This window comes from Pseudoalteromonas sp. CO109Y (assembly GCF_004208935.1).
Classification (GTDB): Bacteria; Pseudomonadota; Gammaproteobacteria; order Enterobacterales; family Alteromonadaceae; genus Pseudoalteromonas; species Pseudoalteromonas shioyasakiensis.
The window spans coordinates 1-57,361 of sequence record NZ_SGPD01000006.1 but is presented as its reverse complement, the minus strand read 5'-3'; the positions used below and the strand labels follow the sequence as shown (position 1 = coordinate 57,361).

The window sequence follows — 57,361 nt, the reverse complement described above, 5'->3', positions numbered from 1 at the left end:
CGTAAATGCTAGCCTAAAGGGGACAGCTGTTTGATGATCATTTCGTTACAGTTTTAAGTAACTATCGACTTAAAAGTGTCATGAAAGCTTCATTAAAAAATAGGTCCCCTTCTTTGTTAATGCAGCGTCTTTAGAGGCGAATTTAAACCAAATATTGCATTTAACAGGAATTAACCCTCATGACTTACCGTGCATTTTCATTATCACCTTTAGCGCTTGCTGTTGGCTCATTATTAATTGCTCCCACCTACGCAGAAGAAAACCCAGAGCCAATGGAAGAAATTGTTGTCACTGGCAGCTACATAAAAAGCTTAGAAAAAGCGATTGATTTAAAACGCACTAATATTGGCTTCTCAGATTCAATTGTCGCGTCTGATATCGCAGATTTCCCAGAACAAAACTTAGCAGAAGCTTTACAGCGTATGCCGGGTGTTACGATTGAGCGTAATAAAGGCCTAGGTCAAAAAGTAAATGTACGTAGCTTACCGTCTGAATTTACCTTTGTTTCTATTAACAACCTTGCGACAGCCTCAGGCAGTGGTGGCCGTGATGTTGAATTTGATATGTTTGCGTCAGAAATTATTCAAAGTGTCACCGTTAAAAAATCGCCAACAGCCGCAGATGAAGAAGGCGGCATTGCAGGCTCTGTTGCAATTACGACTGCTCGCCCATTTGACTATGATGGTCGTCAAATAGTGGCATCGGTTGAAGGCGCATATAACGATATCTCTGAGCAAAGCGATCCTAAGTTTGCGTTTTTAGCGAGTAATACCTTTGGTGATTGGGGCGCGCTTGCTTCATTCGCTTATTCAGAGCGTACAAATAGAACAGATAGTAACTCTGGTATTGATTTTCGTCCTCTGTCACGTTGGACAGAAAAATCAGGTTCATCACAATGGCAATCAGACCAAACTGTTGACGTTTTAGAGCGCGATACGGGGATCACTATCAATGATCGCTTCGACAAAGATGAAACCAGCCGCGTTGTATTTATAAATAAAGTCGGCGACAGAGCTTACTTAACTGAACAAGAAAAATGGGGCGCAACTTTATCACTACAATACAAACCGAGCAGTGAATTTAGCCTCACTTTTGATGCGCTACTGGGTAACTTTGATAATCATGAAGACCAGTATGATGCCGCAGCCTATTCAGCTTCAAGTATCAGTGCATTAGAAAAAATAAACAGTTACGATAACACCACCCTTGCAGATTATGGTATTACCGTTTTAACTGATGTTAACTATGCCGCAACGCAGCATGAGTTTTTAAGCAAAGAAAATAGTAGCGATACAGACTACCAGCAATTTAGCTTAACCCTTGATTGGATGATAGGTGACTGGGAAGTTTACGGTGTCGTTGGCTACAGTGGTGCAGATAAATTAGCTGAGACAACTAATTTAAAGCACACTGCTTATGGCCCAACTCGCACTCGTTACACATCAACAGGCGGTGAAACCATTGCCAGCGATAACCCCGACACATTCGATATGTATAATTCTCCTGAAGCTTATACATTTGATTACTATGAAGTAAATCTTGAAGATATCTCTGATGACAAATATGCAGCTCAACTCGATTTTAGCCGCCATTTTCAACTAGATTTCTTCCCTGCATTATCAAAAGTTCAGTTTGGTGCGCGTTATACTGATAAATCAAAACAACGTAATTATGGTAGCAACCGAATCACAGGCCCTAGCGCAGGTGATTCATCGTGGGTAGGCACACGTACCTTAGCTGATAGCGAAATACATACTATTTCAGATTTAGTGTCAGGTGGTGAGTATTTATCTGACGTATCGTCTAAACAAGACTGGAGTCAAATTTCAAATAGCTATGCGCGTAATGAATTACGTTACGATGGTTTCGGCGTTGACTACGCACCGGATCAATTCTACGAAGTGTCAGAAAAAACCACCGCCATTTATGCGATGGCTGATTTTGCATTTGAAATTGGCACCTTACCTGCCACTTTAAATACCGGTGTTCGTTACATTGATACCAATGTAGATTCTTCAGGATATCACCAAGTGCAAGCTAATGATGGCAGCACAAATTATACGCCAGCACCTATCTCAAAAGAAGGTAACTATAAAGAAACTCTACCTAGCATTAACTTTAGCTTAGAGCTTACTGACAACTTACTATTCCGCGCGGCAGCATCAGAAACCTTTATCCGCCCTGCATTAACGGATATTGCTTATAAACGTACTGTGAGTTTAAGTGAATTTAAATACCGCGATGGTAACCCTGATTTAAAACCAACTTATGCAGATCAATGGGAAACAGGCCTAGAGTGGTATTTAGAAGAAGGTGGTTTACTTGCTGTTTCATACTTCGAAAAAGAAATTGAAGGCGTAGTGCGTGAATCTCTAACAGGTGTTGTTACTGATGTAACTAAATATAATGACAATGGTACTGTGGATGGCGTTTACGACTTTGATGTTTATCAAAAAGTAAATGCAGATGGTTCGTACGATGTAAGTGGTATCGAGTTCATTGCACAAATTCCATTTGCACGTTTTCACCCAATGTTACAGGGGTTCGGTATTAACGCTAACTATACGACGCTTGATAACTCACTTACAGGTGCCTCTGATTTAGCGATTCCAACACCACCAGAAGGCTTAGCTGACGAAACCTACAATATTACTTTCTACTACGAAAATGACAGCTTTGATGCGCGTATCTCATACAACTATAAAGACAAGTATGTAGAGTATATTGAACGCGATATGTACCCTGTTTACCGCGATGCCTACGGTCAAACAGATATCTCGTTAGGCTATCAAATAAACGACATGTTTAAAGTCACTCTTGAGGGGATCAATATCACAGATGAAGAAACAACGGGCTACACTATTGCTCCGGCTTTCCCAACTATGTATGAGTTCTCAGGTCGTCGCTTCTCATTAGGCTTACGCGGCAATTTCTAAATACATTATTGGGGCCTTTGCGCCCCAATTTTTTTTCAGCAAGGCAACTTAAATGCGATTATTAACGCTATTTTCACTGCTTTTTGTGGCGCTTCAAACCTATGGCAAAGAGCTAAACACACAAATTGCATTTATTCCCGATGTTCATTTTCACGATATCTATGCTGACTTTAGCCAAAGCGGCTTTAAAGGGGTAAAACTAGATAGCCAAACCAAACCCGTTGCAATTCGCAGTATGAAAGCACAGCTTCACTCAACGCGACTTTTTAATGAAAACTACTTTGCTCTGATAGCGGCTTTAGATGATATTGCCGAACGCGGTGTGAAATTAGTCGCTTTACCCGGAGACTTTACTGACGATGGACAGCCCGCTCACCTAAAGGGGCTAAAAGCATTATTAAATGATTACACAAAACGCTACGACATGCGTTTTTTTGTTATTCCAGGAAACCATGATCCTGTTAAACCTATAAAAACCGCGGCAGGTAAGTCTGACTTTTTGAACGATGAAGGACGCGAAGTTGCTATCTTTAGCCCAGATCATAGAAACTGTAAAGCGTCACAGACCGACACTTTGTTTTGCGATGATGGCATTGCTCATGGTGGCTATCAAGAGATTGTCTCTGCTATGGCTGATTTTGGTTTAATGCCTAGTAGCCAAGATTTGCTTTGGCAAACACCTTTTACCAGTGATCATGCAGCCTTGTCAGAACGCCAATATAAACAGTGTAGCGAGGATAAACAACACTGTGCAATGCTCCCCGACACCAGTTATCTAGTGGAACCCGTTGCTGGATTGTGGCTTTTAGCCATAGATGCCAATGTGTATTTACCTGAGTTTAAAAACAACCAACTAACATTCAAAGGCTCTGGAAATGCTGGATACAATAAAGTACTTACTGAAAAACCATATTTAATAACTTGGATAAAGCAAATTGTGAGTGCAGCAAAAAAGCAAAATAAAACGCTTATTGCATTTAGCCATTTTCCGATGGGTGAGTTTTACGATCAACAAAGTGCATCGATTAAAGAGCTGTATGGCAGCGATGCTTTTCAGCTCACTAGAGAGCCAACCAGCAATACACAAGCGACCTTAGCGGAAACTGGACTACGTTTGCATATAGGCGGCCATATGCATATGAATGACACCAGCTTGATTAAAACTGCAAAAAATACCCTTTATAACATTCAAGCTCCTTCAATAAGTGCATACCGTCCGGCATACAAATTGGTCAGCATCATAGGCAATGAAGCCAAAGTTGATACCGTACTTCTTGATTCTATTGCTGGCTTTGACACGCTATTTCCTGCCTATGAAAAAGAATACAGCTACTTAGCAGAGCATAATCCAGATGAGAAATGGCTTGCGGATATCCTAGATAGTGAAGACTATCACCAGTTTACTTTGCGGCATCTCGCTGGCCTTACGCGTTGGCGTTTTATACCAAGGGAATGGCCGGAAAGTTTTAGAAGCGTGTTACTCTCATTCAGTTTCCACGAGCTATTAGGATTATACGACAGTCCAATAAATAAGCCTTTAACACAACACTCTGAGCGCGCGCTGAAAGGAGTCACTCTATTTGAGTTTATACGCGATTTTTATTTACTCAGAAATGCAGGGACTTTGGCATTTGAAGACATTCCTACAACACACCTAAAAGCATACAAAGTCATGGCCCAGCAACTAAATACAATGGGGCAATGTATACCCAAAGATGTGGGGAAAATAGCACAAATCGTTGATGTTTGTACGCTACAGATAGGTCTTAGCAAAGCGCTTATGATTTTTGAAAAGCTAGCAGATGGTGAAAACGATCGCTGCTTGATGATTGATCTAAACTTAAATGCAAACAAACCAGCAAAAGCATGTCGCCCTTAATAAAAAAGGCACCTTAATAGGTGCCATTTTTATTGTGCTTAGTCATTACTGAGCATGTGCTGCAGCGCGGAAAATCGTGTTAGTTAACAGAACATTCATGCCCTCAAGGTAAGCACGGTAGGTTGGTGACTGTGTAAAGCCTATCACCATGCCTTTGCCTTGCGGTTGATGAACAAGCAATGGCTTATACGCAAGCTGTGCTTTATTTTGCTGCCATAGATAACCACTTGCTAGCACATCATCTTTACCTGTAAACCAGGCTAAGTTTTTACCTGAGTTCAGTTTTATTGGCGTGTAAATATCATTACCGTAAGCTACCGCAACAAGGTCTTTATCAACCCCTGCGGTTAACCAATGCTCTTGGTCTACTTCAACATTTGCAAGTACACCAGCTACATAGTCTGGCGATGTGTGTGGCTCAATGCTCGCTGCTTTTAAATCATCGCGAGAATTGAATAACTGCCCTGCCACTTTACTGCTTTTATCATCATTGCTACTTGCTTTATCTTCTCGGTAAGCTTGCTCGCGTTTAACATCTAACAAACCGTAATCAGCATTAGTGGTAAAGCGGTTAGCATTACCGAGGGCAATTAACACGCCACCCGCTTCAACCCAGCTTTTTAAATTAGCCGCCCCCGATTTACCGAGTGCTTGCTCGTAATTACCTTCTGGTAAAATAAGCACTTGGTAATCACTTAAATCAGCCCAAGCAAGCATGGCTGTGCGAATAGCGGTTACCGGGTAGCCAAGCTGTCTTTCGATAACAAAACGAGTGTTACCGGCGCTTAGCTCACGAGTGGCTGCATCCCATGCAATCGCCACTTTAGGTGCAACCATAGGCACTGTTTTGTTACTACCAAAGCTTGGGCCTTCAATCACCCAACTTGAATCAACACCATCAACAATTGCACCAGTTTGCTCGGCAATTTGGCTAATTTTAGTCAGTAAGTCTTTATCGTTTAGACGTTTTTCGATTACTAAGCTACCCGCTGGGTAGTTAGTTTTATCACCTAATACAAATGCTTGATCAGCACTTTTCAGTTTAATGCCAGCTTGCAGTGCTGCTGTTAAAAAGCGTGCTGCGGCCGTATCACCCCAAGCAACAATATAAGCCACTGAGGCTTCTGGATTATTCACTTTACCAAGCAATGTGTCGTCGGCCTGAACAGCTTTGCTATCTGCGCTAACTGCGCGACCACAACTATCGCTATCAACATTAAACATCATCGGCAGTGACCAACCTGTGACATCGTAAATTTCATCACCTAGGTTACGAGCACGACGTCTTTCTTGCTCTTTTACAAATGCTTCAGCCATATCTACTTGGTCTGTAAATGTGGTACGTACAAATACCCCGCGTGGCTGTGCGGTATCAATAAAATAGCTACCCGCTTTATACTTAACGCCACAGGCTTTGAAGTCTTCAGTTGCTTGTTTAACTTCAACACCATGCTCAGCCATTAAGGTGGCGAGTCTATGAGCGCCTTCACGGTTACTTTGCTTAGGTAAAATATAAACTCGCTCTTTGCTATCTTTACCCGAATCAATTGCATCAACTTGATATTGATAAAAGTCACCTAGTAGTTTTTCACGTTGGTTGGCAGCCCCTTCGGCGGTCGAAATTGAGGCCACAAACTGACGCTTTACAGTATTAAAATAGGTGAGTAGTTCACCGGTATTTTTCTCAAATACATGACCACGCGCAGAGCCTACTTCGTAAGTTGATGCTGATGCACCATAAAAAACAGGCCAGCTATCACCGTAGCCTGGGTAAAAGGCATCAAAAATTTCACGGGTAAAATAATCAAAGCCAAATTCATCAAAATACTTCGCATGATTTTGCCCAATCGCATCCATGTTAGCGATTTGAGTTTTCGTCATATGCGGGTTAAATGGCTGAGCAGCCGGTGCAAAGTAGTAAGATTGGTCGCCGCCCATTTCATGAATATCAACCACCACTTGTGGTTTATATTTATTGATTGCAGCCACTCTGCCCTTACTTTCAGGCTGAGTAAGCGCTAACCAATCACGGTTCATATCAAACAAATAATGATTTGTTCGGCCTCTTGGCCATGGCTCATTATGCTCTGCACTTAACCTATCTGCACTGTGCTCAAGACCTACGGTCGCATAATAACGAGTAACAAAGCGCTCACGACCATCAGGATTTTGTAGTGGGTCGATAAACACCACTGTGTTATCTAAAATTTTGCTGTTAATGGCATCATTCGGGGCTGCGAGTAAGTGATATGCAGTAAATAATGCAGCATCGGTTGAGCTAATTTCATTACCGTGCACTGCATACTGAAGCCACACAGACGTCGGTAAATTTTTAATTAGCGACTTAGCTTCTTTTTCAGAGGTGATACGCGGATCAGCCAAAGCTTGGGTGTTATTGGCGAGAGTTTCTAATGAGCGAATATGCTCCGCAGTGCCAACCGCCGCATAAACCAGTTCACGACCTTCCCAGCTGTTTGCGTACTTAAACACTTTAATACGATCAGGTGCAGCTTGCTCTAAAGCGCTAAGATAACGACGCATATCGTTGTAATTGGTGATGCGCTCACCTACATCGTATCCGAGTACTTGTTTAAATGTTGGTATTTGCTGATTATAAGCCGTACCCGGCCACATTGCTTCGGTATTCGCTGCACTGGCATTAAAGCTTGCCGTTATTGCCACAACACTCACTGAAATGGCTTTTATTATTTGTTTGGCGCTCATTATTTTTCCCAAGTAAAAGTATCTGTTTTGTACATTACAAAAGTATTGAAAATAAACAAATTAAAAACGTTAGATTGGCAAAAATTAAAGACATAAAAAAACCGCAGCGATTGCTGCGGTTATTATTAACATAGCGGAGCTATTTAACTAGGGTCATTTCATCAAGTAGGTAACCTGCGTTATCAACTTCTTCCATTAACCAAAGCATGTATCGAATATCAACGTGAATAGCACGGGTAATTTTGGCGTTAAAGTACCAATCTTTGGTGATTGATTCATAAGTCGAGTCAAAATTAAGGCCCACTAATTCACCTTTACCATTCATGACTGGCGAACCTGAGTTACCACCTGTGGTATCAGCGCTACTTAAAAAGTTGACTGGTACTGAGTTAACTTCTAGAGGTTTAGCTGCCTGTGACTCACAACCAAAGCTGAATAAACTACAGCTGACACCAGGCAAACCTAAGTCACCGCGATAGTACGCGCCAAACGCTTGCTTTTTGTAAGCTTCAAGTACTTTATCGGTAACAACAAATGGCTTTTCGCCAGTGTGTTTAGCCACTAAACCACGTAGTGATGTAAAAGGTGTTTTATAAACAGCATCTGCCGCTGGGTAACCATCAACTTGTGCATAGCTTACGCGTAATGTGCCATTTGCATCTGGGTAAACTGGCTTACCTTTAGCGTTATTGAAAGCGATCACGGCTTGCATATACTGCGGGCGAATTTCTGCTAAGCGACCCGCCATTTCTTTTTTATCAGCTTCTTGTGCCATGTTGGTATCGTATAGAGCAACAGCTAACTTTATGAATGGATCGTTTGATGCTTCAAACTCTGCTACAGATTTACCAATCCAGTTAACACGTGCTTCTACATCTGTAAGCTCTGTATTAGCATAAAAAGAAGCAATAATCGCATCAAGCTCAGCTTGTGTTGTGGTATCTGTAATACCTAAGCCGTCGTTTAATGCCGCAACTTGCGCTGCTTTATCTTGCGCTAAATAGTTACCTAAGTAGCTTAACCATAAGGCTTTATCGACTTCAGGCGTAAACTGTTTTTGTAAACGCTCTAAACGCGCTTTAAGCATAGGAAGATCGCGCTCTTGATAACCCATTTCGCGCTCTGCATTAGGCTTTTCACTTTCTTTAGCTAAGCGGTATAAACGAATTGCCGTACTTAATAAGTCTGCGCGTTTTGCGTAATCAAAGTAAAAATGGCTTTGTTGCTGTGCGTGCGCTTCTACTAATAATGACTTTAATGCGTGATATGAATCTGCGTAAGCTTTACGCTCAGCACTTTGTGCAAACCAAGCTAAGTATTCTTGTTCTTGCGCAGCTTTAATAACCGGAATATCCGTTACTTTAAAACCATCTTGTAAGCCTTCCAGTTTCTTTAAACGATTGTTAGTGCTTTTTACACGAGAGGCATATTTAACTTGTGCTTGCTCATCGCCTTTGCTCTGCTTGGCAATCACATCAAGAGTCATGTTGTAAGTATTTAGCAATGTCGGGTAATACCAACTCGCTGAATAATTTACTTCATCTGCTAGTTTATAGCGGCTAGTGCGACCAGGGTAACCTGCCACCAGCACACCATCGCCTAAGCTTACGCCGCTCGCATTCACTTTTAAGAACGACTTTGGCTCATAAGGTACGTTATCTTCGCTGTAATCAGCAGGTTTTCCATCTTTACCAACATAACCACGTACAAAGGTAAAATCGGCCGTATGACGTGGGTATTCAAAGTTATCGATGTCACCACCAAAGTTACCCAGCGCTTCTGCCGGAGCATACACTAAGCGCACATCTTTGATCATCAGTTGCTTGATCATAAAGTACTCTAAGCCATGGTGGAAATCACGTACCGTACAACGGTAGTTAGGATCTGACTCACACTCACTGATCAAGGCTTTGCGGTTTGCTTGAATCGCTTCATAACGGTCTTTGCCGTGTAGATCTGCAGGTAAGTTACCCAATACGCGATCTGTTACATCATCCACTTGTTCAGTTACATACAAACGCTCTTGCGGGCCTGCTGGTAATTCTTTTGACAAGTCAGCTGCTAAAAAGCCTTTTTCAATTAAGTTATTTTCTGGTGTGCTGTTATTTTGAATCGCACCATAAGCACAGTGATGATTAGTTACCGCTAAGCCTTTTGGTGACACAAATGACGCAGAGCAATAGCCTAAACCAACCACTGCATTGAGTGGATATTGGTTAAGATCTGCCACTTGTGAAGCCGGTAACTCAATACCAACGCGGTCAAACTCGCTTTGTAATTGTTTTAATTGATGCGGTTGCCACTGCCCTTCATCAGCGTGTGCGCTACCTACAGCGACAACACCCATAAGTGCTAATGAAGTAGTAATAATATTTTTTTTAATCATGTTAATCCCAGTCAGTGCAAAGCACTATTCCATTGTTGCCTTAAAAAATCGCGCTAAGACTACCATAACCTTGATTGAGTAAAGGGATATTGCGATTAAATACGATTGGAGAGTAAAAATAGAGGAGAGAAAAAGCTCCTACCGTAAGAATGCAGTTAGCAGGAGCATTATTCGATTCATTTATTAAGCATTGGCTTTTAAAAAGTCATAAAGTTCATCTTTTAGCACGGCGCGTTGATGCTTCTTTTCATGCATGTCCGCATCTTCGATTGGAGAGTCTTGCAACTCAAGAGAGCGAATTTCTTTATCCATATCATCGTAACGTTGCATGGTTTTCTTGAAGTGAGCATCGTGTTTCGCGAGGCTATGGATTAATTCATTAAACTCTGGGAATTCATTCAATAACGAGTGTTTTTCGCCTAACATGGGCAACTCCTTTAGCTAGAATTTAAGTTCAATTTCACTGTACCACTGCAACATACAGAGTCAACGCAGTAACCTTGTCCGAGATCAATAATCACAACGATTCAGAAAATATAGCGTTTAAACTAGAAATTTCCGTTTTTGATAACTTAAGCAATTGATAAACAGCATACAAAACGGGAATGGATTTACCCTATGTCATCAATAAGAATCACCCCTTTTTCAAGAGCCAGTTTAGTAATTTGAATTTGCGAAGTTAAATTCAGTTTGCTCATAATGCTGGCACGATGAACATGAGCCGTTTTAGGCATTATATCAATTACCTGTGAAACTTGTTTCGCATTAAAGCCCTGTGCAAGTAACTTAAAAACCTCTAATTCTCTTGGCGTCAGTTTGTTTAATACACTGTCAGTTTTTTGAGGTTTTAAGAAATGCGTGTTAATTGAAGGGCTTAAAAATAATTGGTTTTTAAAGATAGAATGTATTGCTGTTATTAACTCTTCAGCTGCATCTCGCTTAGATAGATAAGCATCAACACCTAAATCTAGCGCTCTTTGAATATAAGACTTTTCCTCATACATACTCAAAATTATACGCTTAGCACTTGGTAGCTTATTGCCAATTAGTTGAGAAACTTCTAACCCATTTCTATCTGGCAGCGAAATATCGATGACGAAGCAATCTATATCAATATCACCTAAGTTTTGTAGACACTCACTGTAACTACTTGCTTCAAAGCTAACTTGCCAATCAGGATCTTCTTCTTCGATGAGAGCCTTAAAACCTTCCCTTACCATTTGATGATCGTCAATAAGCGCAAATTTCATAACAACTCCATGTATTGATTAATCCCATTATAACGCGGGAGTGGATTACTAAGGTAAGAAAAATTCTTATAAGCCTAAGAAAAGTGGAAGTAATTTTATTGTTTATCTCCTTGTAAGCTTACCCAAAATGACAAGGAAATAGCCATGAAAAAGATCGCAGGGGAAACAAGCCACTTTCAAAACATCACCGTATTACTACATTACATTGGCGAGTCAAATTATCGTATTGAGTGGACAAGTAAAATGACAAAAGGCTCTACTAACCTAGTCAAAACAGGTAAAAATAAATATGTAGTCATGCGTAAATGGCCAGAATCAAAAGCCTTAGCTAATGTTACGGCTAACTTCACTTCACGAAATGCCGCGTTTGTTCATTTCATTAAAAATGTAGACATAATTAAAAGTAATGACGAGACCATCAATAAAGCAAAACAGCAATGTTTAGATTATTTTACTCAGTGCGAGCATATCAAGCCGGTAACCAAAACAGCTTTCCCTAAACCACGCTTGCAAGGAGCTTTAGGTCGTGAAGTGATTGTAAAACATAAGCGTAATATGTCAGATATTGCTAAAGGGCATTTATTACAACTCATTGGAAATAAAGCTGAAATTCAAGTTACACAACGTTATACTTTGTGTAACCCTAGCGCCAAACAACAGTTTGATACGACGCAAGTTTATATATTATAAAAAGGTTATGCTTACTCATGGATAGAGTCTTCAACAAAAATTACTTTGTTCCGCTAGCTTTCAAGTTGAAGAGCACCCAGCGCAGTGACATAGTAAAGTTTGCATTGTTTTCGTGCTTAATAGTTTTAATTGCGCCAGTTATCGAAAATAGTCTTTATTTATTTTCCTTTAACTATGTTGTGTACGAGGACTTTGTTAGTTGGTACTTTCCGGTTGGCTTCAGAGTAGTTTGTTATCTGTTTTTTCCTTTACGTTATTGGCCAGCATTAGCAGTAGGTTTTACATTAGGACAAATCAGTTATGTTTGGTATTTTTATGATGTTCCTCTTGATGATGTCCTCTATAGACTGGTTAGCTCTGCATGCCGAGAGTTTTTGATTCTTACTCCTCTTGTGCTGGCAAAGCTTTTCAAAGTTCGATTAGATATTCAAACTGTTAAAAGTGCTGTTACAGTATTATTTATTGCAATTTCATATCGCTTTATACGATCAATGCTCATTATCTTACCGAGTGATAGCCAAAATAAATACCGACTTATTGCTGATGAAGATCGCTTTGAAATGATGTTAGCTCATCAGCTTGGCGGTATCATAACGACACTTATCATGTTGCTTTTCGCGTTTCATGCTAAAACAATTTACCAGCAATTAAATAAACTTATAACTAAAGAAGTTGGCACGCTTTTAGTGCAGCTGTGTTTTTGCCTCACTGTTTTTATTGGGGTTTACCTGTTTGAACCTAAATCACTCTACCTCTTGCGAATGCTCGCTATATTTCCGTTGATATGGTTTAGCTATCGATACGGGGCCTTAGGTGCTCTGAGCTATGCAAGTGTAACTGTTATATCCTTACTCATTAACGTCTATGGTGTGAATGAGACCGAATTACTCCTGACTACGCAGCTTTACATAATAAGTTACAGCGTTCTGGCTCTTTTGCTCAGTGCATTTGTTACTGAATTAAATAAGTCTAAATCCGCATTATTAGAGCAAAATAAAGAATTAATTGAACTTAGTACGTTAACTCAAAACTTAGCTACTAAAGTTGTTAATGTTCAAGAATCTGAGCGAAGCCAGCTTTCACAAGAATTACATGATGATATAGGTCAAAATCTGACAGCTTTAAAAACAAATATTGCAATATTAGAAAAGAAAACAGCCAACCATAACGAGTTAGCATCGACAATTACAAGACTTCAAAACGTTTCAAGCCATATGTATGACTCGGTATACAGGTTAATGCACTGGCTGAGACCTCGTCTATTAGACGAGTTAGGTTTAGAAGCAGCATTAAAAAGCGAGTTATTCTCTGAGCACCTGAATGAAGCTGGAATCGCTTATCAATGCAAAGTAAATGGGCCGATAGATAGCTTAAATGATGATTTTAAAATCGCTATTTTCCGCATTTGCCAAGAAGCATCAACCAATGCAGTTAAGCACTCTCTAGCCACTGAGTTTTCAATAGATATTACTTACCAAGAAAATAAGCTTGAGATAATTATTTGTGACAACGGCATAGGGTTACCTGAACATAAAAACTCAAATTCTAAAGGCGGGTTTGGTGTATTAGGGATCGTCGAACGTGTCTCAGTGCTCAAAGGTAAAACTCTGTTTAAAAATGGTGAATGTGGTGGTTTAACAATAATGATAAATTTCACTATTTAGCATAATGGTTAGGCCAAAATAGCAATCAGCTAAAAACTACGCTCTTCCCATCTCCTTGTATATTTTTATGCAAAAAAATAATCCGCTGTTTTGTATGAGCGGAGTGGTTTTTCTTCATTACGTAAAGATATAGAAAGCAAAAAGCCCGTAGCATTCACTACGGGCTTTAATATGATTTGGTGAGTCAGCCAATAAGCCGCTGTTTTGTATGCGCGGAGTGGATTTTCTCCGCCCAAAAAACAAAAAGCCCACAGTTTTCACTGTGGGCTTTCTTTAATTTGGTGAGTCAACCAGTAAGCCGCTGTTTTATATGCGCGGAGTGGATTTTATTAATTTTGTGTCCATGTAGATAGCAAAAAGCCCCGCATTGCTGCGAGGCTTTTTATGTAATTTGGTGAGTCAGCCAGTAAGCCGCTGTTTTATATGCGCGGAGTGGATTTTCTCCGCCTAAAAAGCAAAAAGCCCGTAGCATTCACTACGGGCTTTAATATGATTTGGTGAGTCAGCCAGTAAGCCGCTGTTTTGTATGAGCGGAGTGGTTTTTCTCCGCCCTAAAAAGCAAAAAGCCCGTAGCATTCACTACGGGCTTTAATATGATTTGGTGAGTCAGCCAGTAAGCCGGGTTCTGTCGTGGATAATCATTCGTCTAGGCCATAAATTGCTCTATGGCTCAAGCAACCTACCCGGTTCCAACGTGGGCCACGCCATAAGGAACCCTATTTGGTCTTGCTCCGGGTGGAGTTTACCTTGCAACCAACTGTTACCAGTGGCCCGGTGCGCTCTTACCGCACCCTTTCACCCTTACCAACCGAAGTTGGCGGTCTCCTCTCTGCTGCACTTGTCGTAGGCTCGCGCCCCCCAGCCGTTAGCTGGCACCCTGCCCTGTGGAGCCCGGACTTTCCTCCCCCTGCGCATTTTCGTTGCAGGCAGCGATTATCTCGGCTGACTCGGCGCGCAGTATACCTGAGCGCGCACGTCTATGCAGTAAAGAATTAGCCTTTTTCGTCAATAATTGCTTTATAAAGTGCGTTTTTCTTCAAACCAAAATACTCAGCCACAACACCACAGGCTTTTTTCAGTGGCATTTCGGCTTCGAGTAAACCGAGCATGCGGCGCGCATCTTCTGGAATATCGTCACTTTGCTTTGCTTTACCCGGTAGCATCAGTACGATTTCACCACGCTGCTTAGTGGGATCATCCGTTAAGAACTGTTTTAGCTCGGCAACTGTGCCATTGAAAAAGGTTTCGAAAGTTTTGGTAAGCTCTTTGGCAAATACTACAGGCTGTTCTTTACCGAGCGCTGCTTCTAAATCATCAAGGCTCGCCATAATACGGTGGGTACTTTCATACATAATGCTAGTAATACCTGAGTTTACCGCTTCGATAAAAAAGGTCTGCCTTGCTTTACTCTTTGCTGGTGTAAAACCAATAAACTGAAAACGATCTGTTGGTAAACCAGAACAACATACAGCGGTAATTGCAGCACATGCTCCCGGCACTGGCGTGACGTGCGCGCCTTGTTCACGGCATAAATTGACCACTGCATAACCTGGGTCGCTAATAAGAGGCGTGCCGGCGTCAGATACCAGCGCAATGTTCATTCCTTGCTCTAACCAATCTACAATTTGTTGCGCTTTTTGTTTCTCGTTATGGTCATGCAGAGCAAAGGTTTTTGCTTTGATATTAAAGTGGCTTAACAACTTTCCTGTATGACGAGTATCTTCAGCGGCTATTAAGTCAACCTCAGATAGGGTTTGGATGGCACGCTGGCTGATGTCATCAAAGTTACCAATAGGCGTGGCAACAATGTAAAGAGTGCCGATTTTATCTGAATTGTCCTCATTTAACATTGAGGTCTCCTGCGTCAGTCAGTAATATAAGCAAATCGCGTTAACGTATCGGGAAATCATTGTGCGACTTAAACTTGTTAGTCTATTAATTGTATTGTCAGGGTTATCGGCTTGTAGCACAACCGAAAAACCTCGAAATAGTGCAGAAAATCAATCGAGCCAATCGAGTATTGCGCTATCACAGCTAACCGACGCACAATCTATGTACCAAGCGGCGCTAAACCGTCAAGGTGCCGATAAAATCCAGCTTTTATATACTGCACGTGATGCGGCTATCAGCGAAGAGCGCTGGGCACTGCTAGAAAAAATCTGCCTCGAACTAGAAGCAACCCCAAGTGTCGACCAAATTCAAAACAAACTTTACATTGCCCTTGCGCAAGAGCATCAAGGCAAAAGCGACTTAGCTTTAGCTCAGTTACAACAACTTGAGCCTCAGTTAAGCCAGCCAGAGCATCAAGCATGGCATCAATACCTGACTGCGCGCGTTTACGCGTCGCAAGGTATGCCAAAACAAGCAATGCCTTTCTTTTTTAAGGCATCAATACTTAGCAGCGAAAATAACTTTACTGTAGCGAATTTAAACAAAGATTTATGGCAAAGCCTAACCCAGCTTTCATCGTACGCACTTGAGCGCTTTAACCGAGGCTCTGTGGTGCAACAAGGTTGGGTTAATTTAGCGCTTTATCATCAAGTATATTTAGGTGCGCCTGTTGAACTTCACCAAGCAATGAATAACTGGCTGCGTCGCTACCCGGGTCACCCAGCCGCTGAAGTGCTGCCAAAAAAAGTGACTGAGCTGGTACAAATTGAGCCTTTAAATGTGAACCGTTTAGCTGTGCTTATTCCACAATCAGGTGCTAATGAGCGATTAGGTGATGCCTTAAAAGCCGGTGTGCTTGCGGCCTTAGATGGACAGTCATTAGAGCAAACTCTATTTATTGATGAATCACTATCAGCTGCAGAGATCTCACTCAAGCTAAGCGAATTTAATGCTGATTTTATTATTGGCCCACTACTAAAAAGCAATATCGAAAAGCTTACTAGCGCACAAACACTGGTTGATTACCCGGTAATGCATTTAAACACCTTTGATGGTGAGCGCATTTCACAGCAGCACTTTTTCTTTGCACTAAGCCCTGAGCATGAAGTTCAGCAAGCATTAGAGCGATTTTTAACAGCAGGCTATCAAAAGCCGATGTTGCTAGCCCCTAATAATAGTAACGGTAAGCGTTTAGTTGAACACTTTAATACGCAGTGGCAACGATACAGCGAAGTTAAACCACAAATAGGGTTTTACTCAGGTAAAGATGATATGCCGAAAACGATCACTGGCTTACTTGAAGTAGACCAAAGTAAAGAGCGTATTAAAGTCGTCAAATCATTATTCAAGCAAGAAGTAGAAAGTGAAACCCGCTCACGCAGCGACATTGACGTGATTTATATTTTAGGTGATGCCACCGAAACACGCTTAATCAAGCCTTATTTAGACGTTAATGTGAGTACCTTCGCAGATAGAATCCCGCTTTATGCCAGCTCAAAAAGCCACAGTAAACAAATTGATAGAACCGATAAAGGCGACTTAGATGGCCTTTATTTTACGGAACTACCTTGGATGCTTGACGGTCAAATTCAGCAACACAATTTACGCCAACAGTACGAAAGCTTATGGCCAGAAAACGCTGATATAAGCCAGCGCTTATTTGCCATGGCGTTCGATGCAGCCAGTATGCTCGGTGATGTAAAACAACTGAGTATGGTACAAGGCAAACGCTTTAGTGGTATCAGTGGTCAATTAAGCATTGCTAGTAATGGCTATGTTACACGCACCCTAGATTGGGCACAGTACAAGAATAAGAAAATCATTGCGGTTGATTTAGCGACTGAGCAACCAATCCCGCTATTTATGCAATCTGCTATTGGGATCAATGCCGCTGAATAACCTTTTTTAAACGTAGAATTAGCTCAAGGATGAAGCTATGTCGTGGTTTAATCAATTGTGGCAAAATAGCCGCGAGAAAGGCCTGTATTACGAACATCAGGCAGAACAGTATTTAATACAACATGGCTTAAAAGCCATTGAGCGCAATTACTTATGCAAGTACGGCGAGCTCGATCTAATAATGCGTGACGGGCAAACACTGGTATTTGTAGAGGTAAAGTTTAGAAAAAATGCCCTGCGTGGTGGTGCAAACTATGCGCTCAGCAAACAAAAGCAGCAACGATTACGGCGCACAATTAGCCATTATCTTGCCGAAAAAAAGATCTCACACCAGGCAATGCGGATAGATTATGTCGCTATAACAGGTGAGCTTAACAGCACCCTAAACTGGTTTAAAAATATTTACTAACGCCGTTTGGCGTCGGCTTAATTTGGTAGGTTATGCAAGAAACGATAAAAAAAATCTTTACCGAAAATATTCAAGTTCAAATAGCGGCAGGTGAAGTACTGCCAAGCGCACTTGAATCGGCAGCGTTCACCATTGCACAAAGTCTTATTAACGGCAATAAACTGCTATGTTGTGGCACTCCTAGCTGCCACATGTTGGCACAGCACATGGCAGGGCTATTAATTAACTTTTATGAAACCGAGCGCCCATGCCTACCCGCAGTTGCGCTTGCACAAGATCAAGTTAACTTAGGCTCAGCCGCAAATAATGATGAGCACGAAACCTTTGCACGACAAATTCGTGCATTTGCACAGCAAGGCGACCTTTTATTAGCAATTGCTGTCAATGGTAATGAAAAGCAGATTATCTCAGCCGTTGAAGCGGCACTGACCCGTGATATGAAAGTAATTGTGCTTGTTGGTGATGACGGCGGTGAATTAGTTGGCTTACTTGGCCCAAATGATGTTGAAATTCGTGTTCCATCCAAACGCCCAAGCCGTATTGTTGAGTCACACTTAGTGAATTTGCACTGCCTCAGTGAGCTTATCGATTTAACCTTATTCCCACAGGAAGAAAATTAATGTTTAAACAGTCTTTACTAGTATTTGGTACCGTTTTATTGCTGCAAGGCTGTGCAGCTGCCGTTGTCGCCGGTACTGCAGGCGCTGTAACTGCTGCGAATGATCGCCGCACGATTGGTTCACAAATCGACGATAACAATATCGAAATTAAAAGTTCTATTGCTATCAGCGAAAATGAGCGCCTACATAAATTTGCTAACGTTAACGTCATTAGCGTTAATGGCATTGTGCTTATGATTGGCCAAGTTGCCAACGCAGAAATGAAAGACGAAGCACAACGCGCTATTGAAGGCGTTGATGGCATTCGTAAAATCCACAACCAAATTCGCATTGGTTCAAATATTGGCATGAGCACGCAAACGCACGACTCTTGGTTAACCTCTAAGGTGAAAACGCAATTACTCACCACAGAGAGTATCAGCAGCAATAATATCAAAGTAGTAACAGAGAATGGCGAAGTCTTTTTAATGGGCTTAGTGAGCGATTCTGAAGCGAATTTAGCGGTTGATGTAGCACGTAACGTATCAGGCGTTGAACGTGTTATTAAAGTGTTTGAATATTTGTAATATCCAACCGTAAATTGATAATAAAAAACCCGCTAAATAGCGGGTTTTCTTTTGTCTGACTAAGGTTACTTAATCACTCGTAAGTGAGCACCTTTTTTCTTCTCTGGTTTAGCAGGTGGTTCATCATCTGGCGTAATCTCGTCAGGTGTTTCAACACTTTCTAATACCGGAGCAAAGTCGTCTTCGTCCTCGATGAATTCTTCTGCAGTAAATACAGTCCCTTCACCATTCTCACGTGCATAAATTGCGAGCACAGCACCCATAGGTACGTACACTTGCATTGGTTGGCCACCAAAGCGCGCATTAAAGCTAAGCTGTTGGTTGTCCATTGCAAATTGTGTTACCGCTGATGGGCTAATGTTCAAAACGATCTGACCGTCTTGCACAAACTGTGTTGGTACTTGTACAGCAGGAAAATCAGCGTTAACCACTAAGTGTGGTGTGCACTGATTATCAACAATCCAATCAAAGAAAGCGCGTAGTAAATAAGGACGATTAGGCGTCATTATAAACGGATCTCACGCTCTGCTTCAGTTAGTGAAGCTTGGAATGATTCACGCTCAAATAAACGCAACATGTATTCTTTAAGCTCTTTCGCGCCTGCACCATTAAGCTCAATGCCAAGCTCAGGTAAACGCCAAAGTAGTGGTGCTAAGTAACAATCAACTAAGCTGAACTCTTCACTCATGAAGTAAGGTGCTTCAGAGAAGATTGGTGCAATTGCAAGTAACGCTTCTGTAAGCTCTTTACGTGCTTGCGCAGCTTCGCTGCTACCGCTAGTGATTTTGTTAGCTAGGCTATACCAATCCGTGTCGATACGATGCATCATCAGACGACTACGGCCACGCATAACCGGATAAACTGGCATTAGTGGAGGATGAGGGAAACGTTCATCAAGGTATTCCATGATGATGTTTGCCTGATATAAACCAAGCTCACGATCGATCAGTGTTGGTACTGTACCGTAAGGGTTAATCTCATGAAGTGCTTCTGGCAGGTTATCCTTTTCAGCCAGGTGAATGTCAACACTTACACCTTTTTCAGCAAGTACGATACGTACTTGATGGCTATACATACAGTTAGCACCAGAAAACAGGGTCATTACAGGGCGCTTATTGGCAGCTACGGCCATGCCTACCTCCATTATATTACAAAAACAGCAATAGGGGCTTAAGCCCCTATCACAAAACTACCTTTCAAAATGCCCAGGATTAGTGAACATCTCTCCAGTATTCTTTCTTCAGCATGAATGCCAAGATAAATAGAATCACTAGGAAACCAATTACCTTTAGACCTAACGCTTCTGACTCTAAACGTGACGGCTCGCCAACGTAAGCTAAGAAGTTAGTTAAGTCACGAGCAGCACGATCGTACTCGTCAACACTCATTTCACCAGAACCATCTGTTTCAACGCCAACAACTTTAGTCACAGTGTGACCATGTTCTTCCACTTCTTCAGTGATTGGTGTTGGTAAGCCTTGTAGTTCTTGAAGAACGTGTGGCATACCTACCGATGGGAAAACAACGTTGTTTACGCCAAACGGACGAGACTCGTCTTTATAGAATGACTTCAGATAAGTGTAGATCCAGTCAGTACCACGAACTCGCGCTACAAGCGTAAGATCCGGTGGCGCTGCGCCAAACCATTTAGCTGCGTCATCTTTATCAATCGCATTTTTGATGTGGCTACCTACTTTTGAGCCATCAAAAATTAGTTGCTCTTGACCAATCTCAGTAGGAATACCGATATCGCGGAACGTACGCTCATAACGTTGATACTGCATTTGGTGACAACCAAGACAGTAGTTCATGAACAATTTAGCACCGCGCTGTAAAGATGCGTTATCTTTAAGGTCAATGTTCGCATCCATTAAAGGAACCGAAGGACCTGCTGCCATTGTCAACGATGGCAACAATGCGAATAAACCGATAATTAGCTTTTTCATCATTTCGTCAACCTCGTTGGTAATGGCTTAGTTTTCTCATTCTTGCTGTAAACAAATAACAATACGAAGAACATGAAGTATGTCACAGTCGTGATTTGTGATAACAGCGTTTTGAAATCAGTTTGTGGTGTAGCACCAACCCAACCCAAGATAACGAAAGTTACCACGAATTGTGCGATGTTTAACTTGTGAAGACCACAACGATAACGAATAGAGCGAACCGAACCACGGTCAATCCAAGGTAGTAACGCAAGCACTACGATAGATGCACCCATCGCCACAACACCCATTAACTTGTTAGGGATTGCACGTAGGATTGCGTAGAATGGCGTAAAGTACCAAACTGGGAAAATATGCTCTGGTGTTTTCAGCGGGTTAGCTGCTTCGAAGTTTGGCGCTTCTAGGAAGAAACCATTCATCGCAGGCATAAAGAATACAACCCAACAGAATAAGATTAAGAAACCAACCACACCCACAATATCTTTTACTGTGTAGTAAGGGTGGAACGGGATTGCATCAACAATGTCTTTCTTGTTGGTGTAATACTCGTGGAATTTGAATTTAGGCTTATCTTCTTCAGCTACAGTGCCTTTCTTACGCTTAATTTCAACACCATCTGGGTTGTTTGAACCCACTTCGTGTAGTGCAACAATGTGTAAGAATACTAAGATAACGATTACTAAAGGTAATGCAATTACGTGTAGTGCAAAGAAGCGGTTAAGCGTAGCACCAGAAATTACGTAGTCACCACGGATCCAAAGCGTTAAGTCATCACCAATAACCGGAATCGCACCGAATAGTGAAATGATTACCTGTGCACCCCAGAAAGACATTTGTCCCCAAGGTAGTAAGTAACCCATGAAAGCTTCAGCCATAAGCGCTAAGAAGATGAACATACCGAATAACCACAGTAATTCACGTGGTTTTTGGTAAGAACCGTAGATCATGCCACGGAACATGTGCAGGTATACAACGATAAAGAACGCTGATGCACCTGTTGAGTGAAGGTAACGAAGTAACCAACCGTATTCAACATCACGCATGATGTATTCTACCGATGCGAAAGCACCTTCAGCAGATGGTACGAAGTTCATTGTTAACCAGATACCAGTTACGATTTGGTTAACAAGTACTAACATGGCTAAAGAGCCAAAGAAGTACCAGAAGTTAAAGTTTTTTGGTGCTGGATACTGTGCAATATGCATGTTCCAAACACGTGTCATTGGAATACGATCGTCGATCCAACCAATAATTTTACCAAACATTACGCCACTCCTTTTTCTTCACCGACTAGAATAGTCGTGTCATCAAGGAAGGTATACGGAGGAATTTCTAGATTTAATGGTGCAGGTACAGATTGGAATACACGACCAGCCATATCAAATTTAGAACCGTGACACGGACAGAAGAAACCGTCGTCTGTGCCCTCTACTTTCTCACCAAAGCCACCTTGTAGGAAGCTAGGAGAACAACCTAAGTGCGTACAAATACCAACAGCAACGAAAATTTCAGGACGTTGCGAACGATATTCATTGGTTGATGATTCAGGTTGTTGAGGCTCTTCAGACGCAGGATCACGAAGTTGACCTTCATGTTCTTTCATCTGTTCAAGCATTCTTGGTGTACGATTAATAACCCAAACAGGTTTTCCTCGCCACTCAACACGTATTAATTGTCCTGGCTCAAGCTTGCTGATATCTACTTCTACAGGCGCACCCGCAGATTTAGCTCGCTCACTTGGATTCCAAGACGCAATAAAAGGAACAGCAGCCCCAGCCGCACCAACACCACCAACAACAGAGGTAGCTATGGTTAAAAAGCGACGTCGGCCATTGTCTACAGGCGCATTGCTCATCCACTTATCTCCACTATGATTCCCAACACTTGCCATATTGAGAACATCAGTTACAGCAGGTTAATTTTTAGAAATTTCAAAATAGACGCGATCATAATTAAAACCCTTGATTAAAACAAGGTTATTCACAGTCTCATGCTCGAATAAACCCTATTTAATGAATTATTAATTTAGGTTAGCTCGAGTATGAAGCCGCTGGTTATGATAACGCATATAAAAAAACAATATACTGACCAAGATCAACCTCACTAAGAGGAAACAGAATTCTGCATTAGCTGTTGTTGAACTCACTCACATTACTTGCCCCCCAATTGTAGCAAAAAATTTCATCAATTAACTGATGGATTTAAGCTAATTTTGCTAAATCTTGAAGTTTTTTTACTGTTATACGTACTAATTATTAACAGTGGTTAAATATCGAACGAAAAAAGGTAGGATTTTGCGCTTCAGCGAGATGAGAGATGCGAGATGCGAGATGAGAGATGAGAGATGCGAGATGAGAGATGCGAGATGCGAGATGCGAGATGCGAGATGCGAGATGCGAGATGCGAGATGCGAGATGCGAGATGCGAGATGCGAGAAGTATATGGGAATATTAAGCCTTGGCAAGAACTTGTTCATTCAAGCAGAGAGCCCTCTTTCGATTAGCTAAAAACTGACGTCTGAAAGCTGACAGCTCCAAGAAACAAAAAACCCAGCCGAAGCTGGGTTTTTGGTATTCTGATAAACGTAAATATTAACGTTTTGAGAATTGTGGACGCTTACGTGCTTTCTTAAGACCCACTTTCTTACGCTCAACTTTACGTGCATCACGTGTAACGAAACCTGCTTTACGAAGTGTAGGACGTAGAGACTCGTCAAACTCCATAAGTGCACGAGTGATACCGTGACGGATAGCACCAGCTTGACCAGTAGTACCACCACCTGAAACAGTGATGTGTAGGTCAAACTTTTCAGTCATTTCTACGTGCTCTAATGCTTGACGAACAACCATGCGAGCAGTCTCACGACCGAAGTACTCTTCTAGAGAGCGCTTGTTGATTACGATGTTACCAGTGCCTGGGCGTAAGAATACGCGAGCACTTGAACTTTTACGACGACCTGTACCGTAGTATTGATTTGCCATGATAGTGCTCCTTAAATGTCTAGAACCTGAGGCTGTTGTGCAGCATGGTTGTGCTCAGTACCTGAGTAAACTTTAAGTTTACGGTACATTGCGCGGCCTAAAGGACCACGTGGCAACATGCCTTTAACAGCTTTTTCGATGATCATTTCAGGCTTTGCAGCTTGAAGCTTGTCGAAAGTAGTAGACTTAAGACCACCTGGGAAACCAGTATGAGCGTAGTACATTTTGTCTTTTGCTTTATTACCAGTAACAGTAACTTTCTCAGCGTTGATAACGATGATGTAATCACCAGTATCTACGTGAGGAGTGTATTCAGCTTTATGCTTACCGCGTAGGCGACGAGCGATTTCAGTAGCGATGCGACCTAAAGTTTTACCTTCAGCGTCAACTACGTACCAGTCACGTTTTACTGTTTCTGGCTTAGCAACAAACGTTTTCATTTATTAAAATCCAATGTTTTTTAATTAAAACCACAGGTAATTATTATAAATTACCGCTCTAAGTTGAATGCTTTAACCCCTTCGAGTTTAAGACTTTGAGCCATCAATTAGAGGCTAAACTAATATCTGGCAATAGAACGCAACGTGGCAGACGCGGGAGTATACCAGCACTTGAACCACATTGCTATATGATGGTTGTTTTTTATTCGAGAAAATCAGCTAAGTGCGCGCGAAATAAATTTCACGCCTACATTAATTAGTAGGCGTCACGCTTGCTTGGCGCGCCTTACATTCAACACCGATCAGCTAAAAACTGACAGCTGAAGGCTGACAACTTGACTAAGCTAGATGCTCTTTTGCCAAATACTCTAACGATTGCATTTCTTGTAGTCGGCTAATACAACGCTTAAATTCAAAATTTAAGTTACCTTCGCTATATAGCTCAGTTATTGGCTTTTCAGCAGAAATAATCAGCGTGACATGGCGCTCGTAAAATTCATCCACTAACGCGATAAAACGACGTGCGGCATCATCATTGGCTTGGCCCAGTGATTTTACGTTAGACAAAATCACCGTGTTATAAAGTCGGCTTATTTCCATGTAATCAACTTGGCTGCGGGCTGTTTCGCATAGTTCACTAAACTCAAACATAGCAATACAGTCAGACACTTTACGGGTTTTGATCATCCGCCCTTCAATTTCAATTTCTTTATCGAGCACACCCGGCTCAGGTGACAACTTATCGAAGTATTCAAATAAATTATCATCAGCTTGCTTATCAAGCGGACTATGGAAAATTTCGGCTTGCTCAAGGGTACGTAAACGATAATCAACCCCCGAGTCCACATTTACGATTTCGGTGTTGGCTTTTACCAGCTCAATTGCTGGTAAGAAACGCGCACGTTGTAAACCATTTCGATACAGGTCATCAGGCACGATGTTTGACGTCGCAACCAGCACAATGCCACGTTCAAATAATGCTTCCATCAAACCACCTAGTAGCATTGCATCAGTGATATCTTGTACAAAAAATTCATCAAAACAGATAATATCTGTCTCTGATTTAAAGATATCTGCAACTACATTTAATGGATTACTGGTATTTTTTAACTTTTTCAGCTCATCATGCACGCGATGCATAAAACGGTGAAAGTGCACACGCATCTTACGATCAGTAGGTAAAGCTTCGTAGAAAGTATCAACTAAATAGGTCTTACCTCTACCTACTCCGCCCCAAAAATACAGCCCTTTTATACTTGGCGTGCTATCTTTAGAGAATAGTTTGGCAAACCACCCCTTCGCGGCCGGTTTGTCTGCCGTTAGGTCATCATAGAGTCTTTGCAAATGGCGCACTGCATTTTCTTGCGCTGCATCATGTACAAAGTCTTCACGTTGTAAATCTTGTTGGTATTTCTGCCAAGGAGTCATAGGTCGTTACAATAAAACACAGTTAAATTTGCACAGTATATTAACACGCATCGTATCTCAGGGTATATTAGCCCGCAGTATGATTTCACAATCAAATTAAGCATATTTTAATAATGATTGGACTATAAATGCTTTTAAAGTATTTGTTTTTGTTATTTTTTCCCAAAGGGGTAGATTTATGGGCACAATTACCTGGATAGGTATTCTAATCATCGTTGCAATTTCAGCATTCTTCATTGGTGCTTTTGTAACCAAAAAACAATTTAAGCAAGACGAACTAGAACAACAAGTCGAGCAAGCTAACAATGCGCTTGAACAATATCGTCAAGATGTAGCTGATCATCTAGCGAGCACAGGTAAGCTAGTATCTAAAATGAAAGATAACTACGACCAGCTACTGAACCATGTAGAAGAAACAAATAAACTACTACTTGCTGATAAAAAACAGCATCCAAATGAGCCTTTCTTTTCTAAAGAAACGACTGAGCAATTACAAAACTCATTACAAGACCGCAGAGGCGATCGTTCAAGTGCTGAAGCTCAGCCTGCTGACTATGTTGTTGGTGAAACGGGCCTGTTCACTGGCTCAGAGAAAGTTTCAGAACATTCTAAAGCCTCTTGATGAACTTTTTTTTGACCCCATAGTCTTTAGATATAACAGCTTTATATCTAAACCAAGAAAAGGGCTGCTTATGCAGCCCTTTTTAGTTTTTGCTTTATCTCTGAAGTGGAGTAAACCCAGACTATGAAAATGAAATTATCTGTTATCAGTGCTGCTATTTTATCTTCTAGCTTATTATTAAGCCCTGCAATTTCAATGGCAAAACTTCCTGTTGCTGTAAATGGTCAACAATTGCCAACCCTCGCACCTATGCTTGAACAGATCACACCGGGTGTGGTGAGTATTCAAGTGTCAGGCTCTAAAGAGGTTCGCCGCCGTGCGACTCCTTTTGATGACTTTTTTGGTGTTCCTCGTGGTGGTAGCCAGAAGCGTGAATTTAGTGGCCTAGGCTCAGGTGTGATCATTGATGCAGACGAAGGTTACGTGGTAACCAATAACCATGTTATCGAAGATGCCGAAAAAATGGTGGTGACCTTAGAAGATGGTCGCGAATATGAAGCAACTAAAATCGGTAGCGACAAAGAATCAGATATTGCCTTATTGCAAATTGATGCAGAGGACTTAACAGCGCTTAAAATTGCCGATTCAGATCAGTTACGTGTAGGTGATTTTGCTGTTGCCATTGGTAATCCATTTGGTTTAAGTCACACAGTAACATCAGGTATCGTCAGTGCCCTTGGCCGTAGCGGTTTAAATATAGAAGGCTATGAAGACTTTATTCAAACCGATGCAGCTATTAACCAAGGCAACTCAGGCGGTGCGTTAGTTAACCTTAACGGTGAACTGATTGGTATCAACACCGCTATCTTAGGCGCATCTGGCGGTAACGTGGGCATTGGCTTTGCAATTCCATCTACCATGATGAAAAACCTTGTTGACCAAATTATCGAACACGGCGAAGTACGTCGCGGTTCGTTAGGTATTTCGGGACGCCCACTTGATGCAGGCCTTGCTAAAGCACAACAACTTGACGTGAAGCAAGGCGCTTACGTTATGCAAGTAATGGATGATACCGCAGCAAGTAAAGCGGGTATCAAAGCCGGTGATGTAATTATTAACGTCGATGGCACCGAAATTAGTGGCTTCCATGAACTACGCAGTAAAATTGCCACACTTGGTGAAGGCAAAAAAGTAAAACTGGGCATTTACCGAGATGGCAAAGTTAAAACTGTAAATGTCACACTCGATGGTGCATCAGCAACTACTGCCGCAGGCGAAGAGACACACCCAGCTTTCCAAGGTGCAACATTAGAAAACACTCAGAAGAGTGATGGAAAAGGGGTTGAAGTAACCGGCGTGCAAGCACGTTCTCCTGCTGCTCGTGTTGGCCTTGAAGAAGGTGACGTGATCATGCAAGTTAATCGTCAACGCGTTGAAACAATCCGCGACATGAATAAGATCATCGAAAATACCAAAGGTAACATCGTACTAGGTGTTAAACGAGGTAGAGAGCTTATTTTCGTACTTATCCAGTAAACCTAGTTGATAAATCATGAAAAAATAACAGCGGTGCTTGCCGCTGTTATTTTTTTTGTGCCATCATTAAGGGATTGCTCACTGATAATAAGAATACTGTGCTAAAACTTTTTAAATTTATCCTTCCTCCGCTTTTCACCGGTTTAGGCATTGCCTTTTTAGTGGTGTTATTTAGCCCAAGCCTTCGTAGCACACTGTTACCAGATATGAATTTACCTGCGGCGATATCATCAGAGCACATGAGCTTTGCTGATGCAGTGCAAAAAGCAGCACCTTCGGTTGTTACTATTTTTTCAGAAAGCATTTCCAATCAACCGCGCTATAAACGCCAAAACACCGTTCAAGCTCTTGGTTCTGGTGTGATCATGACCCAAGACGGCTATATTCTTACTAACTACCATGTAATCAAAAATGCCGATCTCATTATCGTTACACTCGCTGATGGCCGTCGCTTTTATGATGTACAAGTGATTGGTTTTGATACTCAAACAGATTTAGCGCTATTAAAGATCAGCGCTGAGCATTTACCAAAAATTCCAGTGAACGATAAATTTAAGCCACGTGTTGGTGATGTTGTTTTAGCGATTGGTAACCCACTTAACTTAGGTCAAACCATTACCCAAGGTATTATCAGTGCGACGGGTAAACAAAACTTAATCGATAGCCCATACAGCAGCCTGTTACAGATGGATGCAGCGATTAACGTGGGTAACTCAGGTGGCGCGTTAGTCAATTCACGAGGTGACTTAGTCGGTATTACCTCGGCACAATTTAAAACTCATGAAAATCTCGATATTCAAGGTATCTTCTTTGCAGTGCCTTACTCGATAGCCAAAGATGTGATGGATAAGCTAATCAAACATGGTCGTGTAGTCCGTGGCTATTTAGGCTTCAGTGGCACAGGTATTGATAGCACGGGCAAAGATGTAAGTGATAGCTTTACACCTGTTGCAGGCATGCGTATTTCTCAACTTGATCCATTTGGCCCAGCTTGGAAAGCAGGCATCAGAGAAACTGACATTGTAATCAAAATTGGCGGTATTCCTGTAGCAAACCCACAACAAGTGCTTGAGAAACTAGCGAATACAGAGCCAGGTAAGGAACTTGAATTTGAGATTTACCGCGATGGGAAGGTCTTAAAAGTGATGGTAACTGTTGCAGAACTTGAAGACGATCAGTAGTTACTGAAACAACACAGATATAAAAAAGGCCTAACTGATGTTAGGCCTTTTTTATAAGTATTTAGCTATTAGCTTGAACGGCGCTTGATATTAGCACCCAGCGCACTCAACTTATCTTCAATACGTTGATAACCGCGATCTACGTGATAGATGCGGTCAACAATAGTCTCACCTTGAGCAACGATGCCAGTAAGAATTAGACTTGCAGAGGCACGTAAATCAGTTGCCATTACCTGTGCGCCCGATAAGCTTTCGGTATCCCCACAAATTGCTGTATTACCTTCTAAGCGAATGTTTGCGCCCATACGCTGTAACTCAGGCACGTGCATAAAACGGTTTTCGAAAATCGTTTCTGTGATGGTTGCACTGCCCTTCGCTACCACATTTAAAGCTGTAAATTGCGCTTGCATATCGGTAGGGAAACCCGGGTGTGGCATAGTCTTAATGTTAACCGCTTTTAGTTCGCGGCCACGCATATCAAGATAAATGCTGTTATCAGTGACTTCAACCAAGGCATTGGTAGCACGCAACTTTTCAATCACAGGATCAAGACTATGGTGGTCTGTATTTTTACAAAGTACTTCACCGCCAGCCATTGCCGCCGCAACCAAGAAAGTGCCTGTTTCAATGCGATCAGGAAGAATGCTGTACTCACAACCCGATAGTGACTCAACCCCTTCAATTTCGATACGGCTAGTGCCTGCACCACTGATCTTCGCCCCCATCGCAATTAAGCAATTAGCAAGATCGGTAATTTCCGGTTCGCGAGCTGCATTTTCAAGTACTGTTTTACCATCAGCCAGCGTTGCTGCCATCAGTAAGTTTTCTGTTGCGCCAACACTGACCATCTCCATAAAGATTTCAGCGCCTTTTAAGCGACCATCAACCTTGGCATTAATGTAACCATTTTCAACCTTGATGATAGCGCCCATGCGCTCAAGACCTTGAATATGGATATCAACTGGGCGAGCACCAATTGCACAACCACCTGGCAGTGATACTTGCGCTTCACCAAAACGGGCAACTAAAGGGCCTAATGCAAGCACTGAGGCACGCATTTGCTTTACCAACTCATACGGTGCAAGTGTTTTATCAACCGTCGCACCATCAATGATTAGCTTGTCTTGCTGCCACTCGACATTTGCACCCAGTGTTTTTAACAAGGCTTCTGTGGTGCCGATATCGCGTAAACGAGGAACATTACTAAAGGTACTTTTACCCTGCCCTAAAAGCGCAGCAAAAAGAATTGGAAGAGCGGCATTTTTAGCGCCAGAAATAGTGACTTCACCTGCCAGCGAGGTGCCACCTTGAATAACAAATTGATCCATTAGGAGGCCCTGCGACTATTGAGGTAAAATAAATTTTTGTTCGCGTTTCCATTCAGTCGGTGTGAACGCTTTGATAGATACAGCGTGGATTGTACCGTCTGAGATTGTTGACATTAACGGAGCATAAACCAACTGTTGCTTCTTCACGCGAGATAAACCATCAAAACACTCACCAACAGCAATCACTTCGTAGTGGCTACCATTTGCTTTAACAATCACTTCATCTAGTTTTAGTTCGTCGCGTAATAACGTTTCGACTTGGCTTGTTTCCATAAATCTCACTCAAATAGGTTTGTGACCTGACCCAACTGCATTAAATTTTGCAATTGTTCAGGGCTATTTTGCAGTTCAAGGTGAATACCTTGCTGCTTTAATTCTGCGAAAGAGTGAATTAACCAAGCTAAGCCCGCCGTGTCAACCCTAGATAGCCCAGAAAGGTCAAAATACCATGTTTTATGGCTAGAATCTGGCTTGGCGTTCAGAAGGCGTTCACGGCCAATTGAATTTCGAGTCAGTTCGCCACTGACTCGAAACTGGTTATCTTCAAGTTGAGTAATCTCGACTTTACTCATCACCACCATCACCCCTAAATTGCACTGGCAGTTGGCTCTTCTGCTCTAGTAAGTCACTTACATAATCTAGACCATGTTGGCGTAAAATACCTTGTAATTCACTTTGTTTAGCATCAAGCAAACTAATACCTTCTGCTATCATATCGTACGCGCCCCAGTCACCACTGCGGTCTTCACGTACTTTAAAGTCGATTCTGATATCAGGTTTACCGGCTTCAACAATTTTAGTTTTAACAACCACCACATCTTGGCCTTTGAAAGGCTGAGGCGGAGCAAACTCAACGCTTTGATTAGTGTATTGAGTAAACACACCTGCGTAAGTAGCAATTAAATACTTTTGAAAAACGTCAATGAAGCGTTGTAACTCTTTAATCGCTTTCGCTTTTTCCTCTTTATCTTCGATAGCACGCACCTTTGACACGTGATTACCTAGTACGCGCAGTGCAGCATACTTGTAGTCAATGTAAGGCATTAGCTCTTCTTCTACGATAACGCGTAGATGCTCTTTGTCTTTCGCAATAAGAGGTTGGTCTTTAGTAATACGTGCAAAAGTATTATCTGACACTGTACGAACCATTTTGTACGGGTCTTTTAAATCAACCTTAGGTTCAGCGGCTTGTGCGTTTAGGCTAAACAGCACAGCAATACATAATAAAAACTTCTTAAACATAATTATTCACCACCCTGGTTGAATAAGAACTGACCGATTAACTCTTCTAAAACAAGCGCTGATTTTGTATCAGTAATGTAGTCACCATCTGCAAGCGCTTTGCTTTCAACACCAAATAAATCATCTAGATCTGTATCATGCTCACTTGCTGTTACATCTTCACCCATACAGCGTTGCTCAGCAGATTCAGGGGCAATAACAGGGTTAATGCCTAAGTACTGCTCACCTAAAATACCTGATGTCAAAATAGAGATTGATGTTGTGTCTGAAAACTTACATAAGTAATTTGCATCAATCGCCATATTAACCACAGGCACAAACTCTTTTGGGTGAATAAAGATTGATTCAACTCGGCCAACAACCACACCACCAACTTTAATCGGCGCACGAGCTTTTAAAGAACCAATGTTTTCAAACTTTGCGTTCAGTTGGTAAGTCTCACCACTACCACTAATGCCGGCATTCGCAACTTTAAATGCTAATAATGCAAATGCAGCGATACCAAGGGCTACAAAAAAGCCAACTAATATTTCTAATTTCCGTGAATTCATCTTTATACCCTAATTAGCTGGTAAACATTACCGCTGTTAAAATAAAGTCAAAACCTAATACTGCCAATGACGAGTGCACAACGGTTTCTGTTGTCGCTTTACTGATCCCCTCCGATGTAGGAACACAGTCATAGCCTTTGTAAAGTGCAATCCAAGTCACAATCATGGCGAATACAAAACTCTTAATCATGCCGTTCACAATATCTTGTTGGAACGACACTTGCGCTTGCATGATTGACCAGAAGCTTCCTGAGTCAACACCAAGCCAATCAACACCCACTAAATGAGCGCCGATAATAGCAACCGCAGAAAATATTAATGCAAGTAATGGCATACTGATAAAACCAGCCCAAAAACGCGGTGCAATAATGCGTTTAAGTGGATCAATCGCCATCATTTCTAAACTTGATAATTGCTCGGTTGCTTTCATTAAACCAATTTCAGCAGTAAGTGCACTGCCCGCGCGGCCTGCAAACAGTAACGCTGTTACTACAGGGCCTAACTCACGTAATAAGCTCAATGCCACTAAAGGCCCTAAGCTATCTTCAGCACCATAGCCTACTAATACGGTGTAACCCTGCAGGGCGAGCACCATACCGATGAATAAGCCTGACACCATAATGATTAAAAGAGATTGCGAGCCCACCATATATAATTGGCGAACAAGTAAAGGCGTGCCTTTTTTGAAGTTCGGCACATTAACGAGTGCACCAAACAGCATCTGAGTTGAACGGCCAAGCGCGGCAAAGCGCCCTAATGTTTTGTGACCTAACTTCTGGAATAGATCAAGCATTATGCACTCCTAGTAATTCATCATCATACGCAGGAGCTGGGAAATGGAATGGTACAGGGCCATCCGATAAACCATTTAAGAACTGTTGCACAAGCTCAGATTCATGGTTTTGCATTTGCTCTGGTGAACCTTCGCCTATCACCCCTTGATCAGCAATGATGATCACATGATCAGCAATGCTCATCACCTCTGTTACATCATGGGTCACGATAAGTGATGATAAACCTAGCACCTCATTCAGTGATTTTATTAGCTTAACTAACACACCCATAGAGATAGGATCTTGGCCAGCAAATGGCTCATCGTACATGATAAGCTCTGGATCAAGAGCAATTGAACGCGCTAAAGCAGCACGGCGAGCCATACCACCAGAAAGCTCAGACGGCATTAAGTCTTGTGCGCCACGTAAGCCGACAGCTTGTAATTTCATTAAAACGACAAGTCGGATTAAATCTTCGCTGAGTTGAGTATGTTCGCGCAAAGGAAAGGCGATATTGTCAAACACTGACATATCGGTAAATAAAGCGCCACTTTGAAACAGCATACTCATTTTGGTGCGGGCAGCATAAAGTTCCTTGCGAGTCATGCCAGGAATGCTGTTGCCTTCAAATAAAATGTCACCAGAATCAGGTTTAAGCTGACCGCCAATTAAGCGCAACATGGTGGTTTTACCAATGCCGCTTGGTCCCATGATAGCGGTAATCTTGCCTTTCGGAATGTTAAAACTCATATTTCTATATATGATTCTATCGCCCCGTGAAAAGGTTACATCCTTGATTTCTACTATTGATTGCGACAAGTCGCTCTCCATAACGTTTTTCACTAGTTTTGCCATTTTAAGGGTTTTTTAGTCAAGATGGAAAAAACAAATCGTAAAATTTTGTAATATTTTCTATCAATAAATTCTAAAGCTAGCTGCAAAGAGCTTAACGACACCTGAAATTTAGTTTCCTTGCTAAGCACGCTTTATGCTCGCCAGCCCATTCTTTTACTTATACTTTCAGGTTCGCTTTTGTTACTATTTGCAGTCATCTGTATAAGTAATGTTGGCGTATCACAATGGTGACTTCTTTTGTCATTTTAATTATTGGTTTTGCTGCACTCGTTTGGAGTGCCGATCGGTTTGTTTATGGGGCGGCTGCACTCGCAAAAAATATGGGGATACCCACCCTAATCATTGGTTTAACCGTTGTTGCTATGGGCTCATCAGCCCCTGAAATGATGGTATCTGCATCGGCAGCACTTGCTGATAAAACAGATACTGCGGTAGGTAATGCGGTCGGCTCTAACATTACTAACATCTTACTTGTACTTGGTGTCACAGCTTTACTACGCCCTCTTTCAGTATCTTCAATGACACTTAAACGTGAAATGCCGCTGGTCCTGTTAATCTCTGTAGCTGCTTGGTATGTGTTCTCAGATAACTATTTTTCGTTCGCTGAAGGCATTGCCTTGATGATTGCTTTTGCCGTGTTTATTGGTGGCTTAGTTATTGTGTCTCTGCGTGCTAAAAACCAAGATGACCCATTTGTCAGCGAAGCATGTGAAGACGTTCCGAACGATGTAAGCACTAAATCAGCCGTATTTTGGTTAGTCATCGGCATGATTTTATTACCCATTAGTTCACACTTTTTAGTTGAATCAGCCGTTGATATTGCGAAATATTTTGGTCTATCAGACCTTGTAATAGGCTTAACCATTATTGCTATTGGTACCAGCTTACCAGAGCTGGCAGCCTGTATTGCAGGGGTATTAAAAAACGAAGACGATTTAGCGCTTGGGAATATCGTTGGCTCAAACATTTTCAATTTACTCGCCGTATTACCACTTGCGGGTATTATCAACCCATCAGTTATTGACCCTTCTGCGGCAAACCGCGATGCACTTATCATGATTGCAGCAACCGTTGTATTGATTGCCATGTCATTGAACTTTAAAGGTGCTCGTCGTATCAATAGAGTAGAAGGTGGCTTCTTGTTAGTCGCATTTATTGCATATCAGGGCTATATTTTCAGCCAAGTAGGATAATTAATGACACAACCTAGCTTTATCGCGCAGGGTAAGCGCGTACTCGAAATTGAAGCACAAGCTTTACAAGAAATTGAGCAATATATAAATCAAGATTTCGATAACGCTTGCCAATTAATGTTCCAATGTACAGGTCGTATTATTGTGATTGGTATGGGCAAGTCTGGCCACGTTGGTAATAAAATTGCGGCGACCCTTGCAAGTACTGGCACACCGGCATTTTTTGTTCACCCTGGCGAAGCAAGCCATGGTGATTTAGGCATGATCACCCGTGATGATGTGGTAATGTGTATTTCGAACTCAGGTGAGACCAGCGAAGTACTTAGTATTATCCCCGTTATTAAGCGTATTGGCGCAAAGATGATTTCACTCACTGGCAACCCAGACTCAACCATGGCAAAACTGTCTGATGTACATGTGTGCATTAAAGTAAGCCAAGAGGCATGCCCGTTAGGCCTTGCCCCAACTGCAAGTACCACAGCAACCTTGGTGATGGGTGATGCAATGGCGGTTGCGTTACTTGAAACCCGTGGTTTCACAGCCGATGATTTTGCGCTTTCGCACCCGGGTGGCAGCTTAGGTAAACGTTTATTGCTTACATTAGATGATGTGATGCACGCAGGCGACGCCACGCCAATCGTTAGCGAAACCCAAAGCATTAAAGACGCACTAATCGAAATGTCAGCCAAGGGCCTTGGTATGACCGCGGTGATTGGTGCAGATGAAAAGTTAGCCGGATTATTCACTGATGGTGACTTACGCCGTATTTTAGAGCAGCGCATCGATATCCATAATACGGCAATTAGCCAAGTAATGACCCGTTCATGTACAACTGCTCGCCCTGATATGCTTGCAGCTGAAGCTTTAAATATTATGGAACGTAAACGTATCAATGGTTTAATTGTGGTAGATCAAAGTAATACGCCAATTGGTGCCCTTAATATGCAAGACCTATTAAAAGCAGGAGTTCTTTAAGCAATGACATTCGCCGAGCTATACCAGCCTCTTAGCCCTGATGTGAGTCAGCGCGCACAAAAAGTAAAATTGCTAATCTGTGATATAGATGGCGTTTTTTCTGATGGCCGAATTTATATAGGTAATGATGGCGAAGAGCTTAAAGCATTTAATACTAAAGATGGCTTTGGTATTAAAGCGCTCATTAATAGTGGCTTTGAAGTGGCAGTGATTACTGGCCGCCATTCACAAATAGTTCAGCAGCGAATGACTAGCCTAACAGTTCAGCACATTTATCAGGGACAAGAAGATAAGCTGATTGCTTATCAAGAGTTAAAAGATAAACTGGGGCTGACCGATGAACAAATTGCCTATATTGGTGATGATGGTCCAGACTTACCAGTAATGGAAAAAGTAGGGTTTGCTGTTGCTGTAAACGACGCACACCCACTGATTAAAAAGCTGGCTCATTACACCACATTATTACCAGGTGGCTTTGGAGCTGTGCGTGAATTAACTGATTTACTCATGTTAGAAAACGGTAAGCCGTTAACTAGCGATGGAACCAGCGCATGAATATAGCCCGTATTTTACTGAGTATTGTTTTTGTTTGTTGCATGGTGTGGTTATGGTACCCGTACTTTAACCAATCAACAGACACAATAACTAGTGAAGACGAGATCATCGCAACACCTGATTACACCGCAGTGGCGTTAAAGCAAACAGCGTATGACGAGCAAGGCAAAATTAGTCATAAAGTGGCTGCTGCTAAAATGGAGTTGTATCAACAATTAGGGTTTACCTTTTTTGAGCAACCTATTTTTACTATTTATGGCGACCAGCAGGTTTGGCAAGTAAAAGCCAAAGAAGCCACATTGTACGAAAACGATCAGCTGATTTTTGAAGGGGATGTAGTTGCTAAAAACTTAACCCATAACGGCATGATCGAAGATATAAAAGCAGAAAACATTAATGTCGACATTGATAAAATGACCATGTTTTCTAAGCAACCTGTGACACTAACAGGACCGAATTTAAAGATTACCGGTAAAGGCTTAAAAGCCGATTTAAAAACCGAAATTGTTGAGTTAACTAACCATACACGAACCATATACTATGACCAATAAACTGAAGAAATTACTCCTGATCCCAAGCTTATTGATTGCCTTTTCGGGCGCAGCTGCCGAGCAAACTGGCGCTCAAATTAGCATTAGCTCAGATCGCCAAGTAGGTAAACTAAAAGATGGCGTTGGCATATTTGAAGGTAACGTAGAGATCGTGCATGGTAATCGTCGTATTACCGCTGAACGCCTTGAAGCACACGGCGGTGACACCGAAGGTACAGTAGAGTTGATTATTGCCACAGGTAAGCCTGCTTACTTCGAAGAAAAGCAAGCTGATGGCACCGTAATGAGCGCTAGCGCAGAAGAAGTACGTTATGATGTTGCAAAACGCTTCTTAACCTTAAATGGTGAAGCTGAAGTTACTCAAGCAGGTCAAAAAGTAACAGCAAAAAGCATTACCTATGATATGGCACAGCAGCTGATCAGTGCTGAAAAAGACGAAAATTCAACAGATCGTGTACACACTATTTTAGTGCCTGTTGAAAATAAAAAAGATAATAAAGGCCAACCATGAGCACATTAAAAGCAGAGCTTTTAGCTAAAAGCTACAAAGGCCGCCAAGTGGTTAAAAATGTCGGTCTTGAAGTTGAAGCTGGCAGTATTGTTGGCTTGCTTGGTCCAAATGGCGCAGGTAAAACAACGACCTTCTATATGATTGTAGGCCTAGTACCTAGCGACAAAGGTAAAATCAGTATTGATGATAACGATATCACCCTTTTACCAATGCATAGCCGTGCGCGTTTAGGTATTGGCTATCTGCCACAAGAATCGTCAATTTTTCGAAAGTTGACGGTTTACCAAAACTTGATGGCCATTTTAGAAACTCGTAAAGATCTAAATAAAACCACCCGCGAAGAAACACTCAATAGCTTACTTGATGAGTTTAGTATTCAACACATTCGTGACAGCCAAGGTATGGCGCTGTCAGGTGGTGAGCGACGCCGTGTAGAAATTGCTCGCGCATTAGCCGCTAATCCTAAATTTATCCTTTTAGATGAGCCTTTTGCTGGTGTTGATCCAATTTCAGTGTTAGATATAAAGAAAATTATTGAGCACCTAAAAAATCGTGGTATCGGTGTACTAATTACTGACCATAATGTTCGAGAAACCCTTGATGTTTGTGAAAAAGCCTACATTGTTTCTCATGGGGAGCTAATTGCATCAGGCACACCTGAGCACGTATTAGCAGACCAAACTGTACGCGATGTATATCTAGGCGAGCAATTCAGGCTGTAACCATTACGCCAGCGACTAGAGCATCTGCTAGACTTATAACAATGACAATAAATCGATAACTGTGTTTATACAGGTATCGATAACTTAAAAAGGATTGTTAGGGATACATGAGGCAATCATTACAGCTGCGCATGGGCCAGCAACTTACAATGACTCCACAACTGCAACAAGCTATTCGTTTGTTGCAGCTCAGTACATTGGATCTCCAGCAAGAAATTCAAGAAGCGCTTGATAGTAATCCTCTACTTGAAGTGGAAGAAGCGGATTACAACGAAGAAAGCACCGGCAAGAATGAGCAAAAAGCTGAATCTGACGATGTACAAGTCAGCGCGTCTGCCGAAGAAGCACCTAGCGAGTACGAGCAAGAAAGTAGTGATGCTCTCAATAAAGACACCGTAAGCGATGACTTAGCAATGGATGTTACCTGGGATGAGTACATGAGTGCCGCCCCTTCAACATCGTCAGGGCCAATGCCTGAAGATGAATCTATCTATCAGGGAGCATCAACCGAAACCCTTCACGAATACCTGATGTGGCAATTGCAACTCACGCCATTTAGCCCTACTGATGAAGCGATTGCTGTGGCAATTGTAGAAGCTATCGATGACTCAGGTATTTTAACGGTAAGCTGTGAAGATATCGTCGAAAGCTTTAATCAAAATAACGATGAAGAAGAAATCGAACTTGATGAAGTCGAAGCGGTCTTAAAAAGAATTCAGTTATTTGATCCTGTGGGTATTGGCGCGCGCAGTTTACAAGAATGCCTGTGCATTCAGCTACGCCAATTCGATGCCGATACGCCATATTTAGCTGAAACTAAAATGGTTTTATCTGAGCATATCGAATTATTAGCGAGTCGCGACTATCGAACTTTGATGAAAAAGACTAAGCTTAAAGAAAATGAGCTTAAAGAAGTGATGACGCTTATTCACAGCTTAAATCCTAAGCCTGCGGATAGCATAGTACGCGAAGAATCTGAGTACGTTATACCTGATGTATCAGTGAAAAAAGTGAAAGGCCGCTGGGTAGTCGAGTTAAACCCAGATTGTATGCCAAAGATTAGAGTGAACAGCCAATATGCGGCGATGTCTCGCTCTGTTAAATCAAGTAGCGACAGCCAATTTATTCGCTCTCACTTACAAGAAGCAAAGTGGTTTATTAAGAGCTTAGAAAGCCGTAACGATACGCTATTAAAAGTGACCAACTGTATCGTTCAACAACAACAAGCTTTCTTTGAGCATGGCCCTGAGGCAATGAAGCCGATGGTGCTAAATGATGTTGCTGAAATGGTCGAAATGCATGAATCGACGATTTCACGGGTAACAACGCAAAAATATATGCATACCCCACGGGGTATTTTTGAGTTGAAATATTTCTTCTCAAGCCATGTCAGCACCGAAAATGGTGGTGAGTGTTCTTCTACAGCAATACGCGCTTTAATCAAGAAGTTAGTCGCTGCAGAAAACTCAGCTAAACCATTGAGTGATAGCAAAATTGCAGATATATTGGCTGAGCAAGGAATTAAAGTAGCTAGACGTACAATTGCAAAATATCGTGAGTCTCTAGCAATACCTCCGTCTAATCAGCGTAAGAGTCTGATTTAGACGTTTTACATAGAAGGAAAAATGCTTATGCAACTAAATTTAACTGGTCGTCATGTAGAAATCACAGATTCATTAAGAGACTATGTAAACACCAAGTTTGCAAAACTAGAAAGGCATTTTGACCATATTAATAATGTTCATGTCATTCTAGATGTAGAAAAATTAAGCCAAAAAGCAGAAGCAACTTTACATGTAAACGGAGGCGAATTATTCGCTTCAACAGAACATCAAGATATGTACGCAGCCATTGACTCACTGATCGATAAACTTGATCGCCAAGTCATTAAACACAAAGAGAAATTAGCTCGACATTAAATTATGAAACTAAGTTCACTTACTAACCAGGACTGCAGCAAAGCTGCGGTCCTTTTTAATAGCAAAAAAAGAATTCTTGAATATATCAGCGAACTGGCCCACCAGCAGCTTCCTCATTTATCGCAACAAGATATCCTAGATGCTTTACTCAACCGAGAAAAACTAGGCAGCACCGGCATTGGCCGAGGTATTGCTATTCCACATGGCCGAATGAGCGGCGCAGATGAGCCTCATGCATTTGTGATAGTGAGTGAATCCCCTATTAATTTTGATGCAATTGATAATCGTCCAGTTGATATTTTTGTGGCACTCATCGTACCAGATGGTGACTGTCAGCTTCACCTAAAGACCTTATCAACAATTGCTGATAGACTTAAAGATAAAGAGTTTTGTAAACAGCTGCGTAGTGCTACTACCGATCAGCAACTGTTTCAGGTCATATCAGCAGAGGCATAAATGGAATTAATAATTATCAGCGGTCGCTCAGGCTCAGGTAAATCGGTCGCTTTACGAGTACTTGAAGACTTAGGCTATTATTGCGTTGATAATATTCCGGTTAATTTACTGCCTTCGCTCGTACGTAGTGTGTCTGATAACTACGATAAAATAGCGGTCAGTATCGACGTACGTAACTTACCGAAAGAGCAGCAAGAATTTAATGATATTCTTGAGTACCTGCCAGGTTTCGCAAACCCAACACTATTCTATTTAGACAGTGATGACCAAACTCTGATCAAGCGCTTTTCAGAAACACGCCGCTTGCATCCACTATCTATTGATTCTTTGCCGCTTGATCTGGCCATTAAACAAGAAAAAATCCTGCTTGATGTGTTGATCACTCGCGCTGACTTTATGATTGATACCACGGATCTGAGTGTTCATCAGTTAGCAGAATCAATTCGCGAAAAGATTTTAGGTAAAAAAGATAAAAAGCTAATTATTACCTTTATGTCGTTTGGCTTTAAGCATGGTATTCCAAAAGAAGCGGACTACGTTTTTGACGCACGCTTTTTACCTAACCCACACTGGGAACCTGATTTAAAGCCACTAACAGGCCTTGACCAACCAGTCAAAGATTACCTAGCTAGCCACAACATAGTGCAAAAATTTACGTGGCAAATACAAACCTTTGTGCAAACTTGGTTACCGCACTTAGAGCGCAATAACCGCAGTTACCTGACTATTGCTATTGGCTGTACCGGTGGCCAACATCGCTCTGTTTACTTAGCGCAAACAATTGGTGAGAGCTTTGCCAAAAGCCATGCTAATGTAAAAATTCGCCACCGCGAACAAGACATTTAATTAGGCACCAACAATGCACGCTGAAGATACCTTTTTAATTCAAAACAAACTTGGCTTACATGCTCGTGCTGCTACTGTTTTAGCGCAATTAGCATTGCAATTTGATGCCAAAATTACGCTTTATCAAGATGATAAAGAAGCTGAAGGCGACAGCGTGTTAGCATTAATGCTACTTGAAAGTAGTCAGGGTAAAGAAGTTCGCGTTGTATGCGAAGGTCCTGACGCTGATGCAGCATTAACGGCAATCGGCGAATTAATTGCACAACGCTTCCACGAGCAAGAATAGCATTTGCTAAGACTTCAAGGTTTACGGTAAACTTAATTCGGATATTTAAAATTCCCTTTAAATATCCTACTTTTATATCGCTCGCTTTTCTAAATTACAAAACTCTTAATAAATTTATCGCAGTGCGACGATATCTCTGCAAATACACTACAAAGCAACTATGCTGTATTTGCTTAGCCTATTTAAACTTTTTTCAGTTGTAAGGACGCCAATGCCAGAAGCCTTTGAACAAGATTACCCACTACAACAACTCAAACAAGTGACCAAGTCACTCAATAGTGGTCAATTTGTTCAAGTGCGCGGTATGTTAGCCAAAACGGCACCTTGTGATACAGCCCTTTTACTTGAATCTTCTCCCCATAAAATTCGTCGTATGCTTTGGCAGCTGGTTGATCCAGATGTCCGTGGTGATGTTCTAGAAGAACTCTCTGAAGATGTACGTCTTGGCATTATTGCCCAGATGGAGCCTGAGCACATTGCTGCTGCCACTGAAGATATGGACGACGATGACTTAGGTGAGGTTTTACGTAGTCTTCCTGATACCGTATATCAAGACGTTGTCAGCGCCATGGACTCGCAAGATAGAGAGAGAGCTACTCAAGCACTTTCTTATCAAGAGCGCTCAGCCGGTGCCTTGATGAACAGCGATACGGTTACCATTCGCCCTGACGTTACCCTCGATGTTGTACTGCGCTATTTACGCTTACGAGGTGAGCTACCAGAAGGTACCGATGACTTATATGTAGTTGATAAGCATAACTGCTTCTTAGGTGCGCTTTCATTAACAACATTGCTGACCAGCCCATCAGATAAAATTGTTCGTGATTTAATGGATGAAGACTGTGAGTCAATCCTAATCTCTATGGATGAAAGTGATGTGGCGCAACTGTTCGAGCGTCACAATTGGATTTCAGCCCCTGTCGTGGATGATAACGCTCACTTGCTTGGTCGTATTACCATCGATGATATCGTTGACGTAATCCGTGAAGATGCAGAGCACAGCATGCTAAGCCTCGCAGGTCTTGACGACGAAGAAGATACCTTTGCGCCAGTACTGAAAAGTTCGCAGCGTCGCTCTATTTGGCTTGGGGTTAACTTATTAACCGCATTGTTAGCAGCAATTGTGGCAAGCTTTTTCGAAAACACCTTAGCAATTTTACCCATTTTAGCGGTACTCAATGGTATCGTACCTTCAATGGGAGGTGTTGCGGGTAGCCAGACCTTAACCCTGGTTATTCGTGGTATAGCGGTTGGTCATATCAACCAAACCAACCAACGCTTCTTATTACTTAAGGAGTTAGCGATTGGCGCACTGAATGGCATTATTTGGTCGATATTAATTGCTGGTGTGGTTGCCCTATGGCAGTGGGACTTTAAGCTCGGCGCAGTACTGGCCTTTGCAATGTTTATGAATCTTGTTGCCGCTGGTATTGCGGGTGCGAGCATTCCATTAATTCTTAAGAAAATGAAAATAGACCCAGCCCTAGCCGGCAGTGTGGTGCTGACAACCGTCACTGATATTGTTGGTATCTTTGCCTTTTTAGGCACCGCAACTTGGTTATTGATCTAATACCAATTCGCAATAATACTTAGTTAAGCGAATTGGTATAAATAAAAACGGCCCTTTAAGGGCCGTATTTATCTCTTTTACTTTGCGCGCTGCTTATTTTTACCTACTCGAGGTTTGGTATTGGCCTTTTTAAACTGGCTAAAACCGGTGTGACGAGTCAGTGCCGCACGGCCTTTACCGCCCTTTCCTCTAGCAGCTTTCTCGTTACGACCTTCTTCAGGTACCAAACAGTTCGGTCCTTTACCTATTAAATTCGCTTTGCCCATTTTTCTTAGTGCTTCACGGATCATCGGCCAACCAGCCGGATCGTGGTATCGCAAAATCGCTTTGTGCAAGCGACGTTGGCGTGCGCCTTTTGGAACAGGCACTTGCTCAGTATTGTTCTTAATATTGCGCAGCGAGTTCATCTCAGTGTGATAAATTGTGGTTGCATTGGCCATCGGTGATGGATAAAAGTTTTGTACTTGATCAAGCTTAAAGTCATTAGACTTTAACCACAACGCCATGTTCACCATGTCTTCGTCTTTCGTTCCTGGGTGAGCAGAAATAAAATACGGGATCAAATACTGCTTTTTACCCGCTTCTTTTGAGTATTTATCAAATAACTCTTTAAACTTATCGTAAGCACCCATGCCCGGCTTCATCATCTTAGACAATGGACCATCTTCAGTATGCTCAGGGGCAATTTTTAAGTACCCGCCTACGTGATGGGTAACCAACTCTTTTACATAGCGCGGATCTTCAACGGCTAAGTCATAACGAACGCCAGACGCAATCAAGATTTTCTTGACACCTTTTACATCACGGGCTTTTTTATAAAGCTCAATGGTTGGGGTGTGATCCGTGTCCATATGCTTACAGATATCAGGATAAACACATGATAAACGACGACACGTGCTCTCTGCCTTTTTGCTCTTACAGCGTAACTTATACATATTCGCTGTCGGTCCGCCTAAGTCAGAGATAACACCTGTAAATCCTGGCACTCTGTCACGAATTTGCTCAATTTCATCAATAATTGACTGCTCAGAACGACTTTGAATAATACGTCCTTCGTGCTCTGTAATCGAACAGAAAGAACAACCACCAAAGCAACCACGCATGATGTTCACCGAGGTTTTAATCATTTCATAGGCTGGGATTTTTTCATCGCCGTAGCTTGGGTGCGGAATACGCTGATAAGGCAAACCAAATACGCCATCCATTTCTTCAGTTTCAAGAGGAAATGCAGGCGGGTTAACCCAAATAGAACGATCGCCATGACGTTGAAATAACGCACGTGCACAACCTGGGTTTGTTTCTTGGTGCAAAATACGCGAGGCATGGGCATAAAGCGGTTTATTCACGCTTACTTGCTCATATGCTGGTAGCTTAACGTAGGTCTTTTCCCAAGGCTTAGGACGAGCTGGCTGGATAGTGATTGGCTTAGCCGCCTCGGCACTTAAATCAATACCTGCTTTTTTAAATTCAGATTTACTACAACCCACATCATCTGCGCCATACGGGTTTGGAATTGGATCAATCTTACCGATTTTATCAATTGCAGTTGAGTCACTACCACGCCAACCCGGTAATGGTTCTTTACGAATAACCGCAGTACCACGAATATCTTGAATTGTCTCAACCGACTCACCCGCAGCAATACGGTGGGCAACTTCAACAAGTGGGCGCTCAGCATTACCGTAAATTAGAATGTCAGCTTTGGCATCAAACAATACGCTACGGCGTACTTTTTCTTGCCAATAATCATAATGAGCAATACGGCGTAAACTCGCCTCAATACCACCAATGATCAGCGGCACATCTTTATAAGCTTCGCGACAGCGTTGGCTGTATACAACTACCGCACGGTCAGGACGTTTACCGCCTATGTTACCCGGCGTATAAGCATCATCATGACGCATACGCTTTTCAGCAGTATAACGGTTGATCATCGAGTCCATATTACCCGCTGTAACACCAAAGAATAAGTTAGGCTTACCTAACGCCATAAAGGCATCTTTTGAGTTCCAATCAGGTTGTGCAATTATACCCACACGAAAACCCTGTGACTCAAGCATACGCCCTATCACAGCCATACCGAAACTTGGGTGATCTACATACGCATCACCACTTACAATGATCACGTCACAGCTATCCCAGCCTAACGCGTCCATTTCTGCACGAGTGGTTGGTAAAAATGGCGCCGTGCCATAGCATTCAGCCCAATACTTAGGGTAAGAAAACAGGCCTCGCTCGGCTTTTAATGCGCTCATAAAGTGTACTCTGCTAACAAAAGGGGCGAATTATACCTCAGTCTTATAGATTATTATAGAAAACAAAACGCCCTTCACATGGAAGGGCGCTGTTTAATTTTTATGTAATTACTGGAACTGGTTACTGCTTAGCTTGCAAGTAGGTAATTAACTCTTTTTCAGGCATAGGCTTAGCGTACATAAAGCCTTGCACTTCATCACAGCCAAGCTGGGCTAAATAATCCGCTTGCGCTTGTGTCTCAACCCCTTCTGCTATGGTTTTTAAGCCTAACCTTGCACCAAGAGAAATAATTAACGCAGCAATCGCCTGACAATCTTGACCTGGTAAGTCTTTAATAAAGTCGCGATCAATTTTGAGTCTGTCTAGCGGCAGTTTTTGCAAGTAACTTAACGATGAAAACCCTGTACCGAAGTCGTCGATCGCAATCTCGATACCAAACTCTTTAAGTTCTTTTAGTGTGGTGATCACATTAGCTAGCTCATCCATAACCACGCTTTCAGTCACTTCGAGTTCAATAAACTGCGGTTTTACATCATATTTAATAAGCGTGTCTTTAACCTGCTGCGCATAGCCTTTAACTTTAAATTGCGGCACTGAAACATTTACAGCAATGCTAATTGCAAAGCCCATTGCTTCGAGGCGCTTTTGCTGCATACATGCTTGCTCTAGCACCCATTGCCCTATTTCAACAATTAAACCGGCATCTTCAGCCATTGGAACGAAAATCGCTGGCGAAATATACTGACCATTACCTGACGGCCAACGCAGTAGCGCTTCACAGCCAATGATTTCAAGGGTGTTTAAATCAAGTTGTGGCTGAAACCAAACCTCTAATTTACGCTGCTCAAAATCTTGACGAAGCTGTCTGATGATCCCTAAACGCCAAGCCATTTTCTCTTCCATGTCTGGGGTATACGTCACCACCATTTCAGAAGATTGTTTTTTAGCCTGGTTAAGTGCAATGTAGCCCAGCTTTAAGGTCTCGATCCCTGCTTGCAGGAAGTCACCTTGATAACATAAACCAATTTTAAAGTTGATTGGTAAAATGTGTTCACCTGCACTGAACGGCAAACTTAAGTGCTCGCGTAGTAGCTCAACGTCACATTCAGCAACTGGTAACAGTAAGCCAAATACATCTGCACCGATGCGCGAGAGCAGCTCAGCATTTGGGTATTCTTGATGCAGTCTATCAACAATGGCATTTAGTAATAAATTACCAATCTCTTGGCCTAAGCCATTGTTAATATCTGAGAATTGCGCAACATCAATTAATAAAAAGACATAATCACTTTTACCCGGCTGGTAGTAACGCTCCACTTTATTCATGAAATCGTTACGATTCGATAAGCCAGTTAAAACATCTTTATAAGCTGCATCACGTAAACGGTTGAACAACCTAACATTATCAAGACCAACACTGACATTAGTTAAAAATATCTCTGCAAATTGTAGTTGCGAAGGACTTGGCGTGTGCTCGGTTTCTAAGTAAATAGCTGCTTGGCGGTTTTTGCTTTTTAATAAGTACGTACTGTCTACATCGGTGTGCTGATGCTCACCTTGGGCTAGGCAGTTGTTAACTTGCATGATAATACGGCCATCATCAAGCTGCTCAATACCCTGGCCAATAAACTCATTATATTCAGCACAACCACCTAAAACATAAACCTGGTTATCATCTTCGATAGAACCACACAATAAACCTTGCGGTTCGCAATCTAAAATAATTGAGAGCTGCTTAATCACTGCCATCGAAAAAGCTTTGATATCAGTAAAGCCAAGAATAGCCTTAGATGCATACAAAATATTATTTAACGCGCGGCTTTGAAATTCGAGCTGACATACTTGCTCATAAGAGCGAATAGCCGTTACAAGAGCGGTGATAAGCTTACTACGTGTTAGTTCTGTTTTTGTTTTGTAGTCGTTGATATCGTATTCGCGGATCACTTTTTCTTCAGGTGCATAGCCTGGTTGTCCGGTACGTAAAATAATGCGCACATTGTGATTATTGAGGCACTCTCTAACCTGCTTTACAACTTGCAAGCCAGCATCATCTGACTCCATAACCACATCAAGGAGAATTACCGAAATCGAATGGTCATTTTTAAGTAATTCGAGCGCTTCTGCACCTGAGTAGGCATGGTGGAATCGCAGCCCTTTATCCCAAAACTCAACGCCTGAAAGAGCAAGCTTAGTAACTGAATGTATTTCTGGATCATCATCGACAATTAATACGTCCCAAAAATCAGAGACAGTTTCATCCGCTAACTGTTCGTCATCTTGGTCACTAAACAAAAAGTCGTTACTCTCTGATGCCATTAATAATTCCTTAGAGTGATCCCCGTAATACTGTAACTATGGTGCCACTCCATTTTACAGCGACGCTCAAAATTCTATCACTTATTTAACTATGATACATTAGTGATAGCTTATATAGTATCAAACAGATTATAGTCTATGTTACGTATAATGTTATGAAAGTTATAAAACAATTGCCTGAGGTGAGATTATTAAAATACTCATTTTTACCCTAAAAGCGATTTTTATCAGCATTCTGATCTCACTTGTGATTGGGCTCATGCTTTCACCGCAATATACCGTTCACAAATCAATTAAAGTGAATGCGAGCAGTGCTGAGGTTGCGAGCCTTGTTGGCGACTTTAATCAGTGGCCCAAATGGCAACCATGGCAGGCTGTCGACCCGAGTATCGAATTTACCATTGCAGAACCTAGCCAAGGAGTAGGTGCGCATCAATTTTGGCAAAGTCGCTTTGGCGAAGGTGAAATGACCATCACCCAACTCGACAACAGCCAGCTTTCATTTAATATCTTATTTAATAAAGAACACATTGCCCAAGGCACAATTCGCTATTTACCTGAAGGCGATAACGTTAACATTGAGTGTTCATTAAAAGGTGAGGTCAACACCCCTATTATTGGTGGCTACCTTGCTTTACTAAGCCAGTATATTCTCAATAACACAGTAAAACTGGCGCTCAATAACATCAAAACTCATGCGCAGTTAGCAACAACAGGCAAGGACAGTGTGACCGATGACAGTGAAAGCAGCTCAGGCGAGAGTTAATCTTGCTAATATCATAGAAAGCCAGCTTGGCTACCCTATTCATAAGGCATCATCGGCTAGGATCAACCATGCTGGTGATGACAGCTATTCACCACAAGGTCAACAGCAGTTAGCTTATCAAATTAAAGCGCAAGCAAGCCTTTTAGAGCGCGCCCAAACTCGCCAAGAAATTCAATTCATTAAGCGCCAAGAAAATATCGAAACCATTATGGCGATGGCTATGGCGTTTTGCCCCGATGTCACGGGCCAACAACAACCAGATTTTGATTGGATAGAGCGCTTTATTAGTTTATGTGAAGACACAGCTAATTCTTCAATGCAAAAGCTATGGGCAAAAATACTCGCAGGTGAGACCGTGTCACCGGGCACCTTTTCGATTAAAAGCTTACAAACACTTAAACATATGACTCAGCGCGAAGCAGATGCCCTTCAGCGCTGTACATCACTGTGTGGCTTCAATGAAAAAGATAACAGCCACTTAATTTTACTTGGCTTTTACAAGAAGCCTTCGCTGTTTGATTTACTTAGAAAAGGTAACAAGGTGTCATTTAATTTAGGGAAAACCCCTGTTAGCTTTCCTGACATTCTTACCCTGATGGATATTAACTTGCTGTATCGAAAAGAAATCGAATCAGCTGTTTTAAAAGCTGGCCAAGAACTGGTGCTGAGCTTTATGAATCAACGCTTGGTTTTAAAAGCAAAAAGTAATGACTTAGTACTCAGTTATTATAAATTTACACAAACAGGTGACGAGTTAAGAAAGCTAATCGCATCGCCAATAAATAAGGCTTATAAGCAGATACTTTCAACATCATTAGAAGATGAATTTGAAGTTAGCTGGCAAGCTTTAAAATAAAACTGCCAGCTAAATATAAATCGAAAGACTCGATTAGAAGTGGATTTGAATACCCGCAAATGGGCCTGATGCATCTAAATCTGTGTAGATATCATCAATATCATCAAGCTCTAAAGTCATTGAGCGGTAACCCGCTTTAATGTCCATATCAATTGCTAAGTTATCAAGTAACGCGTATGCAACACCCGCTTGGTAGTCTTGAATTTTGCTATCGTCGATAGCCAGTAAGCTACCTTCAAAGAATACGCTTAAACCTGTTAACGGCAAGCCAACTTCAGCACGACCATACACTAAAGGTACGAAACCAGAAAAATCAACGCGCTCAGTTGTACTTGGGCCACCCTCTTGCGAAGTACCCGTTACCGTAATTTCACCGTCAAATTGTTTAGCGTTTACACCTAAATCAATTGAAACCAAATCATTATCAAAGATTTCGTAATATAGGATGTAGTCAACATGTGATAAATCACTTACTGTGCCTACTTGTGTGCCTACAACGTAATCAGAACCACCAAAACTAAATGTTTCATCAAGTGTTGTATCACCATTTAACTCAAGTTCAGTGTATTTTAGTTTAATGTTTGGTACTAACGGCACTGGGTGCTCAAGTGCTGCGTAGTAGCTCGTAAACGTTTCATCATCAAATTTAAAGCTTTGTAGATTTCCGTCTTGAGCAAAACTACCGCTGTTATCTGATTGCCAGCCATCAACACCTAGGTATAAACCTAATAATGTATCAGCTTGCGCTGTTGGAGCTAAACAGGCCATTGAAAGGGCAGCTGCTAAACAGTACTTTTTCATCATTTTATCCTTGCGCTAAAAGTTCGCTAAGTTCAATTAGAGCCGCATTGGCTCGAGAAATATAATTCGCCATGACCAGTGAGTGGTTAGCAACAAAACCAAAACCACTGCCATTTAAGATCATTGGGCTCCACACAGTTTCTTGCGTGGCCTCTAATTCACGAATAATTTGTTGCAGACTAACACGAGCATTTTTCTTTTCTAAGACATCAGCAAAATCATATTCAACCGCTTGTAAAAAGTGCAGTAATGCCCACGTTGCACCACGCGATTCATAAAATACATCATCAATTTGCCACCAAGATGTTTTTACTTGGCTTTGCAAAGGGGTGTATGTTGCTTGATGAGCCGCAGTATCGCCAGCTAAATCAGTGTTCAAACGATCTTGGCCAACACTTGCGCTTAGACGCTGACTTAAACTACCTAAGCGCTTTTCAGCTTCTTTTAACCAGCCACGTAAGTTATCGGCACGGGCATAAAACTGGCTATCTCGATCGTTCTGATCCGCAATTTGGGTACGGTATACAATAAGTAAATCAATACCCTTTTGATATTCAGTTTCTGCGCTAGGCCATGCCCATGCTACCGAGCTTATATTAAATTGCGGCTGTGCTTTTTTAAGAGCTTCGTGCTCAGTTGATTGAGACTGTGAACGACTGAAGTCTTTACGCATCGACAACACTAAATCTCGGGTCATCTCAAGCGCGCCATATTCCCACGCCGGCATGTTATCCATCATCACACTCGGTGGCATCATATCGTTAGATAAATAGCCGCCAGGTTTATTTAATAATGTACTTGCCACATTGATCAATGTAGTTGTTGTTGTGTAGCCGGTGACAAACTTTTCACCGCGCATTTGCGCTTCCTGTTTTGCCTTGCTAACAACATCCATACGAGCTGGTTCACTACTCCAGTAAACAGCAATCGCGTAAAAAATAATTAGTATAATAAGTAATGCACTGGCTATTTTTCCTTTATGCTCAGACATAATACCTCCTAGTGATGTGAGTGCTCTTTACTTTTTTTTGATGCCTGCTCAGACATTTCTTGTAAAGACACAACCTTGGCTTGAGTAAAAACTCGATTGCCATCATTAAAATATAGCGTGAGTTTTCGTTCTTGCCCTGCTTTTAGTTGATCTTCAGGTTCAAACACCATTAAGTGATAACCACCCGGTTTAAACTCAACACTGCTGTGACCATCAATCTTTAATGATAAAACCTGTTCCATTTTCATCATGCCATCAACATGAGTATGCTGATGAATTTCAACACGTCCTAAACCATCAAGCTCAGCTTTAGTTAATACCGTTGCATGCTCACTTGGGTTAGTAATAGTTAAATAAGCCACGCTGGCTTTACTGGCTGGTAAAAATTCACGTACCTGCGCATTGCTTACGGTTACTTCGGCAACATCGCTATGATCATGGCCACTATGGGCAGATAAAAAAGTACTAAAGAATAAACTTGCGGTAAGAAAAGAGAGTGCGGGCCACAGTTTCATTATGTTTTAATCCTTGTTAAGACATTAACTTACCCGCTAAATTTAGCATATTTTATGTATTAAGGCAGTTTATTAGTACCTTAAGCTGGCGATTTTTTGTTATCGGCAATCAACCAGCATAATGCTGCGATTAGTAAAAGTGGCCATGCAATCATTACTGAGCCAAATAAAAACGCAAGCACAACACCAATCAAAGCAACAACACCTGCGCCTAGCAGCCCAATAGTGAATAGCGCAACACCTGCAACGACGGCAATGACTGCCACTATTGCACCGATGACCTCAAGCCCAGCCCAACTCATATCAGCAATTGATAAAGGTAATTGCCATGAGTCAAACGATACAAATGAAACCGCATCAGTGCATAGTAATAACATTGCCAAAATGATGATAGCTAACGTTTTCATGTCCTACTCCTAGTAACCTTTCACTGGTAAAGTGCAATGAGCCACTAAATAACCCACGCCTATTAACAGCGGCATTTGAATAAGTAATATGATCATGACCAGACGTGTTGACCATACAGGGAAGCCCAAGCGCGCAGCGAGTCCGCTACATACACCCGAGATCTTTTTATTACTCAGATCACGGTACCAACGTGTCGATGTGTGATAAGTATTCATTATTAACCTCCTAAGCCGACTGCTTCATCGTTGCTTTCAAGTCAGCAAGCTCTTTATCGATTGCTTCATCTTTCTCAAGGGCAGCGAATTGTGCTGCTGTTGAATTTGCAGCATCACTTTGTGTCAGTTCATACGCCTCAACTTGCGACTCAATGTTTTCAACGCGCTGCTCTAAGTAGTCAAAACGCGCTAATGCATCTTCAACTTTACTGCTATGGAGCTGCTCTTTTACTTTTAAGCGTGCTGTAACAACGCGTTCTTTTTGCATGTAAGTCAGCTGTTTGGCCTTTGCATCTGCAAGCTTGTTTTGTAAACGCTGACAATCTTCTGTCAATTTAGCGAGTGACTCTGCCACTTTATCCATTTCAGCTTGTTGCGCTTCGATTTCTGTCGTTAAACGCTGCTTTTCAACTAATGCTGCTTTGGCAAGATCATCACGATCTTTACTCAACGCTTTTTCTGCTTTCGCTTGCCAATCAGCAACTTTCGCTTCTTTTGCAGCAATTTCACGCTTCATTTGCTTTTCTTGCGTTAAGAATGTCGCAGCAGTTGCACGGCATTCAGTCAGTGCATCCTGCATTTCTTGCACGAGTAGATTAAGTAACTTTTCAGGATCTTCAGCTTTGTCTAATGCTGCAGAAAGGTTTGCCTGAATAATGTCATTAACGCGATTTAATACACCCATGTGACTCTCCTGTTGATTATTGGGTTAATACAGCTAGGAGATTCCAATTCTTGTGCCAACTAACGAATAAATTAAAATTATCATTTATATACAATAAGTTGAGTCAATTAAATTTAGATTTAGGCTGACTAGTGACTGAATGAAAAATAACTAATTTGACTAAAAAATTAACTTTTTCACTAAATTTTAGGATCAAAAAAAGCCACAAAATGTGGCTTTTTTAATAGGATATTAGATTAGGCTTCTGGGACAAAACTTAAGGCTTTATCCATAACAGATAAATCGGCCGCTTTACCATGGCCTTTTTCTGAAAGGTGGCGTCTAAAACCACGCGCACCAGGTTGGCCTTGAAAAATTCCCAACATATGGCGAGCAATATGCCAAAAGTTAGCGCCTTTACTCATTTCGTCTTCAATATAGTCGTACATCGAGCGTACAACCTGATGACGACTTAGCGTAAAGGCTTCATCACCATAAATGTTTTCGTCAACCTCAGACAAAATAAACGGATTACTATACGCCTCACGACCAATCATAATGCCATCAACATACTCAAGGTGAGCTACGCTATCAGCAATTGTTTTCACGCCACCATTTAAGCTTAAGTGAAGTTGCGGATAATCTTTTTTCAACTGGTAAACCCGCGGGTAATCAAGAGGTGGGATCTCACGATTCTCTTTTGGGCTTAAGCCATTTAACCACGCTTTACGCGCATGAATAATAAAGTCATCACAGCCAACATCATGACTTGCTTCAATTAAAGCACATAAAAACTCATACGAGTCTTGCTCATCAATACCAATGCGAGTTTTAACAGTAACAGGAATAGTCACCTCGGCCTTCATTGCAGCAACGCAGTCAGCAACCAGTTTAGGCTCAGCCATTAAACAAGCACCAAAACGACCATTTTGTACACGATCAGACGGACAGCCGACATTTAAATTTACTTCATGATAGCCGCGCTCCGCCGCTAACTTTGCACACTTAGCCAACGCTTCAGGATCTGAGCCACCAAGTTGCAGTGCCACTGGCCCTTCATGCTCATTAAAGTGTAAGTAATCGCCTTTACCAAATAAAATAGCGCCGGTTGTCACCATCTCTGTATATAGCACAGCATGATTAGTCATTTTGCGGTGAAAGGTTCGACAGTGACGATCAGTCCAATCTAACATGGGTGCCACGGAAAAACGGCGGTTTAATGTCGTTGTGCTCATAACATGGCCCCTTTAAAGATCAATGCATTTACTTGCAACTTAAATTACCTAATACGATTAACGCTTAATATAGCGATGACACATACCCTTTAGGTATGCACCGAAATGAAAAATTGCGACCATTATACCACCGAAGCTGGCTCGCGGCATGGCTTAATCAAAGATCTGATAATGAAAAGAGGCGAAGAAGTGTACTGCAATCTCACTTCTTTGATGAATAAGGTAAAATGCTAAGTCTACATTTTTACTTTACTTAGGAGATGTTCAAGGTTTTGGCCCGTAAGCTCCAAAATCGTAATTTCAAGCTCTTTGTAGTCCTCGTTTTTCAGGTTAACTAACTTAGCACCCACTGCAATTCGCGCTACTTTCTCAACGGGGTCCATTTCGACAATTTCAATTGATGCACGCGTATCATGATCTTTTGATTGCACATAATATTCACTAAAGAAGGTACCATCTGCACGTACATTTGGATTACTGTCAGACACAGACTGCAGGAGCGTGCCTTTCTTTAAATCACTTTTACGAAGTGAAAAGCTGTATTCCGCCACATTGGCATGACCAACAATTACGGTTACTGCGCTTTCACCATTAATTTTAAAATCATGATCTGTTACTTCAATGACTTTTAGCTTACCACTATCATAGGTCGGCTCCATGCAAGCACCTAAACTAAAAATCAGAAAAACAGATAAGACGACATTTTTGATTAGCATTCTTTGTTCCTTAAATTTTATATTGCCTTCTTTAAAGTTAGATAAAAGAAGGCAATTATTCAAAGTTTAAATCACTGAAAATGCACTTTAAATTAAAACTAGCCGACAACACTCAAACCGAAGTAGTGAGCGATACCCCCTAAGATATTGGTAACCGCCACTGACGATAAAATTAAGCCCATCACTCGACTGATAATGCTCGCGCCACTATCACCAATTAACTTATGAACATGCGTGGCAAGTAGTAATAAAACCAGTACGATTATTAACACAGAAAGCATAATTGATGAGGTTATAAGCTGCTCATACCAAGTGTATTCGGTATTTCGAGTCATCAGTACTGCACCAAGCATGGCACCAGGGCTGGCAATAGAAGGAATCGCCAAAGGGAAAATAGCGGTTTCTGTGCTATCTCGAACACTTTTGATTTCTGTTTCTGGTTTACTTTCACCGAAGATCATCGACAGAGCAAAAAGTAATAATACGATACCTCCGGCAATCTGAAATGCCGAAAGTGGAATATTGATCGCGTTTAAAAGTAACTCGCCCGCAACAACAAAAAATAATAGCACTAATGCCGAAACACCAACCGCTTTTAATGCAACTTTGCGCTTAAATTTGGCGTCATCCCAGCGTGTAACAGCAATAAAAACAGGCACGGTTCCGATAGGATCAATGACGGCAAAAAAGAAAATGAATGCAGCTAGCAATTCACTCATTAAGAAAACTCCCTGAAAACGTGTTAGCGAATAAAAACACTGCAACTACAATACAGTATGTTAGTATATCACGGTAGCGTAAGGATAAGAGAAGATGAATATAGAATCACTCGTCAGTAAAGCAAAACAAGTATGCGATAATCGTGGTGCACGTTTCACACCTATCCGTGAAAAAGTATTCCGCCTATTAGCTAGTGCGCAAGGTGGTGTGGGTGCTTATGACTTATTAGAACAACTCAAATTAACTGAGTCAGGCGCAAAACCGGCCACTATTTATCGAGCGCTCGATTTTTTATCGGAACTTGGCTTTATTCATAAAATTGAAAGCACCAACTCATTTATGTTGTGCCATCATTTTGATCACATTCACCCTGTACAGTTATTAATTTGTGACAGCTGTGGTTATGTAAAAGAATTGCATTCAACAGTAATTTCTCATGAACTTAATAACTTAGCGGCAGAAAGTGGATTTATTGTCTCAGGACAAACAATTGAAGCGCACGGTAAATGCGAAAAATGCAAAGAATAAGTGCGGTGTTTGAAACAACCACTACACTTAAAGTATGATTAACGGCATTTCGAAACCTAAGGGAAAATAAATAATGAATGTGGAGTTCATCAACCCTTTTTTATCATCATTATTAAATGTATTGAGCACTATGGCTCAAACAGAATTAAAGCCGGGTAAACCTAGTTTAAAGAAAGACGAACTAGCCCGTGGCGATGTATCAGGTTTGATTGGTATGGTTGGCCCACAAACTAAAGGTTCACTTTCAATCACCTTTGATGAAAATCTAGCACTGACCATTATGGAAAGAATGCTAGGTGAACGCCCTGATACGGTGAACGAAGAAGTAACCGACATGGTAGGTGAAATTACTAACATGGTAACAGGTGGCGCTAAAAACCTACTTGGCGAAAAAGGCTATGAGTTTGATATGGCAACGCCAGTTGTAGTGTCTGGTAAGGGACATACAATTGCACATAAATGTGAAGGCGCTAAAGTGTTAATTCCATTCACGTCTGCTGATGGTAACGCCAATATTGAAGTTAGCTTTGATAAACTATGAGCTGGCAGCAAAAAACCATTCAATTGAAGCCTCGCTCACGAGGCTTTCACATCATTGATGACGAAATACTTCGTCAACTCCCCGAGATAACACAGTACAAAGTCGGTTTGTTACACCTATTCATTCAACACACTTCTGCAAGCTTAACCATTAACGAAAATGCAGATCCGACTGTGCGAATGGATATGGAAAGTCACTTCAATCACTTTGTACCAGAACGACAAAGTTATTATCGTCATGATTATGAAGGTGATGACGATATGCCAGCCCATATAAAAAGCAGTACATTAGGTGCTGAACTCACCATACCAATTAATCAAGGCCGCTTAATGCTAGGCACATGGCAAGGTATTTATTTAGGTGAACACCGAGACCATGGTGGTGCTAGACGCATTGTCGCGACGATTCAAGGTCAGATCTAAAACTAGCGGTAAGCTGTAAGCTGTAAGCTGTAAGCTGTAAGCTGTAAGCTGTAAGCTGTAAGCTGTAAGCTGTAAGCTGTAAGCTGTAAGC

Annotated in this window: 59 protein-coding genes and 1 other RNA gene; 28 read left to right on the top strand and 32 right to left on the bottom strand. The window is 41.7% G+C overall.

What is annotated here, in order from left to right:
- Positions 1-179: 179 nt before the first annotated feature.
- Positions 180-2,936 carry a TonB-dependent receptor gene (locus tag EXT43_RS01220; RefSeq protein ID WP_062566515.1) on the top strand — a complete coding sequence of 919 codons (2,757 nt, stop codon included), beginning with the start codon at positions 180-182 and terminating at the stop codon, positions 2,934-2,936.
- Between the two features lie 52 nt (positions 2,937-2,988).
- The gene (locus EXT43_RS01215) at positions 2,989-4,815 is read left to right on the top strand and encodes a metallophosphoesterase (RefSeq protein ID WP_062566516.1); all 1,827 of its coding nucleotides are present in this window, start codon (positions 2,989-2,991) and stop codon (positions 4,813-4,815) included.
- A gap of 45 nt (positions 4,816-4,860) precedes the next feature.
- Here EXT43_RS01215 and EXT43_RS01210 read toward each other — a convergent pair whose 3' ends face one another.
- The 4 genes from EXT43_RS01210 to EXT43_RS01195 form a co-directional block, all read right to left on the bottom strand.
- A complete protein-coding gene (locus EXT43_RS01210) occupies positions 4,861-7,539 on the bottom strand; it encodes a M14 family metallopeptidase (protein ID WP_062566517.1) in 2,679 nt (892 codons plus the stop codon).
- Positions 7,540-7,678: 139 nt separating this feature from the next.
- On the bottom strand, positions 7,679-9,925 hold the full coding sequence (locus tag EXT43_RS01205) for a S46 family peptidase (protein WP_062566518.1): 2,247 nt from the start codon (positions 9,923-9,925) through the stop codon (positions 7,679-7,681).
- 183 nt (positions 9,926-10,108) lie between these two features.
- Positions 10,109-10,351, bottom strand: coding sequence for a DUF465 domain-containing protein (locus EXT43_RS01200; RefSeq protein WP_054561078.1), 243 nt, complete (start codon positions 10,349-10,351; stop codon positions 10,109-10,111).
- Between the two features lie 185 nt (positions 10,352-10,536).
- Complete coding sequence (locus tag EXT43_RS01195) at positions 10,537-11,175, bottom strand: response regulator transcription factor (RefSeq protein WP_062566519.1); 639 nt, start codon at positions 11,173-11,175, stop codon at positions 10,537-10,539.
- Positions 11,176-11,319: 144 nt separating this feature from the next.
- On the opposite strand from EXT43_RS01195, the gene EXT43_RS01190 reads away from it, so the two are divergent.
- Both EXT43_RS01190 and EXT43_RS01185 read left to right on the top strand, forming a co-directional pair.
- Positions 11,320-11,865, top strand: a complete 546-nt coding sequence (locus EXT43_RS01190; RefSeq protein WP_062566520.1) for a hypothetical protein — start codon at positions 11,320-11,322, stop codon at positions 11,863-11,865.
- 17 nt (positions 11,866-11,882) lie between these two features.
- Complete coding sequence (locus tag EXT43_RS01185; RefSeq protein WP_130166190.1) at positions 11,883-13,529, top strand: MASE1 domain-containing protein; 1,647 nt, start codon at positions 11,883-11,885, stop codon at positions 13,527-13,529.
- Between the two features lie 598 nt (positions 13,530-14,127).
- Here EXT43_RS01185 and rnpB read toward each other — a convergent pair.
- An RNA gene (gene rnpB / locus EXT43_RS01180) (RNase P RNA component class A) lies at positions 14,128-14,479 on the bottom strand.
- Between the two features lie 42 nt (positions 14,480-14,521).
- Complete coding sequence (gene rsmI, locus EXT43_RS01175) at positions 14,522-15,379, bottom strand: 16S rRNA (cytidine(1402)-2'-O)-methyltransferase (RefSeq protein ID WP_062566522.1); 858 nt, start codon at positions 15,377-15,379, stop codon at positions 14,522-14,524.
- Positions 15,380-15,440: 61 nt separating this feature from the next.
- Here rsmI and EXT43_RS01170 point away from each other — a divergent pair, with 61 nt between their 5' ends.
- From EXT43_RS01170 to dolP, 4 genes are read left to right on the top strand one after another with little or no spacing between them, the layout of a single operon-like run.
- Entirely contained in the window at positions 15,441-17,318 is a 1,878-nt protein-coding gene (locus EXT43_RS01170; RefSeq protein ID WP_062566523.1) for a penicillin-binding protein activator, read from the top strand.
- A 37-nt stretch (positions 17,319-17,355) separates the two neighbouring features.
- Positions 17,356-17,727, top strand: a complete 372-nt coding sequence (locus tag EXT43_RS01165) for a YraN family protein (RefSeq protein WP_062566524.1) — start codon at positions 17,356-17,358, stop codon at positions 17,725-17,727.
- A 32-nt stretch (positions 17,728-17,759) separates the two neighbouring features.
- Positions 17,760-18,347 carry an SIS domain-containing protein gene (locus EXT43_RS01160; protein ID WP_054561085.1) on the top strand — a complete coding sequence of 196 codons (588 nt, stop codon included), beginning with the start codon at positions 17,760-17,762 and terminating at the stop codon, positions 18,345-18,347.
- Entirely contained in the window at positions 18,347-18,913 is a 567-nt protein-coding gene (gene dolP, locus EXT43_RS01155) for a division/outer membrane stress-associated lipid-binding lipoprotein (RefSeq protein ID WP_054561086.1), read from the top strand. The genes EXT43_RS01160 and dolP overlap by 1 nt, the downstream gene beginning before the upstream one ends.
- A 65-nt stretch (positions 18,914-18,978) precedes the next feature.
- Here the strand turns inward: dolP and EXT43_RS01150 are convergent, their stop codons facing one another.
- The 8 genes from EXT43_RS01150 to zapE form a co-directional block, all read right to left on the bottom strand.
- Entirely contained in the window at positions 18,979-19,419 is a 441-nt protein-coding gene (locus EXT43_RS01150; protein ID WP_062566526.1) for a ClpXP protease specificity-enhancing factor, read from the bottom strand.
- Positions 19,419-20,045 carry a stringent starvation protein SspA gene (gene sspA / locus EXT43_RS01145; protein ID WP_054554181.1) on the bottom strand — a complete coding sequence of 209 codons (627 nt, stop codon included), beginning with the start codon at positions 20,043-20,045 and terminating at the stop codon, positions 19,419-19,421. The genes EXT43_RS01150 and sspA overlap by 1 nt, the downstream gene beginning before the upstream one ends.
- Before the next feature lie 79 nt (positions 20,046-20,124).
- A complete protein-coding gene (locus EXT43_RS01140; protein ID WP_054554180.1) occupies positions 20,125-20,862 on the bottom strand; it encodes a cytochrome c1 in 738 nt (245 codons plus the stop codon).
- Positions 20,859-22,124 (bottom strand): cytochrome b N-terminal domain-containing protein, encoded by a 1,266-nt coding sequence (locus EXT43_RS01135; protein WP_054554179.1) that lies wholly within the window; start codon positions 22,122-22,124, stop codon positions 20,859-20,861. Before EXT43_RS01135 ends, EXT43_RS01140 begins: the two co-directional genes overlap by 4 nt.
- A complete protein-coding gene (petA, locus tag EXT43_RS01130; protein ID WP_054554178.1) occupies positions 22,124-22,714 on the bottom strand; it encodes a ubiquinol-cytochrome c reductase iron-sulfur subunit in 591 nt (196 codons plus the stop codon). The genes EXT43_RS01135 and petA overlap by 1 nt, the downstream gene beginning before the upstream one ends.
- Before the next feature lie 736 nt (positions 22,715-23,450).
- A complete protein-coding gene (gene rpsI / locus EXT43_RS01125; protein WP_095209788.1) occupies positions 23,451-23,843 on the bottom strand; it encodes a 30S ribosomal protein S9 in 393 nt (130 codons plus the stop codon).
- Positions 23,844-23,851: 8 nt separating this feature from the next.
- Positions 23,852-24,280 carry a 50S ribosomal protein L13 gene (gene rplM / locus EXT43_RS01120; RefSeq protein ID WP_054561088.1) on the bottom strand — a complete coding sequence of 143 codons (429 nt, stop codon included), beginning with the start codon at positions 24,278-24,280 and terminating at the stop codon, positions 23,852-23,854.
- Between the two features lie 339 nt (positions 24,281-24,619).
- Positions 24,620-25,708: a cell division protein ZapE gene (zapE, locus tag EXT43_RS01115; RefSeq protein ID WP_058585925.1), complete on the bottom strand. Its 1,089-nt coding sequence runs from the start codon at positions 25,706-25,708 to the stop codon at positions 24,620-24,622.
- 178 nt (positions 25,709-25,886) lie between these two features.
- Between zapE and EXT43_RS01110 the strand changes: the two genes are divergently transcribed.
- From EXT43_RS01110 to EXT43_RS01100, 3 genes are all read left to right on the top strand, one after another.
- Positions 25,887-26,330 (top strand): YhcB family protein, encoded by a 444-nt coding sequence (locus EXT43_RS01110; RefSeq protein ID WP_055020791.1) that lies wholly within the window; start codon positions 25,887-25,889, stop codon positions 26,328-26,330.
- 123 nt (positions 26,331-26,453) lie between these two features.
- Positions 26,454-27,806 carry a Do family serine endopeptidase gene (locus EXT43_RS01105; protein WP_130166189.1) on the top strand — a complete coding sequence of 451 codons (1,353 nt, stop codon included), beginning with the start codon at positions 26,454-26,456 and terminating at the stop codon, positions 27,804-27,806.
- 98 nt (positions 27,807-27,904) lie between these two features.
- Complete coding sequence (locus EXT43_RS01100) at positions 27,905-28,987, top strand: trypsin-like peptidase domain-containing protein (protein ID WP_058585926.1); 1,083 nt, start codon at positions 27,905-27,907, stop codon at positions 28,985-28,987.
- A 68-nt stretch (positions 28,988-29,055) separates the two neighbouring features.
- On the opposite strand, the gene murA is transcribed toward EXT43_RS01100, so the two are convergent.
- From murA to EXT43_RS01065, 7 genes are read right to left on the bottom strand one after another with little or no spacing between them, the layout of a single operon-like run.
- Complete coding sequence (murA, locus tag EXT43_RS01095; RefSeq protein ID WP_055199193.1) at positions 29,056-30,315, bottom strand: UDP-N-acetylglucosamine 1-carboxyvinyltransferase; 1,260 nt, start codon at positions 30,313-30,315, stop codon at positions 29,056-29,058.
- 15 nt (positions 30,316-30,330) lie between these two features.
- On the bottom strand, positions 30,331-30,588 hold the full coding sequence (locus EXT43_RS01090; RefSeq protein WP_054554171.1) for a BolA family protein: 258 nt from the start codon (positions 30,586-30,588) through the stop codon (positions 30,331-30,333).
- Between the two features lie 5 nt (positions 30,589-30,593).
- Positions 30,594-30,887: an STAS domain-containing protein gene (locus EXT43_RS01085; protein WP_054561094.1), complete on the bottom strand. Its 294-nt coding sequence runs from the start codon at positions 30,885-30,887 to the stop codon at positions 30,594-30,596.
- Positions 30,880-31,557: an ABC transporter substrate-binding protein gene (locus EXT43_RS01080; RefSeq protein ID WP_054561095.1), complete on the bottom strand. Its 678-nt coding sequence runs from the start codon at positions 31,555-31,557 to the stop codon at positions 30,880-30,882. The genes EXT43_RS01085 and EXT43_RS01080 overlap by 8 nt, the downstream gene beginning before the upstream one ends.
- Positions 31,558-31,559: 2 nt before the next feature.
- On the bottom strand, positions 31,560-32,108 hold the full coding sequence (gene mlaD / locus EXT43_RS01075; protein WP_054561096.1) for an outer membrane lipid asymmetry maintenance protein MlaD: 549 nt from the start codon (positions 32,106-32,108) through the stop codon (positions 31,560-31,562).
- A 13-nt stretch (positions 32,109-32,121) separates the two neighbouring features.
- Positions 32,122-32,901: a lipid asymmetry maintenance ABC transporter permease subunit MlaE gene (gene mlaE, locus EXT43_RS01070; protein ID WP_054554167.1), complete on the bottom strand. Its 780-nt coding sequence runs from the start codon at positions 32,899-32,901 to the stop codon at positions 32,122-32,124.
- A complete protein-coding gene (locus EXT43_RS01065) occupies positions 32,894-33,712 on the bottom strand; it encodes an ATP-binding cassette domain-containing protein (protein WP_082710978.1) in 819 nt (272 codons plus the stop codon). Before EXT43_RS01065 ends, mlaE begins: the two co-directional genes overlap by 8 nt.
- Before the next feature lie 248 nt (positions 33,713-33,960).
- On the opposite strand from EXT43_RS01065, the gene EXT43_RS01060 reads away from it, so the two are divergent.
- The 12 genes from EXT43_RS01060 (at position 33,961) to mgtE (ending at position 43,320) form a co-directional block, all read left to right on the top strand.
- Complete coding sequence (locus EXT43_RS01060; RefSeq protein ID WP_062566528.1) at positions 33,961-34,929, top strand: calcium/sodium antiporter; 969 nt, start codon at positions 33,961-33,963, stop codon at positions 34,927-34,929.
- A gap of 3 nt (positions 34,930-34,932) precedes the next feature.
- On the top strand, positions 34,933-35,904 hold the full coding sequence (locus EXT43_RS01055; protein ID WP_062566529.1) for a KpsF/GutQ family sugar-phosphate isomerase: 972 nt from the start codon (positions 34,933-34,935) through the stop codon (positions 35,902-35,904).
- Positions 35,905-35,907: 3 nt separating this feature from the next.
- On the top strand, positions 35,908-36,459 hold the full coding sequence (kdsC, locus tag EXT43_RS01050) for a 3-deoxy-manno-octulosonate-8-phosphatase KdsC (protein WP_062566530.1): 552 nt from the start codon (positions 35,908-35,910) through the stop codon (positions 36,457-36,459).
- Positions 36,456-37,010, top strand: a complete 555-nt coding sequence (gene lptC / locus EXT43_RS01045; protein ID WP_062566531.1) for an LPS export ABC transporter periplasmic protein LptC — start codon at positions 36,456-36,458, stop codon at positions 37,008-37,010. The genes kdsC and lptC overlap by 4 nt, the downstream gene beginning before the upstream one ends.
- Entirely contained in the window at positions 37,000-37,521 is a 522-nt protein-coding gene (gene lptA / locus EXT43_RS01040) for a lipopolysaccharide transport periplasmic protein LptA (RefSeq protein WP_062566532.1), read from the top strand. Before lptC ends, lptA begins: the two co-directional genes overlap by 11 nt.
- Entirely contained in the window at positions 37,518-38,243 is a 726-nt protein-coding gene (gene lptB / locus EXT43_RS01035; protein ID WP_062566533.1) for an LPS export ABC transporter ATP-binding protein, read from the top strand. The genes lptA and lptB overlap by 4 nt, the downstream gene beginning before the upstream one ends.
- A gap of 107 nt (positions 38,244-38,350) precedes the next feature.
- Positions 38,351-39,847, top strand: coding sequence for an RNA polymerase factor sigma-54 (locus EXT43_RS01030; RefSeq protein WP_054561104.1), 1,497 nt, complete (start codon positions 38,351-38,353; stop codon positions 39,845-39,847).
- Positions 39,848-39,874: 27 nt separating this feature from the next.
- A complete protein-coding gene (gene hpf, locus EXT43_RS01025) occupies positions 39,875-40,162 on the top strand; it encodes a ribosome hibernation promoting factor (RefSeq protein ID WP_036971325.1) in 288 nt (95 codons plus the stop codon).
- 3 nt (positions 40,163-40,165) lie between these two features.
- Positions 40,166-40,618 (top strand): PTS IIA-like nitrogen regulatory protein PtsN, encoded by a 453-nt coding sequence (ptsN, locus tag EXT43_RS01020; protein WP_054561106.1) that lies wholly within the window; start codon positions 40,166-40,168, stop codon positions 40,616-40,618.
- Positions 40,619-41,464: an RNase adapter RapZ gene (gene rapZ, locus EXT43_RS01015; protein WP_130166188.1), complete on the top strand. Its 846-nt coding sequence runs from the start codon at positions 40,619-40,621 to the stop codon at positions 41,462-41,464.
- 13 nt (positions 41,465-41,477) lie between these two features.
- Positions 41,478-41,750 carry an HPr family phosphocarrier protein gene (locus EXT43_RS01010; RefSeq protein ID WP_054561108.1) on the top strand — a complete coding sequence of 91 codons (273 nt, stop codon included), beginning with the start codon at positions 41,478-41,480 and terminating at the stop codon, positions 41,748-41,750.
- A gap of 211 nt (positions 41,751-41,961) precedes the next feature.
- A complete protein-coding gene (gene mgtE, locus EXT43_RS01005) occupies positions 41,962-43,320 on the top strand; it encodes a magnesium transporter (protein WP_054561109.1) in 1,359 nt (452 codons plus the stop codon).
- A gap of 77 nt (positions 43,321-43,397) precedes the next feature.
- Here mgtE and EXT43_RS01000 read toward each other — a convergent pair whose 3' ends face one another.
- Together EXT43_RS01000 and EXT43_RS00995 are read right to left on the bottom strand one after the other, a co-directional pair.
- On the bottom strand, positions 43,398-45,575 hold the full coding sequence (locus EXT43_RS01000; RefSeq protein WP_054561110.1) for a YgiQ family radical SAM protein: 2,178 nt from the start codon (positions 45,573-45,575) through the stop codon (positions 43,398-43,400).
- A gap of 121 nt (positions 45,576-45,696) precedes the next feature.
- Positions 45,697-47,892 carry an EAL domain-containing protein gene (locus EXT43_RS00995; RefSeq protein WP_130166187.1) on the bottom strand — a complete coding sequence of 732 codons (2,196 nt, stop codon included), beginning with the start codon at positions 47,890-47,892 and terminating at the stop codon, positions 45,697-45,699.
- Between the two features lie 259 nt (positions 47,893-48,151).
- Here EXT43_RS00995 and EXT43_RS00990 point away from each other — a divergent pair, with 259 nt between their 5' ends.
- Together EXT43_RS00990 and EXT43_RS00985 are read left to right on the top strand one after the other, a co-directional pair.
- Positions 48,152-48,658 carry an SRPBCC family protein gene (locus EXT43_RS00990; protein ID WP_240701457.1) on the top strand — a complete coding sequence of 169 codons (507 nt, stop codon included), beginning with the start codon at positions 48,152-48,154 and terminating at the stop codon, positions 48,656-48,658.
- The gene (locus EXT43_RS00985) at positions 48,627-49,514 is read left to right on the top strand and encodes a TIGR03899 family protein (RefSeq protein ID WP_130166185.1); all 888 of its coding nucleotides are present in this window, start codon (positions 48,627-48,629) and stop codon (positions 49,512-49,514) included. Before EXT43_RS00990 ends, EXT43_RS00985 begins: the two co-directional genes overlap by 32 nt.
- Positions 49,515-49,547: 33 nt before the next feature.
- Here the strand turns inward: EXT43_RS00985 and EXT43_RS00980 are convergent, their stop codons facing one another.
- From EXT43_RS00980 to EXT43_RS00940, 9 genes are all read right to left on the bottom strand, one after another.
- The gene (locus EXT43_RS00980) at positions 49,548-50,315 is read right to left on the bottom strand and encodes a TIGR04219 family outer membrane beta-barrel protein (protein ID WP_062566535.1); all 768 of its coding nucleotides are present in this window, start codon (positions 50,313-50,315) and stop codon (positions 49,548-49,550) included.
- Between the two features lie 4 nt (positions 50,316-50,319).
- Positions 50,320-51,306: a DUF2333 family protein gene (locus EXT43_RS00975; protein ID WP_062566536.1), complete on the bottom strand. Its 987-nt coding sequence runs from the start codon at positions 51,304-51,306 to the stop codon at positions 50,320-50,322.
- An 8-nt stretch (positions 51,307-51,314) separates the two neighbouring features.
- Positions 51,315-51,821 (bottom strand): copper chaperone PCu(A)C, encoded by a 507-nt coding sequence (locus EXT43_RS00970; RefSeq protein ID WP_130166184.1) that lies wholly within the window; start codon positions 51,819-51,821, stop codon positions 51,315-51,317.
- An 80-nt stretch (positions 51,822-51,901) separates the two neighbouring features.
- Positions 51,902-52,228, bottom strand: a complete 327-nt coding sequence (locus EXT43_RS00965; protein ID WP_054554146.1) for a hypothetical protein — start codon at positions 52,226-52,228, stop codon at positions 51,902-51,904.
- Between the two features lie 9 nt (positions 52,229-52,237).
- Positions 52,238-52,444: a PspC domain-containing protein gene (locus EXT43_RS00960; protein ID WP_054554145.1), complete on the bottom strand. Its 207-nt coding sequence runs from the start codon at positions 52,442-52,444 to the stop codon at positions 52,238-52,240.
- A gap of 10 nt (positions 52,445-52,454) precedes the next feature.
- Positions 52,455-53,129 carry a PspA/IM30 family protein gene (locus tag EXT43_RS00955; protein WP_130166183.1) on the bottom strand — a complete coding sequence of 225 codons (675 nt, stop codon included), beginning with the start codon at positions 53,127-53,129 and terminating at the stop codon, positions 52,455-52,457.
- Positions 53,130-53,365: 236 nt separating this feature from the next.
- Positions 53,366-54,343 (bottom strand): tRNA dihydrouridine(20/20a) synthase DusA, encoded by a 978-nt coding sequence (gene dusA, locus EXT43_RS00950; protein ID WP_130166182.1) that lies wholly within the window; start codon positions 54,341-54,343, stop codon positions 53,366-53,368.
- Between the two features lie 236 nt (positions 54,344-54,579).
- The gene (locus EXT43_RS00945; protein ID WP_130166181.1) at positions 54,580-55,002 is read right to left on the bottom strand and encodes a hypothetical protein; all 423 of its coding nucleotides are present in this window, start codon (positions 55,000-55,002) and stop codon (positions 54,580-54,582) included.
- A 155-nt stretch (positions 55,003-55,157) separates the two neighbouring features.
- Positions 55,158-55,778 carry a MarC family protein gene (locus EXT43_RS00940; protein ID WP_062566539.1) on the bottom strand — a complete coding sequence of 207 codons (621 nt, stop codon included), beginning with the start codon at positions 55,776-55,778 and terminating at the stop codon, positions 55,158-55,160.
- Between the two features lie 94 nt (positions 55,779-55,872).
- Between EXT43_RS00940 and EXT43_RS00935 the strand changes: the two genes are divergently transcribed.
- The 3 genes from EXT43_RS00935 to EXT43_RS00925 all read left to right on the top strand — a co-directional run bounded on the left by EXT43_RS00935 (position 55,873) and on the right by EXT43_RS00925 (position 57,270).
- Positions 55,873-56,307 (top strand): transcriptional repressor, encoded by a 435-nt coding sequence (locus EXT43_RS00935; RefSeq protein ID WP_054554141.1) that lies wholly within the window; start codon positions 55,873-55,875, stop codon positions 56,305-56,307.
- A gap of 73 nt (positions 56,308-56,380) precedes the next feature.
- Entirely contained in the window at positions 56,381-56,848 is a 468-nt protein-coding gene (locus tag EXT43_RS00930; protein WP_054554140.1) for a chemotaxis protein CheX, read from the top strand.
- Positions 56,845-57,270 carry a secondary thiamine-phosphate synthase enzyme YjbQ gene (locus EXT43_RS00925; protein WP_130166180.1) on the top strand — a complete coding sequence of 142 codons (426 nt, stop codon included), beginning with the start codon at positions 56,845-56,847 and terminating at the stop codon, positions 57,268-57,270. The genes EXT43_RS00930 and EXT43_RS00925 overlap by 4 nt, the downstream gene beginning before the upstream one ends.
- Positions 57,271-57,361: the final 91 nt, after the last annotated feature.

What these genes read in the sequence shown, in the direction of transcription:
- rapZ (WP_130166188.1), top strand. Translation starts at nt 40,619, where the DNA reads ATGGAATTAATAATTATCAGCGGTCGCTCAGGCTCAGGTAAATCGGTC.
- murA (WP_055199193.1), bottom strand. Translation starts at nt 30,315, where the DNA reads ATGGATCAATTTGTTATTCAAGGTGGCACCTCGCTGGCAGGTGAAGTC.
- EXT43_RS01190 (WP_062566520.1), top strand. Translation starts at nt 11,320, where the DNA reads ATGAAAAAGATCGCAGGGGAAACAAGCCACTTTCAAAACATCACCGTA.
- EXT43_RS00955 (WP_130166183.1), bottom strand. Translation starts at nt 53,129, where the DNA reads ATGGGTGTATTAAATCGCGTTAATGACATTATTCAGGCAAACCTTTCT.
- mgtE (WP_054561109.1), top strand. Translation starts at nt 41,962, where the DNA reads ATGCCAGAAGCCTTTGAACAAGATTACCCACTACAACAACTCAAACAA.
- EXT43_RS01210 (WP_062566517.1), bottom strand. Translation starts at nt 7,539, where the DNA reads ATGAGCGCCAAACAAATAATAAAAGCCATTTCAGTGAGTGTTGTGGCA.
- EXT43_RS01090 (WP_054554171.1), bottom strand. Translation starts at nt 30,588, where the DNA reads ATGGAAACAAGCCAAGTCGAAACGTTATTACGCGACGAACTAAAACTA.
- EXT43_RS01080 (WP_054561095.1), bottom strand. Translation starts at nt 31,557, where the DNA reads ATGTTTAAGAAGTTTTTATTATGTATTGCTGTGCTGTTTAGCCTAAAC.
- EXT43_RS01160 (WP_054561085.1), top strand. Translation starts at nt 17,760, where the DNA reads ATGCAAGAAACGATAAAAAAAATCTTTACCGAAAATATTCAAGTTCAA.
- EXT43_RS01140 (WP_054554180.1), bottom strand. Translation starts at nt 20,862, where the DNA reads ATGATGAAAAAGCTAATTATCGGTTTATTCGCATTGTTGCCATCGTTG.
- EXT43_RS01195 (WP_062566519.1), bottom strand. Translation starts at nt 11,175, where the DNA reads ATGAAATTTGCGCTTATTGACGATCATCAAATGGTAAGGGAAGGTTTT.
- EXT43_RS00945 (WP_130166181.1), bottom strand. Translation starts at nt 55,002, where the DNA reads ATGGAGCCGACCTATGATAGTGGTAAGCTAAAAGTCATTGAAGTAACA.
- EXT43_RS01150 (WP_062566526.1), bottom strand. Translation starts at nt 19,419, where the DNA reads ATGACGCCTAATCGTCCTTATTTACTACGCGCTTTCTTTGATTGGATT.
- hpf (WP_036971325.1), top strand. Translation starts at nt 39,875, where the DNA reads ATGCAACTAAATTTAACTGGTCGTCATGTAGAAATCACAGATTCATTA.
- EXT43_RS00975 (WP_062566536.1), bottom strand. Translation starts at nt 51,306, where the DNA reads ATGTCTGAGCATAAAGGAAAAATAGCCAGTGCATTACTTATTATACTA.
- EXT43_RS00935 (WP_054554141.1), top strand. Translation starts at nt 55,873, where the DNA reads ATGAATATAGAATCACTCGTCAGTAAAGCAAAACAAGTATGCGATAAT.
- EXT43_RS00995 (WP_130166187.1), bottom strand. Translation starts at nt 47,892, where the DNA reads ATGGCATCAGAGAGTAACGACTTTTTGTTTAGTGACCAAGATGACGAA.
- lptA (WP_062566532.1), top strand. Translation starts at nt 37,000, where the DNA reads ATGACCAATAAACTGAAGAAATTACTCCTGATCCCAAGCTTATTGATT.
- EXT43_RS00970 (WP_130166184.1), bottom strand. Translation starts at nt 51,821, where the DNA reads ATGAAACTGTGGCCCGCACTCTCTTTTCTTACCGCAAGTTTATTCTTT.
- EXT43_RS01165 (WP_062566524.1), top strand. Translation starts at nt 17,356, where the DNA reads ATGTCGTGGTTTAATCAATTGTGGCAAAATAGCCGCGAGAAAGGCCTG.
- EXT43_RS00965 (WP_054554146.1), bottom strand. Translation starts at nt 52,228, where the DNA reads ATGAAAACGTTAGCTATCATCATTTTGGCAATGTTATTACTATGCACT.
- EXT43_RS01085 (WP_054561094.1), bottom strand. Translation starts at nt 30,887, where the DNA reads ATGAGTAAAGTCGAGATTACTCAACTTGAAGATAACCAGTTTCGAGTC.
- EXT43_RS01065 (WP_082710978.1), bottom strand. Translation starts at nt 33,712, where the DNA reads ATGGAGAGCGACTTGTCGCAATCAATAGTAGAAATCAAGGATGTAACC.
- EXT43_RS01135 (WP_054554179.1), bottom strand. Translation starts at nt 22,124, where the DNA reads ATGTTTGGTAAAATTATTGGTTGGATCGACGATCGTATTCCAATGACA.
- lptB (WP_062566533.1), top strand. Translation starts at nt 37,518, where the DNA reads ATGAGCACATTAAAAGCAGAGCTTTTAGCTAAAAGCTACAAAGGCCGC.
- zapE (WP_058585925.1), bottom strand. Translation starts at nt 25,708, where the DNA reads ATGACTCCTTGGCAGAAATACCAACAAGATTTACAACGTGAAGACTTT.
- EXT43_RS01200 (WP_054561078.1), bottom strand. Translation starts at nt 10,351, where the DNA reads ATGTTAGGCGAAAAACACTCGTTATTGAATGAATTCCCAGAGTTTAAT.
- EXT43_RS01105 (WP_130166189.1), top strand. Translation starts at nt 26,454, where the DNA reads ATGAAAATGAAATTATCTGTTATCAGTGCTGCTATTTTATCTTCTAGC.
- mlaE (WP_054554167.1), bottom strand. Translation starts at nt 32,901, where the DNA reads ATGCTTGATCTATTCCAGAAGTTAGGTCACAAAACATTAGGGCGCTTT.
- kdsC (WP_062566530.1), top strand. Translation starts at nt 35,908, where the DNA reads ATGACATTCGCCGAGCTATACCAGCCTCTTAGCCCTGATGTGAGTCAG.
- EXT43_RS00985 (WP_130166185.1), top strand. Translation starts at nt 48,627, where the DNA reads ATGACAGTGAAAGCAGCTCAGGCGAGAGTTAATCTTGCTAATATCATA.
- EXT43_RS01215 (WP_062566516.1), top strand. Translation starts at nt 2,989, where the DNA reads ATGCGATTATTAACGCTATTTTCACTGCTTTTTGTGGCGCTTCAAACC.
- rsmI (WP_062566522.1), bottom strand. Translation starts at nt 15,379, where the DNA reads ATGTTAAATGAGGACAATTCAGATAAAATCGGCACTCTTTACATTGTT.
- mlaD (WP_054561096.1), bottom strand. Translation starts at nt 32,108, where the DNA reads ATGAATTCACGGAAATTAGAAATATTAGTTGGCTTTTTTGTAGCCCTT.
- EXT43_RS01060 (WP_062566528.1), top strand. Translation starts at nt 33,961, where the DNA reads ATGGTGACTTCTTTTGTCATTTTAATTATTGGTTTTGCTGCACTCGTT.
- EXT43_RS00980 (WP_062566535.1), bottom strand. Translation starts at nt 50,315, where the DNA reads ATGAAAAAGTACTGTTTAGCAGCTGCCCTTTCAATGGCCTGTTTAGCT.
- EXT43_RS00960 (WP_054554145.1), bottom strand. Translation starts at nt 52,444, where the DNA reads ATGAATACTTATCACACATCGACACGTTGGTACCGTGATCTGAGTAAT.
- EXT43_RS01000 (WP_054561110.1), bottom strand. Translation starts at nt 45,575, where the DNA reads ATGAGCGCATTAAAAGCCGAGCGAGGCCTGTTTTCTTACCCTAAGTAT.
- EXT43_RS01220 (WP_062566515.1), top strand. Translation starts at nt 180, where the DNA reads ATGACTTACCGTGCATTTTCATTATCACCTTTAGCGCTTGCTGTTGGC.
- petA (WP_054554178.1), bottom strand. Translation starts at nt 22,714, where the DNA reads ATGAGCAATGCGCCTGTAGACAATGGCCGACGTCGCTTTTTAACCATA.
- dusA (WP_130166182.1), bottom strand. Translation starts at nt 54,343, where the DNA reads ATGAGCACAACGACATTAAACCGCCGTTTTTCCGTGGCACCCATGTTA.
- EXT43_RS01110 (WP_055020791.1), top strand. Translation starts at nt 25,887, where the DNA reads ATGGGCACAATTACCTGGATAGGTATTCTAATCATCGTTGCAATTTCA.
- EXT43_RS00925 (WP_130166180.1), top strand. Translation starts at nt 56,845, where the DNA reads ATGAGCTGGCAGCAAAAAACCATTCAATTGAAGCCTCGCTCACGAGGC.
- dolP (WP_054561086.1), top strand. Translation starts at nt 18,347, where the DNA reads ATGTTTAAACAGTCTTTACTAGTATTTGGTACCGTTTTATTGCTGCAA.
- EXT43_RS00940 (WP_062566539.1), bottom strand. Translation starts at nt 55,778, where the DNA reads ATGAGTGAATTGCTAGCTGCATTCATTTTCTTTTTTGCCGTCATTGAT.
- rplM (WP_054561088.1), bottom strand. Translation starts at nt 24,280, where the DNA reads ATGAAAACGTTTGTTGCTAAGCCAGAAACAGTAAAACGTGACTGGTAC.
- ptsN (WP_054561106.1), top strand. Translation starts at nt 40,166, where the DNA reads ATGAAACTAAGTTCACTTACTAACCAGGACTGCAGCAAAGCTGCGGTC.
- EXT43_RS01185 (WP_130166190.1), top strand. Translation starts at nt 11,883, where the DNA reads ATGGATAGAGTCTTCAACAAAAATTACTTTGTTCCGCTAGCTTTCAAG.
- lptC (WP_062566531.1), top strand. Translation starts at nt 36,456, where the DNA reads ATGAATATAGCCCGTATTTTACTGAGTATTGTTTTTGTTTGTTGCATG.
- EXT43_RS01205 (WP_062566518.1), bottom strand. Translation starts at nt 9,925, where the DNA reads ATGATTAAAAAAAATATTATTACTACTTCATTAGCACTTATGGGTGTT.
- EXT43_RS01010 (WP_054561108.1), top strand. Translation starts at nt 41,478, where the DNA reads ATGCACGCTGAAGATACCTTTTTAATTCAAAACAAACTTGGCTTACAT.
- sspA (WP_054554181.1), bottom strand. Translation starts at nt 20,045, where the DNA reads ATGGCCGTAGCTGCCAATAAGCGCCCTGTAATGACCCTGTTTTCTGGT.
- EXT43_RS00990 (WP_240701457.1), top strand. Translation starts at nt 48,152, where the DNA reads ATGCTTTCACCGCAATATACCGTTCACAAATCAATTAAAGTGAATGCG.
- EXT43_RS01030 (WP_054561104.1), top strand. Translation starts at nt 38,351, where the DNA reads ATGAGGCAATCATTACAGCTGCGCATGGGCCAGCAACTTACAATGACT.
- EXT43_RS01055 (WP_062566529.1), top strand. Translation starts at nt 34,933, where the DNA reads ATGACACAACCTAGCTTTATCGCGCAGGGTAAGCGCGTACTCGAAATT.
- EXT43_RS00930 (WP_054554140.1), top strand. Translation starts at nt 56,381, where the DNA reads ATGAATGTGGAGTTCATCAACCCTTTTTTATCATCATTATTAAATGTA.